This window comes from Arthrobacter sp. TJ-265, assembly GCF_058269135.1.
In genome coordinates this window covers 172,165-228,254 of the sequence record NZ_JBZCND010000002.1, presented here as the reverse complement: position 1 = coordinate 228,254, position 56,090 = coordinate 172,165, and the positions used below count along the sequence as shown (strand labels likewise).

The 56,090-nt window shown below is 71.5% G+C and carries 52 protein-coding genes (2 of these 52 only partly in view); 24 read left to right on the top strand and 28 right to left on the bottom strand.

What is annotated here, in order from left to right; all coding sequences use genetic code 11:
- The 5 genes from AC4D2E_RS09610 to AC4D2E_RS09590 form a co-directional block, all read right to left on the bottom strand.
- Window positions 1-570 carry the 5' portion of a hypothetical protein gene (locus tag AC4D2E_RS09610; RefSeq protein ID WP_490952453.1) on the bottom strand. 141 nt of this gene lie to the left of the window's left edge, so the window shows 570 of its 711 coding nt (coding positions 1-570); its start codon is at window positions 568-570; the stop codon falls past the left edge of the window.
- Window positions 571-700: 130 nt separating this feature from the next.
- Window positions 701-1,441 carry an ABC transporter ATP-binding protein gene (locus tag AC4D2E_RS09605; protein ID WP_043444082.1) on the bottom strand — a complete coding sequence of 247 codons (741 nt, stop codon included), beginning with the start codon at window positions 1,439-1,441 and terminating at the stop codon, window positions 701-703.
- Complete coding sequence (locus tag AC4D2E_RS09600; protein WP_104168814.1) at window positions 1,441-2,427, bottom strand: ABC transporter ATP-binding protein; 987 nt, start codon at window positions 2,425-2,427, stop codon at window positions 1,441-1,443. Before AC4D2E_RS09600 ends, AC4D2E_RS09605 begins: the two co-directional genes overlap by 1 nt.
- Before the next feature lie 167 nt (window positions 2,428-2,594).
- A complete protein-coding gene (locus tag AC4D2E_RS09595; RefSeq protein WP_490910789.1) occupies window positions 2,595-3,575 on the bottom strand; it encodes a branched-chain amino acid ABC transporter permease in 981 nt (326 codons plus the stop codon).
- A 9-nt stretch (window positions 3,576-3,584) separates the two neighbouring features.
- Complete coding sequence (locus AC4D2E_RS09590) at window positions 3,585-4,916, bottom strand: branched-chain amino acid ABC transporter permease (protein WP_490910788.1); 1,332 nt, start codon at window positions 4,914-4,916, stop codon at window positions 3,585-3,587.
- Window positions 4,917-5,213: 297 nt separating this feature from the next.
- Between AC4D2E_RS09590 and AC4D2E_RS09585 the strand changes: the two genes are divergently transcribed.
- On the top strand, window positions 5,214-6,071 hold the full coding sequence (locus AC4D2E_RS09585; protein ID WP_490910787.1) for a Bax inhibitor-1/YccA family protein: 858 nt from the start codon (window positions 5,214-5,216) through the stop codon (window positions 6,069-6,071).
- Window positions 6,072-6,176: 105 nt separating this feature from the next.
- Here AC4D2E_RS09585 and galK read toward each other — a convergent pair whose 3' ends face one another.
- The 3 genes from galK to AC4D2E_RS09570 are packed head-to-tail and all read right to left on the bottom strand — an operon-like array spanning window position 6,177 to window position 9,258.
- Window positions 6,177-7,334: a galactokinase gene (gene galK / locus AC4D2E_RS09580; RefSeq protein ID WP_490952452.1), complete on the bottom strand. Its 1,158-nt coding sequence runs from the start codon at window positions 7,332-7,334 to the stop codon at window positions 6,177-6,179.
- Entirely contained in the window at window positions 7,331-8,461 is a 1,131-nt protein-coding gene (gene galT / locus AC4D2E_RS09575) for a galactose-1-phosphate uridylyltransferase (protein WP_490952451.1), read from the bottom strand. Before galT ends, galK begins: the two co-directional genes overlap by 4 nt.
- Window positions 8,458-9,258, bottom strand: coding sequence for a DeoR/GlpR family DNA-binding transcription regulator (locus tag AC4D2E_RS09570; protein ID WP_490910785.1), 801 nt, complete (start codon window positions 9,256-9,258; stop codon window positions 8,458-8,460). The genes galT and AC4D2E_RS09570 overlap by 4 nt, the downstream gene beginning before the upstream one ends.
- A 121-nt stretch (window positions 9,259-9,379) precedes the next feature.
- Here AC4D2E_RS09570 and AC4D2E_RS09565 point away from each other — a divergent pair, with 121 nt between their 5' ends.
- Genes AC4D2E_RS09565 through AC4D2E_RS09550 form a run of 4 tightly spaced genes read left to right on the top strand, consistent with a single transcriptional unit; the run spans window position 9,380 to window position 13,542 of the window.
- Window positions 9,380-10,291, top strand: coding sequence for an aldose 1-epimerase family protein (locus AC4D2E_RS09565; protein WP_490952450.1), 912 nt, complete (start codon window positions 9,380-9,382; stop codon window positions 10,289-10,291).
- A gap of 34 nt (window positions 10,292-10,325) precedes the next feature.
- Window positions 10,326-11,648: an AI-2E family transporter gene (locus tag AC4D2E_RS09560; protein WP_490952449.1), complete on the top strand. Its 1,323-nt coding sequence runs from the start codon at window positions 10,326-10,328 to the stop codon at window positions 11,646-11,648.
- Window positions 11,645-12,931, top strand: coding sequence for a threonine ammonia-lyase (gene ilvA, locus AC4D2E_RS09555; protein WP_104168441.1), 1,287 nt, complete (start codon window positions 11,645-11,647; stop codon window positions 12,929-12,931). The genes AC4D2E_RS09560 and ilvA overlap by 4 nt, the downstream gene beginning before the upstream one ends.
- 11 nt (window positions 12,932-12,942) lie before the next feature.
- Entirely contained in the window at window positions 12,943-13,542 is a 600-nt protein-coding gene (locus AC4D2E_RS09550) for a rhomboid family intramembrane serine protease (protein WP_490952448.1), read from the top strand.
- A gap of 21 nt (window positions 13,543-13,563) precedes the next feature.
- Here AC4D2E_RS09550 and greA read toward each other — a convergent pair whose 3' ends face one another.
- Window positions 13,564-14,058, bottom strand: a complete 495-nt coding sequence (greA, locus tag AC4D2E_RS09545; RefSeq protein WP_104168440.1) for a transcription elongation factor GreA — start codon at window positions 14,056-14,058, stop codon at window positions 13,564-13,566.
- Between the two features lie 203 nt (window positions 14,059-14,261).
- Window positions 14,262-14,696 carry a DUF4307 domain-containing protein gene (locus AC4D2E_RS09540; RefSeq protein ID WP_490910782.1) on the bottom strand — a complete coding sequence of 145 codons (435 nt, stop codon included), beginning with the start codon at window positions 14,694-14,696 and terminating at the stop codon, window positions 14,262-14,264.
- 80 nt (window positions 14,697-14,776) lie between these two features.
- Between AC4D2E_RS09540 and mca the strand changes: the two genes are divergently transcribed.
- Both mca and AC4D2E_RS09530 read left to right on the top strand, forming a co-directional pair.
- Window positions 14,777-15,700, top strand: coding sequence for a mycothiol conjugate amidase Mca (mca, locus tag AC4D2E_RS09535; protein WP_104168439.1), 924 nt, complete (start codon window positions 14,777-14,779; stop codon window positions 15,698-15,700).
- 92 nt (window positions 15,701-15,792) lie between these two features.
- Entirely contained in the window at window positions 15,793-16,146 is a 354-nt protein-coding gene (locus AC4D2E_RS09530; protein ID WP_490952447.1) for a hypothetical protein, read from the top strand.
- A 10-nt stretch (window positions 16,147-16,156) separates the two neighbouring features.
- On the opposite strand, the gene trhA is transcribed toward AC4D2E_RS09530, so the two are convergent.
- A complete protein-coding gene (trhA, locus tag AC4D2E_RS09525) occupies window positions 16,157-16,909 on the bottom strand; it encodes a PAQR family membrane homeostasis protein TrhA (protein WP_490910781.1) in 753 nt (250 codons plus the stop codon).
- A gap of 195 nt (window positions 16,910-17,104) precedes the next feature.
- On the opposite strand from trhA, the gene AC4D2E_RS09520 reads away from it, so the two are divergent.
- A complete protein-coding gene (locus AC4D2E_RS09520) occupies window positions 17,105-17,872 on the top strand; it encodes an isoprenyl transferase (protein WP_104168810.1) in 768 nt (255 codons plus the stop codon).
- Window positions 17,873-18,022: 150 nt separating this feature from the next.
- On the top strand, window positions 18,023-19,354 hold the full coding sequence (gene phoH2, locus AC4D2E_RS09515) for an RNA 5'-3' helicase PhoH2 (RefSeq protein WP_104168437.1): 1,332 nt from the start codon (window positions 18,023-18,025) through the stop codon (window positions 19,352-19,354).
- Window position 19,355: 1 nt separating this feature from the next.
- Here the strand turns inward: phoH2 and AC4D2E_RS09510 are convergent, their stop codons facing one another.
- On the bottom strand, window positions 19,356-20,111 hold the full coding sequence (locus AC4D2E_RS09510; RefSeq protein ID WP_490952446.1) for a hypothetical protein: 756 nt from the start codon (window positions 20,109-20,111) through the stop codon (window positions 19,356-19,358).
- 57 nt (window positions 20,112-20,168) lie between these two features.
- On the opposite strand from AC4D2E_RS09510, the gene AC4D2E_RS09505 reads away from it, so the two are divergent.
- Together AC4D2E_RS09505 and AC4D2E_RS09500 are read left to right on the top strand one after the other, a co-directional pair.
- Window positions 20,169-20,675 (top strand): prepilin peptidase, encoded by a 507-nt coding sequence (locus AC4D2E_RS09505; protein WP_490952445.1) that lies wholly within the window; start codon window positions 20,169-20,171, stop codon window positions 20,673-20,675.
- 5 nt (window positions 20,676-20,680) lie between these two features.
- A complete protein-coding gene (locus AC4D2E_RS09500) occupies window positions 20,681-21,151 on the top strand; it encodes an NUDIX hydrolase (protein ID WP_104168434.1) in 471 nt (156 codons plus the stop codon).
- 39 nt (window positions 21,152-21,190) lie between these two features.
- Here the strand turns inward: AC4D2E_RS09500 and AC4D2E_RS09495 are convergent, their stop codons facing one another.
- The 5 genes from AC4D2E_RS09495 to AC4D2E_RS09475 all read right to left on the bottom strand — a co-directional run bounded on the left by AC4D2E_RS09495 (window position 21,191) and on the right by AC4D2E_RS09475 (window position 26,469).
- Window positions 21,191-22,816, bottom strand: a complete 1,626-nt coding sequence (locus AC4D2E_RS09495) for an MDR family MFS transporter (protein WP_490952444.1) — start codon at window positions 22,814-22,816, stop codon at window positions 21,191-21,193.
- Window positions 22,813-23,469 (bottom strand): TetR/AcrR family transcriptional regulator, encoded by a 657-nt coding sequence (locus AC4D2E_RS09490; RefSeq protein ID WP_490952443.1) that lies wholly within the window; start codon window positions 23,467-23,469, stop codon window positions 22,813-22,815. Before AC4D2E_RS09490 ends, AC4D2E_RS09495 begins: the two co-directional genes overlap by 4 nt.
- Before the next feature lie 109 nt (window positions 23,470-23,578).
- Window positions 23,579-25,054, bottom strand: a complete 1,476-nt coding sequence (locus tag AC4D2E_RS09485; protein ID WP_258069962.1) for a class II fumarate hydratase — start codon at window positions 25,052-25,054, stop codon at window positions 23,579-23,581.
- Window positions 25,055-25,075: 21 nt separating this feature from the next.
- Window positions 25,076-25,690, bottom strand: a complete 615-nt coding sequence (locus AC4D2E_RS09480; RefSeq protein WP_104168808.1) for a carbonic anhydrase — start codon at window positions 25,688-25,690, stop codon at window positions 25,076-25,078.
- 26 nt (window positions 25,691-25,716) lie between these two features.
- Complete coding sequence (locus AC4D2E_RS09475) at window positions 25,717-26,469, bottom strand: DUF4245 domain-containing protein (RefSeq protein ID WP_490910775.1); 753 nt, start codon at window positions 26,467-26,469, stop codon at window positions 25,717-25,719.
- 153 nt (window positions 26,470-26,622) lie between these two features.
- On the opposite strand from AC4D2E_RS09475, the gene glpX reads away from it, so the two are divergent.
- Window positions 26,623-27,675, top strand: coding sequence for a class II fructose-bisphosphatase (gene glpX / locus AC4D2E_RS09470; RefSeq protein WP_052274139.1), 1,053 nt, complete (start codon window positions 26,623-26,625; stop codon window positions 27,673-27,675).
- Window positions 27,676-27,694: 19 nt separating this feature from the next.
- Here the strand turns inward: glpX and AC4D2E_RS09465 are convergent, their stop codons facing one another.
- Genes AC4D2E_RS09465 through AC4D2E_RS09445 form a run of 5 tightly spaced genes read right to left on the bottom strand, consistent with a single transcriptional unit; the run spans window position 27,695 to window position 33,353 of the window.
- Window positions 27,695-28,687 carry a lipid II:glycine glycyltransferase FemX gene (locus AC4D2E_RS09465; protein ID WP_490952442.1) on the bottom strand — a complete coding sequence of 331 codons (993 nt, stop codon included), beginning with the start codon at window positions 28,685-28,687 and terminating at the stop codon, window positions 27,695-27,697.
- A gap of 4 nt (window positions 28,688-28,691) precedes the next feature.
- The gene (gene manA / locus AC4D2E_RS09460) at window positions 28,692-29,975 is read right to left on the bottom strand and encodes a mannose-6-phosphate isomerase, class I (RefSeq protein WP_490952441.1); all 1,284 of its coding nucleotides are present in this window, start codon (window positions 29,973-29,975) and stop codon (window positions 28,692-28,694) included.
- A gap of 50 nt (window positions 29,976-30,025) precedes the next feature.
- Window positions 30,026-31,639 (bottom strand): LCP family glycopolymer transferase, encoded by a 1,614-nt coding sequence (locus AC4D2E_RS09455; RefSeq protein ID WP_490952440.1) that lies wholly within the window; start codon window positions 31,637-31,639, stop codon window positions 30,026-30,028.
- A complete protein-coding gene (purE, locus tag AC4D2E_RS09450; protein ID WP_490952439.1) occupies window positions 31,636-32,184 on the bottom strand; it encodes a 5-(carboxyamino)imidazole ribonucleotide mutase in 549 nt (182 codons plus the stop codon). The genes AC4D2E_RS09455 and purE overlap by 4 nt, the downstream gene beginning before the upstream one ends.
- Window positions 32,181-33,353, bottom strand: a complete 1,173-nt coding sequence (locus tag AC4D2E_RS09445; protein ID WP_490910771.1) for a 5-(carboxyamino)imidazole ribonucleotide synthase — start codon at window positions 33,351-33,353, stop codon at window positions 32,181-32,183. The genes purE and AC4D2E_RS09445 overlap by 4 nt, the downstream gene beginning before the upstream one ends.
- 293 nt (window positions 33,354-33,646) lie before the next feature.
- Between AC4D2E_RS09445 and AC4D2E_RS09440 the strand changes: the two genes are divergently transcribed.
- Entirely contained in the window at window positions 33,647-34,201 is a 555-nt protein-coding gene (locus tag AC4D2E_RS09440; RefSeq protein WP_490910770.1) for a GtrA family protein, read from the top strand.
- Here AC4D2E_RS09440 and AC4D2E_RS09435 read toward each other — a convergent pair.
- Complete coding sequence (locus tag AC4D2E_RS09435; protein WP_490910769.1) at window positions 34,176-34,937, bottom strand: TIGR03089 family protein; 762 nt, start codon at window positions 34,935-34,937, stop codon at window positions 34,176-34,178. The two genes, AC4D2E_RS09440 and AC4D2E_RS09435, sit on opposite strands and share 26 nt — an antisense overlap.
- 258 nt (window positions 34,938-35,195) lie before the next feature.
- On the opposite strand from AC4D2E_RS09435, the gene AC4D2E_RS09430 reads away from it, so the two are divergent.
- From AC4D2E_RS09430 to AC4D2E_RS09420, 3 genes are read left to right on the top strand one after another with little or no spacing between them, the layout of a single operon-like run.
- Window positions 35,196-35,765, top strand: coding sequence for a WhiB family transcriptional regulator (locus tag AC4D2E_RS09430; protein ID WP_104168425.1), 570 nt, complete (start codon window positions 35,196-35,198; stop codon window positions 35,763-35,765).
- Entirely contained in the window at window positions 35,711-39,202 is a 3,492-nt protein-coding gene (locus AC4D2E_RS09425; RefSeq protein WP_490952709.1) for a glycosyltransferase, read from the top strand. The genes AC4D2E_RS09430 and AC4D2E_RS09425 overlap by 55 nt, the downstream gene beginning before the upstream one ends.
- Window positions 39,199-40,923: a DUF5719 family protein gene (locus AC4D2E_RS09420; protein WP_490952438.1), complete on the top strand. Its 1,725-nt coding sequence runs from the start codon at window positions 39,199-39,201 to the stop codon at window positions 40,921-40,923. The genes AC4D2E_RS09425 and AC4D2E_RS09420 overlap by 4 nt, the downstream gene beginning before the upstream one ends.
- Before the next feature lie 39 nt (window positions 40,924-40,962).
- On the opposite strand, the gene AC4D2E_RS09415 is transcribed toward AC4D2E_RS09420, so the two are convergent.
- Window positions 40,963-41,457, bottom strand: coding sequence for a metallopeptidase family protein (locus tag AC4D2E_RS09415; protein ID WP_104168422.1), 495 nt, complete (start codon window positions 41,455-41,457; stop codon window positions 40,963-40,965).
- A 137-nt stretch (window positions 41,458-41,594) separates the two neighbouring features.
- On the opposite strand from AC4D2E_RS09415, the gene AC4D2E_RS09410 reads away from it, so the two are divergent.
- The 4 genes from AC4D2E_RS09410 to AC4D2E_RS09395 all read left to right on the top strand — a co-directional run bounded on the left by AC4D2E_RS09410 (window position 41,595) and on the right by AC4D2E_RS09395 (window position 45,259).
- Window positions 41,595-41,981, top strand: coding sequence for a DUF3499 domain-containing protein (locus AC4D2E_RS09410; protein ID WP_104168421.1), 387 nt, complete (start codon window positions 41,595-41,597; stop codon window positions 41,979-41,981).
- 130 nt (window positions 41,982-42,111) lie between these two features.
- Complete coding sequence (locus tag AC4D2E_RS09405) at window positions 42,112-42,303, top strand: Trm112 family protein (RefSeq protein WP_104168805.1); 192 nt, start codon at window positions 42,112-42,114, stop codon at window positions 42,301-42,303.
- A 58-nt stretch (window positions 42,304-42,361) separates the two neighbouring features.
- Window positions 42,362-43,861 (top strand): adenosylhomocysteinase, encoded by a 1,500-nt coding sequence (gene ahcY / locus AC4D2E_RS09400; RefSeq protein ID WP_490952437.1) that lies wholly within the window; start codon window positions 42,362-42,364, stop codon window positions 43,859-43,861.
- A gap of 144 nt (window positions 43,862-44,005) precedes the next feature.
- The gene (locus AC4D2E_RS09395) at window positions 44,006-45,259 is read left to right on the top strand and encodes a L,D-transpeptidase (RefSeq protein ID WP_490952436.1); all 1,254 of its coding nucleotides are present in this window, start codon (window positions 44,006-44,008) and stop codon (window positions 45,257-45,259) included.
- Here AC4D2E_RS09395 and AC4D2E_RS09390 read toward each other — a convergent pair.
- Entirely contained in the window at window positions 45,256-46,056 is an 801-nt protein-coding gene (locus tag AC4D2E_RS09390; RefSeq protein WP_490952435.1) for an RDD family protein, read from the bottom strand. The genes AC4D2E_RS09395 and AC4D2E_RS09390 overlap by 4 nt on opposite strands.
- 112 nt (window positions 46,057-46,168) lie before the next feature.
- On the opposite strand from AC4D2E_RS09390, the gene AC4D2E_RS09385 reads away from it, so the two are divergent.
- Window positions 46,169-47,158 carry a stage II sporulation protein M gene (locus tag AC4D2E_RS09385; protein WP_490952434.1) on the top strand — a complete coding sequence of 330 codons (990 nt, stop codon included), beginning with the start codon at window positions 46,169-46,171 and terminating at the stop codon, window positions 47,156-47,158.
- A 109-nt stretch (window positions 47,159-47,267) separates the two neighbouring features.
- Window positions 47,268-48,551 carry a TIGR01906 family membrane protein gene (locus AC4D2E_RS09380; RefSeq protein WP_490952433.1) on the top strand — a complete coding sequence of 428 codons (1,284 nt, stop codon included), beginning with the start codon at window positions 47,268-47,270 and terminating at the stop codon, window positions 48,549-48,551.
- Between the two features lie 40 nt (window positions 48,552-48,591).
- Here AC4D2E_RS09380 and AC4D2E_RS09375 read toward each other — a convergent pair whose 3' ends face one another.
- Both AC4D2E_RS09375 and AC4D2E_RS09370 read right to left on the bottom strand, forming a co-directional pair.
- A complete protein-coding gene (locus AC4D2E_RS09375; protein ID WP_490952432.1) occupies window positions 48,592-50,427 on the bottom strand; it encodes an AMP-dependent synthetase/ligase in 1,836 nt (611 codons plus the stop codon).
- Between the two features lie 50 nt (window positions 50,428-50,477).
- Window positions 50,478-52,100: a dolichyl-phosphate-mannose--protein mannosyltransferase gene (locus tag AC4D2E_RS09370; protein ID WP_490952431.1), complete on the bottom strand. Its 1,623-nt coding sequence runs from the start codon at window positions 52,098-52,100 to the stop codon at window positions 50,478-50,480.
- Between the two features lie 282 nt (window positions 52,101-52,382).
- Here AC4D2E_RS09370 and rsmI point away from each other — a divergent pair, with 282 nt between their 5' ends.
- Window positions 52,383-53,174 carry a 16S rRNA (cytidine(1402)-2'-O)-methyltransferase gene (gene rsmI / locus AC4D2E_RS09365; protein ID WP_490952708.1) on the top strand — a complete coding sequence of 264 codons (792 nt, stop codon included), beginning with the start codon at window positions 52,383-52,385 and terminating at the stop codon, window positions 53,172-53,174.
- A gap of 147 nt (window positions 53,175-53,321) precedes the next feature.
- A complete protein-coding gene (locus AC4D2E_RS09360) occupies window positions 53,322-54,803 on the top strand; it encodes an NAD-dependent succinate-semialdehyde dehydrogenase (RefSeq protein WP_490910759.1) in 1,482 nt (493 codons plus the stop codon).
- Window positions 54,804-54,885: 82 nt separating this feature from the next.
- Here AC4D2E_RS09360 and AC4D2E_RS09355 read toward each other — a convergent pair whose 3' ends face one another.
- Window positions 54,886-56,090, bottom strand: the end of a protein-coding gene (locus AC4D2E_RS09355; RefSeq protein ID WP_490952430.1) for a transglutaminase TgpA family protein. Its footprint extends 1,252 nt past the window's final position; 1,205 of the gene's 2,457 nt are visible here — the last part of the coding sequence; the start codon falls outside the window, past its right edge; its stop codon occupies window positions 54,886-54,888.

The window sequence follows — 56,090 nt, the reverse complement described above, 5'->3', positions numbered from 1 at the left end:
GACGAGGGTGAGGGTGCCGAAGTGCTGCCACGCACCGAGCGGCGTCGCGAAGAACAGACCGAGCCGCCAGGTCGAGGGTCCGAGGGCGCGTTCGAGCGCACGGAGTGACGCGGGCAGCCCGGCGGGGTCGAGCGTGCGCGCGCCGAGCAGCACCGGGCCGTGGTCGCCGCGGTAGGGCATCATCGTGCCGAACGGCGTGCGCGAGAGCCGGAGCCTCGGCACGAGGACGAAGCGGCCGGGGACGGACCAGCCGGTCGAGGACAGCAGGATGTCCGAGAAGGTCGAGGGCCCCGCCCCGTTGTCCGGGTGATGAACCCGCACCGCGAGTCCCATGATGTCCGGCAGGCCGTCCGGAGTGCCGACCGAGCGCGAGACACGGGCCGTCGCGGGGGCCCGCCCCGGCTGATCGATCCACGCGATCCCGCTGTGCAGGCCGTGCTCGTGGACCACGACCGTGCCGTCGAGCCGCAGCCCGCGGGTGTGGATCGGGCGGTGCCGGCGGACGCGCTTGATGCCCCGGAACACGCCTTCGAAGCCCTTCCCGATCGCGCTGCTGGCCAGTCCTGCCATGAGTCGTCCTTCCCGGGTGCACGCCGTCCGGCGTCCTCCTGCCAAGGTAGCGGGCCGGACACGGCAATGGGCGGAACCGTTCCCGGTTCCGCCCATCCCTTGCGCTTCACGCCTCCTTGCGGTGCGGACCTCAGGCGGTGTCGGCCAGGGTGCCGAGGTACAGCTGGATGACCTTCGGGTCCTTCATCAGCTCGCGGCCGGTGCCCGTGTAGGCATCCTTGCCCTGGTCCAGCACGTAGGCGCGGTCGCAGATCTGCAGGCAGCGGCGTGCGTTCTGCTCCACCATGATCACCGAGACCCCGGCCCTGTTGATCTCATGCACGCGCAGGAACGTCTCGTCCTGCTTCACGGGCGAGAGGCCGGCGGAGGGCTCGTCCAGCAGCAGTACCGCGGGATCCATCATGAGGGCCCGGCCCATCGCGACCATCTGGCGCTCCCCGCCGGAGAGCGACCCCGCCCGCTGCGCCCGCCGCTTGGCGAGTTCCGGGAAGAGGCTCGCGACGAAGTCGAAGCGCTCCTTGAAGTCCTTGGGCCTCTGGTACATGCCCATCTGGAGGTTCTCCTCGATGGTCAGGGTGGAGAAGACGTTGTTGTTCTGCGGCACGAAGCCGACGCCCAGGCTGACCAGCTTGTTCGCCTTCAGGCCCGTGAGGTCCTGCCCACGGACGATGACGGTGCCGGAATGCACCTTCACGAGTCCGAACATCGCCTTCAGGAGCGTCGACTTGCCGGCCCCGTTCGGGCCGATGATCCCGATGAGCTCACCGCGGCGTGCCTCGATGCTGCACCCGTTGAGGATGTTCACGCCGGGCAGGTAGCCCGCCACGAGATCGGTGACCTTGACGACGGAGTCGCCCTCGAATTCAGCCATTACTTCGTCTCCTCGTCCTTGTGGGCGGAGCCTGCGGTGCGCGGCTCGCCTCCGAGCTCGATGACCCCGCGGCCGAGGAGGCCTTCGTCCTCGGTGCCGATGACCGATTCCTCGTCGTGGGCGAGTTCCGCCTCGAGGCGCTCGATGCCCTCGGCGTCGCCGAGGTCCACGTCGTGGTGGGCCCCCAGGTAGGCGTCGATCACGGCCTGGTCCTTCATGACGATGGCGGGCGGACCCTCCGCGACCACCTTGCCCTCGGCCATGACCACCACCCAGTCGGCGATGTGGCGGACCATCTGCATGTCGTGCTCGACGAACAGGACGGTCATGCCCTCCGCCTTCAGGTTCTTGATGTGTTCCAGCAGGGACTGCGTGAGCGCCGGGTTGACGCCCGCCATCGGCTCGTCGAGCATCACGAGCCGCGGCCGGACCATGAGCGCCCGCGCCATCTCGAGGAGCTTGCGCTGCCCGCCGGAGAGGGACGCCGCGTAGTCGTCGCGTTTGGCGTCGAGCTTGAACTTCTCCAGCAACACCTCCGCCTGCTGCGTGATCTCGCGTTCCCGGCCTCCCCAGATGCCCTTGAACAGGGCCCGGCCGAGGCTCTCGCCGGGCTGGTCCGCGGCACCGAGACGCATGTTCTCCATGACGGTGAGCTTGCCCATGACCTTGGTGAGCTGGAACGTGCGCACCATGCCCATCCGTGCCACCTTGTGCGAGGCGACCTTCGCGAGCGGCTTGCCGTCGAACTCCCAGTCGCCGCTGTTCGGGGTGTCGAACCCGGTGAGCAGGTTGAACAGCGTCGTCTTGCCGGCGCCGTTGGGGCCGATCAGGGCGGTGATCTTGTGCCGCGGGATCTCGAGGTGCTCGACGTCGACGGCGTTGATGCCGCCGAAGCTGCGGGTCACCTTCCGGGCGACCACGATGGGATCGCGCTTGCTGCACCCCGGCCTCGCCTCCCCGGTGGCGATGGGCTCGGAGTCCGTCATGTAGTCCTGGCCCGGCGGGGCCGCACCCGCCGCCGAGCCGCCCAGGACGCCGCCGGCCGGGGCTGCCGCGGCGTGGGCGCCGGACGCCGCCGGAGCGGCATCGCCGGGGGTGATCCCCGGGTCGTTGTCGTGATGGTTGTCGTGGGTGTTCTCACCGTGGTTGCCGGTCATGCGAACGCCAGCTCCTTCTTGTTGCCCAGGACGCCTTGCGGCCTGAAGATCATGAGCAGCATCAGGGCCACACCCACGAGGATGTAGCGCAGCTGACCCGCCTGAGAGTTGGTGAGGAACGTGATGGCGCCGACCTCGATGAGGCCGTACAGGATTCCCTGCGTCAACGAGAGCACCACCCAGAAGATCATCGCCCCGACGACCGGTCCGAGGACAGTGGCCATGCCGCCGAGGAGGAGGCACGTGTAGAGGAAGAACGTCAGCTCGGTCGCGTAGTTCGCGGGCTGGACGGCGCCGCGCGGCAGCGTGAAGATGATGCCCGCGATCGACCCGAGGACACCGCCGATGATCAGGGCCTGCATCTTGTAGGCGTACACGTTCTTGCCGAGCGAGCGCACGGCGTTCTCGTCCTCGCGGATGCCCTTCAGCACGCGGCCCCAGGGGCTGCGCATGAGGAGCCAGACGAGGAGGCACGCGATGGTGACGACGCTCCAGGCGACGACGCGGATCCACAGGTCGCGCTCGTTCATCCCGAGGGGGCCGATGTTGTAGGTCCCCTGGGGGAAGGGATTGAGGCCGAAGAACCCGCCCTCGAAGGCCGCCAGCCCGTTGGCCGAACCGGTGACATCCGTGAGCCCGTTGGTGGTCACGATGTAGCGGACGATCTCCGCTGCCGCGATGGTCACGATCGCCAGGTAGTCCGCCCGCAGGCGGAGGGTCGGTATACCGAGGATGATCGCGAAGATCACGGAGGCGACGACGGCCACCAGCACCGCCACCGGGAGCGGTGCGTCGAAGCTGAGGGTCGCGATGGCGTACCCGTAGGCCCCGACGGCCATGAAACCGGCCTGTCCGAAGTTCAGGAGGCCCGAATAGCCGAAGTGCACCGCGAGACCGAGGGCCGCGAGGGCGTACGCCGCCGTGGTGGGGCTGATCATCTCGCCGAAGGCGTTGATGAGGATGTTTCCGAAGTCCATGAAGAGCCCCTAACCTATGCGCTCGCGGCGGCCGAGGATGCCCTGTGGCCGGAAGAGGAGCACGAGAATCAGAATGAGCAGTGCGCCGACGTACTTGAGGTCCGCCTCGAGCCAGATCGTGGAGATCTCCACGAACAGGCCGACGATGATGGAACCGACGAGGGCGCCGAAGACCGTGCCCAGGCCACCGAGCGTGACGCCCGCGAAGATGAGCAGCAGGATCTGCTGGCCCATGTTGTAGGAGACCCCGGGGCGGTAGTAGGCCCACAGGATGCCGCCGAGGGCCGCGAGCATGCCGCCGATGACCCAGACGATCCTGATGACGCGGTCCACGTCGATGCCCGACGCCGCGGCGAGGGCGGGGTTGTCGGCGACGGCGCGGGTGGCCTTGCCGATGCGCGTGCGCAGGAGCAGGAAGGCGACCAGCAGGATGATCACGAGGCTCACGATCAGCGAGGTCAGGTTGTTGCGGGAGATGGACACCGACCCGAGATCGATGATCTCGCTCTGCGATCCGGGAAGCTGCTGGGTGGCCCCGCCGAAGAAGAACTGGATGGTGTAGCGCAGCGCGAGCGCGAGGCCGATGCTCACGATCATCATGGGGACGAGGCCGGTCCCGCGACGCCGGAGGGGCTTCCAGAGACCGGCGTCCTGCACGTAGCCGAGGAGGCCGCCGCCGATGACCGCCAGGACGATCGCGACGGTGATCGGCAGCCCGGCGGCCGAGAAGGCGAACGCGAGGACCGCGCCGATGGTCACCATCTCGCCGTGGGCGAAGTTCGTGAGGCCCGTGGTGCCGAAGATCAGGGAGAGCCCGACGGCGCTCAGTGCCAGGAGGAGGCCGAAGCTGAACCCGGCGAGGGCCCGTTCGGCGAGGGTGTCCAGGAAGGACGCCTGCTGCGAGACGATTCCCTCACCGAACAGGAAGAGGGTGGTGGCACTCGAGGTGTTGGCGAAGGTCACCTGGCGGGGGTTCTCCTGGCCCTCCGCGAGGGCCACCCCCTCGGGGAGCGTCTCCTCGTCGATCTCCACCTCGTAGGTGCCCTGCTCGGGAACCCCGATGCTCCAGGCGCCGTTGGGGCCGGATGTGGCTTCACCCTCGAAACCGTTGCCCTTGGCGGTGACCGTCACATCGGCGATGGGTCCGTCGGCGCCGCGGAGGACGCCGCCGATCCGGTTGTCGAACTCGGAGGCCTGGATGGTGGCGGCGGTCTGCGCCTGATGCACCGCCGGGATCGACGACGGCTGGGACGCCTGCGCGGCAGGGGCGCCGAGCAGCACGAGCGTCAGGAGGCCGAGCACCAGGAGCAGCGACCTCCTGATCCGTGCAGGCGTGGACATGGTGATCAAGATGGGAACCTCCACGGTGGGGGCAAGCCCGGCGGCGAACCGCTGGGATCAGTAGTTGTGACGAGTGTCACGGGCGTGGGGATCACTTTACTAGCGGCGTGTTTCCCCTCTTCGCAAAAGCATCCGGCCAAGGTAGCAATTCGATAACGAATGTTTTACCAAGGCTCCTTGGTATTGAAATTCCGTCCGGCCGGGAGCACGGTCGCCGCCGGGAACAAACCCCGGGCAGGACCGTTGCACTTGATAGGGTTCGTTAGACACTCGGCCCCCTATTGGAGGACTACAGAAATGGCACTTGGCGGTAATCCGGTATTCAACGGGAAGACCTTCCGTTCCGCTACCCGGGGCGGCAACCAGGCGGCGGGAGTCGGCACCACGATGTACGCGGGCCAGACCATGGCCAACCAGCAGCAGCTGGAGCACATGTACAACCAGCCGTCCGCCGGACCCGCCCAGACGGGGCGCATGACCTTCGACGACGTGATCGTGAAGACGCTGCTCTGCATCGGCGTCGTCCTGGTGGGCGCTGCGATCCCCGCCTTCGTGCTGCCCGGGCTCGCCCTGCCCCTCATGGTCATCGGCGCGCTCGGCGGCTTCGTGCTCGGCCTCGTCAACGCGTTCAAGCGTGAGCCGTCGCCGGCGCTGATCCTCGCCTACGCGGGTCTGGAGGGACTGTTCGTCGGTGGACTCACCATGCTTTTCGAGTCCATGTGGCCGGGCATCGCGGTCCAGGCCGTGGTCGGCACCTTCATCGTGTTCGGCGTCACTCTGGCGCTGTTCAAGAGCGGCAAGGTGCGCGCGACGCCGAAGGCGATGAAGTTCTTCATGATCGCGATCATCAGCTACGCGGTGTTCTCGCTGGTCAACCTCGGCATGATGGTCTTCGGTGTGACGGACGGCATGTTCGGAATGCGGAGCGAGATGATCCCGGGCACGAACATCCCGTTCGGCGTGGTCATCGGCCTCTTCGCGATCGGCCTCGCGGCCTTCTCCCTGATCATCGACTTCACCTCGATCAGCGAGGGCGTCCGCAACGGCGCCCCCCAGAAGTACTCGTGGACCGCGGCCTTCGGCCTGACCGTCACGCTGATCTGGCTGTACGTCGAGATCCTGCGCCTGCTCGCGATCCTTCGCGGCAGCGACTAGCACCCACCGATCGGTGACGACCAAGGGTCGTCACAGCGAAGGACCCGCACCCTCCAGGGTGCGGGTCCTTCGCCGTTCAGGGCCGTTCGCAGGGGGCCCGTGGTCTCAGGCGACGCGCGCTGCGCCCGCCCCGGGCAGGACGCCGAAGACGACCGGGGCGCGGAAGCCCGCCGCGGAGAACGCCGCCTCGACGGCGGAGCGGATGGCGGGGACGTCGCCGACGCGCGCGAGGGCGATCGCGGCGCCGCCGAACCCGCCGCCGGTCATCCGGGCGCCGAGCGCTCCGGCGTCCAGGGCGGCGTCCACCGCAGTGTCGAGTTCGGGGCAGGAGATCTCGAAGTCGTCGCGCATCGAGGCGTGGCTGGCCACGAGGAGGGACCCGAGGTCGGCGGGGCCCTTCCGGGAGAGGACGTCCACGGCGTCCTCGACGCGCGCGTTCTCGGTGACGACGTGGCGCACCCGCCGGAACGTCTCCTCGTCCAGGACGCCCGCCGCCTCGGCGAGGTCCGTCACCGAGAGATCGCGCAGCGCGGGGACCCCCATGAGCTCGGCGCCGAGTTCACAGGACCGGCGGCGGGCCGCGTAGCCCCCGGTGGAATGCGAATGGCTGACGCGGGTGTCGATGACCATGAGTTCGAGCCCCGCACCCTCGAGGTCGAGGGGGACCAGCCGGGATTCCCCGGACCGGCAGTCGAGGAAGACGGCATGCCCCGCCTCGCCGAACAGCGACGCGGACTGGTCCATGATGCCGGTCGGCGCTCCGACCATGCGGTTCTCGGCGAACTGCCCGATCGTGGCGAGCTCCCGGCGGGACACGCCGGCCTCCGAGAGATCGTTCGCCGCGACGGCGACGGCGCACTCGAGCGCGGCGGAGGAGGAGAGTCCGGCACCGACCGGGACCGACGAGTCCACCAGGATGTCCATGCCGGGACAGCGGTAGCCGGACTGCTCCATGGCCCACAGCACGCCGAGGGGATACGCCGCCCAGCCCTCCACGCTGCCCTCCTCGAGGGAGTCGAGGTCCGCGGTCACCGGGGTGTCGTCCGTGGAGAAGGTCGAGGCGACCCGCACGATGCGGTCCGGGCGCACCGCCACGGCGACCGTCGTCGAGTGCTTGATGGCGAAGGGGAGGACGAAGCCGTCGTTGTAGTCGGTGTGCTCGCCGATGACGTTGACGCGGCCGGGGGCGGACCACAGGCCGTCCGGTTCGCTGCCGAAGCGGTCGGTGAAGGCGGCCGCGAGATCGTGGGGGGTGGTGTTCATGCCTGGTCCTTCCGGGCTGTGGCGGGAGAGGCGCTGCGGAGGGCGTCCGCCACCTTCTCCGGGGTGGTGTCGTTGATGAAGGCGCCCATGGCCGCTTCGGAACCCGCCAGGAACTTCAGCTTGTCGGCGGCGCGGCGGGGAGAGGTGAGCTGGAGGTGGAGGTAGCTCGCCGGCCGCAGCGCGGCGTCGACGGGCGCCTGCTGCCAGGCCGCGATGTACGGCGTGGGCGTGGGGTAGAGGGCGTCGAGCCGGCCGAGGAGTTCGAGGTAGACCGTCGTGAGTTCGTCGCGCTCCTCGCCCGTGAGGCCCGCGATGTCCGCGACCTGCCGGTGGGGGACCAGATGGACCTCGAGGGGCCAGCGGGCAGCGAACGGTACGAAGGCGCTGAAGTGCTCGCCCTCGATGACCATGCGCTCGCCGGACTGCCGTTCGGCGGCGAGCGCGTGCCCCATGAGCGTCTGCCGTCCGTCGGATGCCTCGAAGAACTCCGCGGCCTTCCCGGCGAGGGTCGCGGCGCGGGGCGGGATGAACGGGTAGGCGTAGATCTGGCCGTGCGGGTGCAGCAGCGTCACGCCGATGTCCGCTCCACGGTTCTCGAAGCAGAAGACCTGCCTGATGCCCGGCATCGCGGACAGCGCCTCGGTGCGCTGGGCCCATGCGTCGATCACGGTCCGCGCGCGCTCCGGCTGCAGGGACCCGAAGGATCCCTCGTGCGCGGAATCGAACGCGACGACCTCGCACCGGCCGTACGCCGTCGTCGTCGTACCCCAGGCGGGGGCGGCCGGCAGGTCGCCGAGGTCGGGGCCGAAGGAGGAGAAGCGGTTCTCGAACACCACGACCTCGTAGTCGGAGGCCGGGATCTCCGAGAGGTTCGACGGCGTCGTCGGGCACAGCGGGCACTGGTCCGCCGGAGGGAGGTGGGTGCGCGACTGCCGGTGGGCCGCCACCGCGATCCACTCGCCGGTCAGGGCGTCGTACCGGGCGGTCCCGGCCGGTCCGCGCGCGGGCAGTTCGCGGGCGTCACGTGTCGCGGCAGCGTTGCGATGCCGTGTGGCGCTGGACTCGTGCGCGTCGAAGTAGATCAGCTCGCGCCCGTCGGACAGGCGGGTGGGGGTGATGAGGGTCATGGGCGCTCTTCCGGGTGGGGGTCGGTGATGGGGTCGCAGAGGATGCGCGTGCGTGCGGCGTAGTCGGCGCCGGGGTGCCGGTCGGTGACGAGGATGGCCGCGGCGTCGAGCGCCGCGACACGGGCGAGGCTCACGACGCCGATCTTGGTCGCGTCCGCGAGCACCACGAGCCTCCCGCAGGTGCGGGCGAAGGCCTGGTTGGTGTCCGCCTCGGCGAGGTTGGGCGTGGTGATGCCCGCAGTGGCGTCCACGCCGTGGGCGCCCATGAAGCACAGGTCCGCCCGGAGGGTGGAGATGGTGCCGGTCGCGAGCGGGCCGACGAGGGCCTTCGACGGGGTGAGCTCCCCGCCCGAGAGCAGCACCCGGGGGGTGCTCTCGGGGGTCGCAGCGGCGCTCAGCCGGAACAGTTCGTCCGCGAGGGGGAGCGAGTTGGTGATCACCGTCAGTCCCCGGACCCGGCAGAGGAGGGGGGCGAGGGCGAAGGTGGTGGTGCCGCCCGTCACGGAGACGGTCATGCCGGGGGCCAGGAGCGACACCGCCGCGGCCGCGATCTGCCGCTTCGCTGCACCGGCCCGCGTCCGGTTGACGTCGAAGCCCGCCTCGACCGAGCTGAGGCTGCCCGGGCGCACCGCTCCTCCATGGACGCGGACCAGCGCCCCGCGGGCCTCGAGGGTGTCGATGTCCCGCCGGACCGTCATCTCCGAGACGCCGAGCGCGATCGCCAGCCCGCTCACCCGGACGGCCGGCTGCCCGGAGAGGCGCTCGAGGATCGCCGCCTGGCGTTCTGCTGCGAGCATGGCCCTCCTGCCGTGGAACGGATGAGAAACGAACGAGTCCGCACTGAAACGAACAAAATCCATCATAGGGCCCCACGCCACCCCGGCGCAGGGAAAGTTCGCGTACGGGTAGCATCGCTGCATGGCGACTCCACGGCCGGCAAGCGGCATCAACCACACCCTGCGGGCGGGCGCGTCGACGGTGGTCGTCGCCAGCCTCGCGGCGGCCCTGCGCTCCTACGAGTGCGGCGGCGTCGCACTCACCGAGACCTGGGGCGACGGCGACATCCCCGCCGGGGGCGGGGGGATCCTCCTCGCGCCATGGGCGAACCGCATCGCCGGCGGCCGGTGGTCGCTGCACGGCACGGAGCAGCGCCTCGACATCACGGAGCCGTCCAAGGGCAACGCCACCCACGGGCTCCTCCGCAACACCGGCTACCGGGCGGTCGACGTCGGTCCCGCCCACGCCATCCTCGAGGCCGAGATCTTCCCCCAGCACGGCTACCCCTTCCACCTGCTCCACCGCGCCACCTACGAGCTCACCGAGGAGCAGCTCACGGTCACCCAGGAGCTGACGAACCTCTCACCGGACGCCGCGCCCTTCGGCCTGGGCGCCCATCCGTACCTCAAGATCTCCGACGTGCCCACCGAGGACCTGACACTGACGCTGCTGGCGGACGGGATGTTCGAGACCGACGACCGGTCGATCCCGACCGGCACCGTGGGTGTCACCGGGCAGCACGACCTGCGGAACGGCCAAAGGATCGGCGACCTGCAGTTCGACACGGCCTTCACGGGCCTGCACACCGTCGGGGGGCGCTACGAGCACGTCCTCGCCGCTCCGGACGGACGCAGCGTCACCCTCTGGGCCGACGCGTCCTTCGCCTATGCCCATGTGTACGTGAGCACCATCTACCCCGGCGTGGACAGGGCCGTGGCCATCGAGCCCATGACCGCCCCCGCCGATGCGTTCAATTCGGGGGAGGGCCTGCGGTGGCTCGACGCGGGGGCGTCGTTCTCGGCCCGTTGGGGGATCCTGCCGGCTCTCGGGTAGCGGGCGCGCGCGGGTTCTATGGAAGGATTGGGCCATGCATCGTCTCCGCGGAGCGAACCCCCAGCGCGCCTTGCAGCGCGCCGTGAGCCGCGGTGCTGTGACCCTCCCCGGACCGTCGCAGGACCGGGCCGCACTCGTGTCCCGTCCCGTCCGGACCGACGGGCGGTCGGACGTCCCCTACGCCCTGCGCATCGCCGCCTCCTGGGCCTGGCGGCTGGGACTCGTCATCGTCGTCGGGGGCGTGCTGATCTACCTCCTCAGCTGGATCTCGGTGCTCGTCATCCCCCTCATGATCGCGGGCCTGCTCGCCGCGCTGCTCATGCCGCTGAAGATCGCGCTGCATCGCCGGCGCGTCCCGAACGGCCTCGCCGTCGCGATGACGCTCGTCGGGTTCCTCGGTGTCATCGTGGCCGCCCTCCTGCTCGTCGGCCAGCAGCTCACGGTCGGGATGGCGAGCCTGTGGGGGGAAGCCGCCGCGGGGGTGCAGCAGCTGCTGGACTGGCTGTCCCAGGGCCCCCTCCAGCTCACCGCCACGCAGATCGACCAGTACCTGCAGGACCTCGGCGGCGCGATCCAGGACAACAGCGCCTCCATCCTCAGCGGCGCCCTCTCCTTCGGGTCCACCGCGGGGCACATCGCCGCGGGGATCTTCCTCACCGTGTTCTCGCTGATCTTCTTCATGCTCGACGGCCCCGGGATCTGGCGGTTCGTCGTCGGACTCGCGCCGGTCCGCGCACGGGCAGCTGTCGACGGCGCCGGCCGCACGGGGTGGCTGTCCATGGCGCGCTACGTTCGCGTCCAGATCCTCGTCGCGGGCGTGGACGCGATCGGCATCGGCGTGGGGGCCGCCATCATCGGGGTGCCCCTGGCGTTGCCGCTCGGCGTCCTCGTGTTCCTCGGGTCCTTCATCCCCGTCGTGGGCGCACTGGCCACCGGCTCCGTCGCCGTCCTGCTCGCGCTCGTCGCCAACGGGTGGGTGAACGCACTGATCATGCTCGCGATCGTGCTCTTCGTCCAGCAGGTCGAGGGACACGTGCTCCAGCCGCTCGTCATGGGACCGGCCGTCTCCCTCCACCCGCTCGCGGTGGTCCTCGCCGTCGCCGGCGGAACGATCGTCGCCGGGATCCCGGGCGCCCTGTTCTCCGTCCCCATCCTGGCGGTCCTCAACTCATCCGTCCGCTACATCTCGCGCAGGGCCTGGGAGGACGACGAGGTCGTGCTCCGGCAGGGCTGGCCCCAGGGGGGAGGGGCCGGCATTAGCGGGCCGGTCCCGGCGGAGCACCAGTCTTCGTCGTCACCGGCCAGCACCCCGGACCCGACCGCCGCGCCAGCCCCCCAGGAAGAGACCTCCCCGTGACCGAGCAGACCGCAACCACCGATTTCGCGACCGACCCCGCCGTCGACCTCGCCGTGACCCTCGCCGACGTCGAAGCGGCACACCGGACCCTCGAGGGGGTCATCGCCCGCACCCCGATCGAGCAGTCGCGGGCCCTCGGCCGGATCACCGGGTCCACCGTGTCCTTGAAGTGCGAGAACCTGCAGCGCGCCGGTTCCTTCAAGGTGCGCGGCGCCTACAACCGGATGGCGAAGCTGACCGACGCCGAACGCGTCCGCGGCGTCGTCGCGGCGTCCGCCGGCAACCACGCGCAGGGCGTGGCGGTGGCGGCCGCGCGGCTGGGCATCTCGGCCCGCATCTACATGCCCCTCGGCGTTGCACTCCCGAAGCTCGCCGCGACGCGCGGACACGGTGCCGAGGTGGTGCTGCACGGCCACAACGTCGACGAGGCGCTCGCCGAGGCCCGGAAGTACGCCGACGAGACCGGTGCGGTGTTCGTGCATCCCTTCGACGACGTGGACGTCGTGGCCGGCCAGGGGACCCTCGGGCTCGAGATCCTCGAGCAGGTGCCGGACGTCGACACGATCCTCATCGGCGTGGGTGGCGGCGGACTCCTCGCCGGGGTGGCGGTCGCCGTCAAGGCACGCGCGAAGGAGCTCGGGCGGGAGATCCGCATCATCGGCGTGCAGGCGGAGAACGCGGCCGCCTATCCGCCGTCCCTCGCCGCGGACGCCCTCGTGCCCCTCACCAAGGTCTCGACCATGGCGGACGGCATCGCCGTCGGCCGGCCGGGCCAGCTGCCGTTCTCCATCATCAGGGAGCTCGTGGACGACGTCGTGACGGTGAGCGAGGATTCCCTCGCCCGGGCGCTCATCTTCCTGCTGGAACGCGCCAAGATGGTCGTCGAGCCGGCCGGCGCCGTCGGTGTGGCGGCCCTCCTCGACGGCAAGCTGACGGAGGACGGCGCCGACCCGGGCAACACGGTGGTGGTGCTCTCCGGCGGCAACATCGACCCGATGCTCATGCTGAAGGTCATCCAGCGCGGTCTCGCGGCCGCGGGACGCTACCTCGTGGTGCGCATGCTCCTCGACGACCGCCCCGGCTCGCTCGCGACCATCTCCCGGATCATCGCGGAGTCGGACGCGAACGTGACCGGGGTCGACCACACGCGCGTGGGCGGATCGATCAGCATGGGTGACGTGGCGATCACGATCAACATGGAGACCAAGGGCGACGAGCACTGCGAGCAGGTTCTCAGCAACCTGCGCGCGGAGGGTTTCCAGCCCGTGGTCGTCCAGGGGTGAGGGCCGGGGACGTGCAACCCCTCGCCCGGAGGGCGCAGGCCGGACTGGTCACCGTCGTCGGCCTCGTGGCGGCGATGTGGGCGGTGTTCCTGGTGAACGCCCTGCTCGGGGACACGCTCGTGAGGACCCTCGGGATCGCACCCCGCAGCGTGGACGGCCTCGACGGCGTGGTCTTCGCGCCGCTCCTGCACAGCGGTGTCCAGCACCTGGCGAGCAACACGCTGCCCCTGCTGGTCCTCGGGTTCGTGGCCTTCCTGGAGGGCGCGCGGCGTTTCGCCGCGGCGATCGGCATCAGCTGGCTCGCCTCCGGCATCGGCACCTGGCTCTTCGGCGGCGGGCTCACCATCGGCGCCTCGGGCGTGGTGTTCGGCCTCTTCACCTACCTGATCACGCGCGGCTTCTACAACCGGGACTGGAAGCAGATCCTGCTCGCCGTCGTCCTGTTCCTCGCGTACGGCTCCATCCTGTGGGGCGTCCTGCCCACGATCGGCTCGAACATCTCCTGGCAGGCGCACCTCTTCGGGGCCCTCGGCGGGGTCCTCGCCGCGTTCCTGCTCAAACGGAAGCGGCCCGCCCCCAGGAGGGCGGACCGCTTCGGCATCGGCTCGTAGCCGGCGGGTGAAGCCGGACCGTCAGCCCACGTACGGGGTGGCCGAGATGATCTCGACGGTGATCTGCTTGCCGTTGGGCGCCGTGTAGGTGACGGTGTCGCCGGCCTTGGTCCCCTGGATGGCGGCGCCCAGGGGGGACTTCTCGCTGTAGACGTCGATGTCCGTGTCACCGGCCACCTCGCGGCTGCCCAGGAGGAAGTTCTCGACGTCGCCCGCGATCTTCGCGGACACCATCATGCCCGGCTCGACGACGCCGTCGTCCGCCGGGGACTCGCCGACGTGTGCGTTCTCCAGCAGGTGCGTGAGCTGCCGGATGCGGGCCTCGGCCTTGCCCTGCTCCTCCTTGGCGGCGTGATAGCCGCCGTTCTCCTTGAGGTCGCCCTCGGAGCGGGCCTGCTCGATGCGGGCGACGATCTCGGTGCGACCGGGACCGGACAGGTGGTCCAGTTCGGTCTTGAGCCGGTTGTAGGACTCCTGCGTGAGCCAGGCGGCGATGGGAACGCTGTTCGTGGACACGGGATAACTCCTTCAGTACGGCCGCCACCAGGACGGCGGGGCTCATGGTCACTCGACGGGCCGGCAGTGCAGCCGAGGTCACCGGCAAGCAAACACCCCGCCTCGTGGGACCGGGTGGCCGGTACGCCGGTGAAGCGGGGCGAAACGTATCCCCCCATTCTAGAGGGGGGAGGGCCAGAACCCAAGCAGTCCGGCCGCCGAGGTCAGTCCTCCACGATCCAGCAGGCGTTGACACCGCCGGAGACGCCGGGCGAATCGAGCCGGACATCGGTCCGGTGCGCCGTGGTCCCGCCGTCGTTGGCGCCCTCCTCGGCGCTGTTCGGGCCGATGGTCACGGTCTTCCAGCCGACCACCGCATAGTTCTCGCTGAGCACCTGCACGGCGCACTGCGCGGTCGCCGAGCGATCCTTCGTCACCTCGAAATCGACGCTCGCCAGTTCGTCCGAGGCGAGGGAGAAACCGACGTCCTTCGAGGACACCGGCGGGCTGCCCGTGGTGAGGGCGACGGCGGCGATCGCTGCCACGGCTGCGAGGACCACGGCGATGACCAGCATCCGCAGACGGCCCATCGGCCTCTTCGGCTTGGGGGTGCCGTAGCGATTGGCTACTCTTGGTGTTGGCGTTCCGGCGGAGCTCACGCTCCCATTTTACCGTCCGTCGACGGCGGCCCCCTCCGGGCGCCTCCTCCGTTCTTCCCCCGACAAGCCAGGAGCGCGTGTTGCCACCCCAGGATCAGCCCGGCGAGTCCCGCGAGGGTCTCCGCCTCCTCGCAGTCCACGCCCACCCGGACGACGAGTCGAGCAAGGGTGCGGCCACGATGGCCGGCTACGTGGCGGCCGGGGCAGAGGTGATGGTCGCGACCTGCACCGGTGGCGAGCGCGGCGACATCCTCAATGCGGCGATGAACGACGACGCGCACGGCAAGCGCGACCTCCCGGGCCTCCGCAGGCTGGAGATGGCCCGCGCCGCCGCCGAGCTCGGCGTCCGGCACCGGTGGCTCGGCTTCGAGGACTCGGGACTGCCCGAGGGCGATCCGCTGCCCGACCTGCCGGCCGGGTGCTTCGCCCTGCAGCCGCTCGAGCGGGCGGCCGCACCCCTCGTGAAGCTCGTCCGCGAGTTCCGCCCCCACGTGATCGTCAGCTACGACGAGAACGGGGGCTACCCGCACCCCGACCACATCATGGCCCACCGCGTGGCCGTGGAGGCCTTCGAGGCCGCGGCCGATCCGGGGCGCTACCCCGGGACGGGCGCGGCGTGGAGTGCGTCCAAGCTCTACTACGACCGCGCGTTCAATCCCGAACGGTTCCGTGCCCTGCACTTCGCCCTCGAGGAGGCCGGCCTGCAGTCCCCCTACGCCGAGCGCATCGCCCAGTGGCTCGAGTCCGACGCCGAGGGGCACCAGCCGCCCGCGCCCACCCACGCGACCACCACGCAGATCCACTGCGCCGACTTCTTCGGGCACCGCGAGCGGGCGCTCCTCGCGCACCGCACCCAGGTGGACCCCGAGGGCTTCTTCTTCGCCGTCTCGATCGAGATGCAGCAGAAGGTGTGGCCGTGGGAGGACTACTCGCTCATCGCCTCGAGGGTGGAGTCGCAGCTGCCCGAGCACGACTTCTTCGCGGGCATCACCGCCGACGCGTAGGACCCTCCCGGTCCACGGGCCAGTTCTATCCCGCGTAGAATTGCCTGCGGCGGTCATCGTGATCCGCTGCGAGTTTCGAAAGTGGTGCCTGCGTGTTCCTTGACCTCAGCCTGGCTGCAACGACGATGACGCCGTCGGGCGATCCGACGCTGAAACCAGGGCTGGACCCGGCGTCCGTGACGCCCGGGACCCTCGGGTTCCTGGCCACCCTCTTCGTCGTCGTGCTGGTCATCCTCCTGATCCGCGACATGACCAAGCGCATCCGCCGCGTCCGCTACACCGCGGAGGTGGACCAGGCACGAGCCCGGCGCGAGGCCGGCGCCGCTGATCCGGGCGGCGCAGCCGACAGCGGGGCCGCCGGCGACGACCGCCGGGGTGGCGCGCAGGGCCCCGACGATGCCGGGCGGCCCATGCCCGGCGGGAAGCACGGCCCGGACAACCGCTAGGTCGCTGCAGTCAGGCCTGGACCGGGTTCAGGACGGCCAGCATGATCGCGATGAAATGCGCCGCGAAGGCCGCCACGGTGAAGGCGTGGAAGAGTTCGTGGAAACCGAACACGCGCAGCGAGAAGTTGGGACGCTTGATCCCGTAGAACACGGCACCCACGATGTAGAGCACGCCTCCCACGCAGATGAGGACGGCAGCGGCGACGTCGGCCCTGAAGAAATCGGGCATGTAGAACACCGAGCCGAGGCCCAGCGCCACGTAGATCGGGACGTACAGCCAGCGCGGGGCATCGACCCAGAGGTTGCGGAACAGCACCCCGGCGATCGCGCCGCCCCAGATGATCCACAGCAGCGTCTCGGCCTTCCCCGGCTCCAGCAGCGCCCAGGCGAGCGGCGTGTAGGAGCCGGCGATGACCAGCATGATGTTGGTGTGGTCGAGGCGTTTCAGCACCACCTTCACCCGGGGGCTCCAGTTCCCGCGGTGGTAGACGGCGCTGACGCCGAAGAGCAGCACGCCGGTGAAGGCGTAGATGGCGGAGGTGATCCTCAGTGCCGGCGTCGGCGCGAGCGCCACGAGGACGATCCCGGCCGCGACCGCCAACGGGGTCGCGACCGCATGGATCCAGCCCCGCCACAGCGGCTTGGCGGCCAGGGCGTCCGCGAGGGGTCCCGCCACCGAACCGACCGTGTCCTCGAGCGCCGCGGTGCGGCCGCCGGCGGTGTCCGACGGGCGGGAGTGGGGGGCCTGGTCGTGCGGGGTCATAGCCCGGATTCTAGCCCACGGCGATGCCTGCAGGCGGCGGCGGACGAGGCATGCGCAACACCTCGACGGCGGCGGTGCAGGTCTTTATAAGGCGACTGCCGGTACGGTAGGAAGAGGTATGCGCAAGGCGCCGGTGTTCCGTCGCGGCGACGCTCCGGACCCGCCGGAGCATGGACTCAGGAGGTGCTGCCGGGCGTGACGTGGAAGTTCCCCGAAGTCGGCTACAGCTTCTACGAGCGCAGGCTGCAGCGTCACCTCGCGCCCGAGCGGATCCCCCACCACATCGGTGTCATGGTGGACGGGAACCGGCGGTGGGCGAAGCTCGCGGGCGCTCCGACGAGCCACGGCCACCAGGCCGGCGCTGACAAGATCCACGAGTTCCTCGGCTGGTGCGAGGAACTCGGCGTCGACGTCGTCACGCTCTACATGCTCTCCACCGACAACATGGGCCGGCCCCAGGAGGAGATCGACCAGCTCCTCGACATCATCGCCAACACCCTGGACCGCCTGGGCGAGAGCAACCGGGTGCGGGTGCAGCCCGTCGGCGCCCTCGACCTGCTGCCGGAGGACCTCAGCGGCAAGCTCGTGGACCTCGCCGCCTCCACGGAGAGGATCGACGGGATCCACGTCAACGTGGCGGTGGGCTACGGGGGGCGGCGCGAGATCGTCGACGCCGTCAAGGAGCTCATGCGGGACGCCGCGGCCCGCGGGATGTCGCTGGAGACGCTCGCCGAGGAGCTGACGGACCAGCACATCTCCTCCCGCCTCTACACGCGCGGCCAGCAGGACCCGGACCTCGTCATCCGCACCTCCGGCGAGCAGCGGCTCTCCGGCTTCCTCATGTGGCAGAGCGCGTACAGCGAGTTCTACTTCTGCGAGGCCCTGTGGCCCGATTTCCGCCGCGTCGACTTCCTGCGTGCCCTGCGCGACTTCGGCCGACGCCAGCGCCGTTTCGGTTCCTGAGAGTTCACCGTTCCTTCACCACCGACACGACGCGTCCGGCGCGCACCGTACGGACGGGAGGCGTAGGGTCGAGCCATCGACGGGGGTTCGGATCCGTGCCCGCGTCAGCCCTACGACGTCGGGGTGGGCTCACCCCGGAGCGGAGTCCACATGGCCACAAGCACCACCGCACCATCGCCCGATGCATCGCACCACCGTCGCAGCTACGTCGTCGACACCTCGGTCCTGCTCTCCGACCCCCGCGCCATCCTGCGGTTCGAGGAACACGAGGTGGTCCTGCCCGTCGTCGTGATCTCCGAACTGGAGGGCAAGCGGAACGACCCCGAACTGGGGTACTTCGCGCGGAAGGCGCTCAGGCTGCTGGACGACCTGAGGGTGGCCCACGGCGGACTCGACCGGGACGTCCCCCTCGGCGACGAGGGCGGTACGCTGCGCGTCGAACTGAACCATGTCTCGCCGGACGTGCTGCCGGTCGGGTTCAGGAGCGGCGACAACGATGCGCGCATCCTCGCGGTCGCGAAGTCCCTCGCCGTCGAGGGACGGGACGTCACGGTGGTCTCGAAGGACCTGCCGCTGCGCCTCAAGGCGTCCGCGATGGGCCTCCGGGCCGAGGAGTACCGCAACGAGTTCGTCCGGGATTCCGGCTGGACCGGCGTGGTGGAACTCGACGCCACCGTCGAGGAAGTCGACACGTTGTACAGCCACGAGGCCGTGTTCACGCCGGCCGCGGCCGAGCAGCCGGTCAATACCGGCGTCATCCTGCTCTCGCCGCGCGGGTCCGCGCTGGGGCGTGTCGGGGCGGACAAGCACGTCCGCCTGGTGCGGGGTGATCGCGACGTGTTCGGGCTGCACGGCCGCTCCGCCGAGCAGCGCCTGGCCATCGACCTCCTGCTGGATCCCGAGGTGGGGATCGTCTCGCTCGGTGGCCGCGCCGGCACCGGGAAGTCCGCCCTCGCCCTGTGCGCGGGACTCGAGGCCGTGCTCGAACGCCGGGAGCACCGCAAGGTGGTGGTCTTCCGCCCGCTCTACGCCGTGGGCGGCCAGGAGCTCGGCTACCTGCCCGGCGGCGAGAACGAGAAGATGAATCCCTGGGGGCAGGCGGTCTTCGACACCCTCGGTGCGCTCGTGTCGCAGGAGGTCGTCGAGGAGGTCCTGGACCGCGGCATGCTGGAGGTGCTGCCGCTCACCCACATCCGCGGCCGGAGCCTGCACGATTCCTTCGTCATCGTGGACGAGGCGCAGTCCCTCGAGAAGAACGTGCTCCTGACCGTCATGAGCCGCATCGGGCAGCATTCCAGGATCGTCCTCACGCACGACGTCGCCCAGCGCGACAACCTGCGGGTGGGACGCCACGACGGCATCGCGGCCGTCGTCGAGATCCTCAAGGGCCACCCGCTGTTCGGGCATGTGACCCTGACGCGGTCGGAGCGCTCGCCCATCGCGGCCCTCGTGACGGACCTGCTGGAGGGCGCGGAGCTCTAGGTCATTCCACGATCCACGGCACGTGCCGGCTCACATCGCTCAGTTCGGGTGGCGCCGCCCGGAAGTAGTCGTCCGTCAGGTACTCGTCCACACCGAGGATCTGCAGGTCGTGGCCGGCGCCGCTCGACGGGCCGTCGAGCGCCGTCGTCGACACGCAGACCGCGGTGCCGACGTCGACGAGCACGCGTGTCCGCCCCTCGCCGATGAGGGGATGGCCGGGCGCGGTCGCGGTGTAGCCGGCGTTGGGCGTGAGCGTCGCGGCCAGCACCGTGCGGCCCGCGAACACCTCCTCGGCGAGATCCCCGATCTCCACCCGGTTGGCCCCCGGGAAGACCATCGCCACGGGTGCGTTCCCGGCGAGCTCCACCGGGTCCAGCATCGAGGACCAGCGCGGATCGCCGAAGACCGCCTCGCCGTAGGCGGCCTCGGGGCGGCGTCGCACCAACCCGGCGTCGTCGTACACGGGGGTCACGAGGCGCGGTGCGAGGAGCCAGGACTTCCGTGTGGCGCTCACGTACATGGCGTCGCGGGAGGTCTCGTTGCCGGTGGCCGAATGGAGGAGCGTGCCGTCCGCGGCCTCCACGCGCAGCGCCGCGGGTCGGCGCAGCCAGGCCATGAGCGGCGGTGCCGTGTCGCTGCCCGACTCCGACGGCGCACGCCAGGTGATGGTGAAGCGCAGGGTCTCCCAGCGCCAGGGTGAGGACCGGCAGAGCGAGCGGAACGTCTCCTCGGGGCTGGAACTGTGCTGGGCCGACATTTCCACAGTGTACCGTCGGTGCGCCGCCGGATCAGGGCCGTCGCATAGGTTGGAGCCGTGACCTCCGTGCTCGCCTACTACCTGGGCCGGGAGCCCGTCGCCTTCGTGCTGCTCGCCGCCGCCCTCGCGGGATTCGCCGTCGTCGGCGTGCGGCTGAGCGTCATCGACTGGCGCACCCACCGGCTCCCGGACCGCATCGTCCTGCCGTCCTACCCCGCGGCGGTCCTGCTCCTGGGGGCGGCCGCCGGGGCCGCGGGGGACTGGCACCGTATCCCGGGGATGCTGGGCGGGGGAGCGATCCTGCTGGTGGCCTTCGCGGCGCTGCACCTGCTCCACCCGCAGGGGCTGGGCTTCGGGGACGTGAAGCTCGCGGGGCTTCTCGGCCTGTATCTGGGGTTCGCCGGCTGGGACGAGCTCTGGTGGGGGACGGTCCTCGCCGTCGTGCTCGGCGGCGGGTGGGCCCTGTTGCTCCTGGCGGCGCGGCGGGCGACGCTGCGCTCGTCGGTGGCCTTCGGGCCGTTCCTCATCGCGGGAGCGGCCCTCGGCCTCGCTGTACTAGGCTGAAAATCATGCCTACCCCGGACTTCGTCCTCGCCCTGCGCCGCTCGATCGGCCATGCCCCTCTCTGGCTGCCGGGCGTGGGCGGCGTGGTGTTCGACGACGACGGGCGGGTGCTCCTCGGCCGGCGGGCCGACAACGGTGCGTGGGCCATCATCACCGGCATGGTGGACCCCGGCGAGGAGCCGGCGGTGGCCCTGCGCCGCGAGGTCGAGGAGGAGACCGGCGTGCTCGTCGAGGTCGAGTGCCTGCTGGGGACGAACGTCGTGGGGCCCATCACCTACCCCAACGGCGATGTGACGACGTTCCTGAACCTCGATTTCCGCTGCCGCTGGGTCAGCGGCACCGCCCGGGTCAACGACGACGAGTCGACCGACGTCCGCTGGTTCACCCCGGACGCCCTGCCCGACCTCAGCCCCCGGCACCTTGCCCTGGTGCAGGGGGCGGCCTCGTTCGACGGCGTGGCCCGTTTCGTGTCCTGACCTGTCCGCCGGCGCGCCCGTCGGGCGCCTCCGCAAGGGTCAGGCGCCGGAACGCTCCGGCGACCCGGCGGCGGCGCGCTCGCGCTCCAGGCGGACGGCCTCCTCCCCGCCGATCGCCTCGCCCCGCGCCACCATGCCCGACGTCGTCGACAGCGGGATCTCGCGCAGCAGGAGGGCGAGGACGAGGGCGATCACCAGGAACGGCACGAGGTAGAGGAACACGGGGGCCAGCGACTCGGCGTAGTCGCCCACGACGGCGTCGCGCACCTGGTCCGGCAGGGCGTTGAGCGTGGCAGGATCGAGGGTGGACGTCGCCTGGCCGGCGGCCTCCGGGTCGGCACCGAACGAGGCGAACGTCCCGTTGAGGCGCTCCGAGAGGCGGCTCGTGAAGATGGCGCCGAAGACGGCGACGCCGAGCGACGCACCGACCTCGCGGAAGTAGTTGTTGGTGCTCGTGGCGACGCCGACCATGGTCGGGGACACCGCGTTCTGCACCACGAGGACGATCACCTGCATGATGAGGCCGAGCCCCGCGCCGAAGAAGAACAGCATGGTGCAGATGACCCAGATCGGCGTGCCGGCCGTGAGCGTCGACATCCAGACCAGGGTCAGGAGGGTGATCGAGACGCCGGCGATCGGGTACCTGCGGTACCGGCCGGAGCGGGAGATCGCGATCCCGGACCAGATCGACGTGCCCATCAGGCCCACGATCATCGGGACGAGGAGCAGCCCGGACACGGCGGCGGACGTCCCGGAGGCCATCTGCAGGAAGGTCGGCATGAAGGCGAGGGCTGCGAACATGCCGAGGCCGAGCGTCAGGCCGATGCCGGTGCTGGTGACGAACGTGCGGTTGCGGAAGAGCTCCAGCGGGATGATCGGGTCCTCCGCGCGGCGTTCCACGAGGATGAACGCGACCGTCGCCAGGACCATGCCGGCCCCGAAAGCCCAGGTGAGCGGCGAGGTCCAGCCCTCCGCGGCGTCCCCGCCGGAATCGGTGAAGAAGATCAGGCACGTCGTGGCGACGGACAGCAGGACGACGCCGGGGATGTCGATGCGCTTCGTGGCCTTCTTGGACGGCAGCCGCAGGGTGAACCAGGCGATGGCGAAGGCGGCGATCCCGATGGGGATGTTGATGTAGAACGCCCAGTTCCACGTGAGGTGGTCCACGAAGTAGCCTCCGAGCAGGGGGCCGGCGACGGCGCTGAGACCGAAGATGCCGCCGAGGGGGCCCATGTACTTGCCGCGCTCGTTGGCCGGGACGATGTCGGCGATGATCGCCTGCGAGAGGATCATCAGCCCGCCGCCGCCGAGGCCCTGGATGGCCCGGAAGATCACGAACGCCCAGAAGTCCGTGGCGAAGGCGCAGCCGATCGAGGCGATCGTGAAGAGCGCGATGGCGAAGAGGAAGAGGTTGCGGCGCCCGAGGACGTCGCCGAACTTGCCGTAGACGGGCATCACGATCGTGGTGGCGAGGAGGTATGCCGTCGTGATCCACACCTGGTGCTCGACGCCGCCGAGCTGGCCGACGATCGTGGGCATGGCGGTGGAGACGATGGTCTGGTCGAGGCTGGAGAGCAGCATCCCGGCGATGAGCGCCGAGAAGATGATCCAGATGCGTCTCTGGGTCAGGAGGAGCGGGCCGTCCTGCGCCGTCGGTGTACTCATGTCGTGTCCTGGTTCTGGTTCTGGAGGGCGGGAGAGGAGGGGAACAGGTAGCGCAGGGCGTCGATGTTCCGGCGGATGACGTCGGGGTAGGACAGCTCGTTGCCCTCGGCGAAGAACTCGTCGAGGGACCGGCGGGCGAGACCGCCCAGCACGAAGGTGGCGACGCGGGGCACGGGATGCTCCGCGGGCAGGCCCTCCCTGACGGCGATGAGGTCGACCAGCAGCTGGGCCTTCGACTCGGCCCGGGCGAACAGTTTCGCGATGAGCTGTGGCTCCCGGTGCAGGACGGCGGACATCAGCCGGTACTCCTCGCGGGAGATGGCCATCCGTGCGCCGAACTCGGCGAGGAGATCGGTGAGGGCGTCGAGCAGCGGCTTCGGCGGGACGGTCCGCCCCGACGCGACGAACCCGTCGAGGATCTCCTGGGGCAGCACCTCGTCGGAGGAGCCGAGGACGGCGTCCTCCTTGGAGGGGAAGTAGTTGAAGAACGTCCTGCGGGAGATGCCGATCTCGTCGCAGAGCTGCTCGACCGTGAAGCCGGCGAGGCCGTGCTCGAGCGTCCGACGGCGGGCCGCGGCCACGAGGGACGCGCGAGTCCGGCGGCGCTTGCGTTCCCGCAGCCCTACGTCCTCATTGTTTGCACTGTCAGGCATGGAGTACATATTTGCACTCTGGCTCAAAGAGTGCAAATTGTTGCTGCACACGAGAGAGGGGCGCACCCGCATCGGGGACGCCCCTCCCGGAGCCGGTCCTGCCCTCGCGTCAGGCCTGCGGGGGCCGTGTCATCGAGAGCACGTCCAGCGCAGAATCCAGCTGCTCCTCGGTCAGCTCGCCGCGCTCCACGAAGCCCAGGGCGACGACGGCCTCGCGCACGGTGAGACCCTCGGCAACCGCCTTCTTCGCGATCTTCGCCGCGTTCTCGTACCCGATGTGCTTGTTGAGCGGCGTCACGATCGAGGGGGACGCCTCGGCGAGGAAACGCGCGCGCTCGACGTTCGCCGTGATGCCGTCGATCATGCGGTCCGCGGACACGCGCGTCGAGTTGCTCAGCAGGCGGATGGATTCCAGCACGTTCCGGGCGATCACGGGGATGCCGACATTGAGCTCGAACGCGCCGTTCGTGCCGGACCACGCCACGGTGGCGTCGTTGCCCACCACCTGCGCGCAGACCATGATGACGGCCTCCGCGATCACGGGGTTCACCTTGCCGGGCATGATCGACGAGCCGGGCTGCAGGTCGGGGAGGGCGATCTCGCCGAGGCCGGTGTTCGGGCCGGACCCGAGCCAGCGCAGGTCGTTGTGGATCTTCGTGAGCGACACCGCGATGGTGCGCAGCATGCCGGAGACCTCGACGAGGGAGTCGCGGTTGGCCTGCGCCTCGAAGTGGTCGCGTGCCTCGGTGAGGGGGAGCCCGGTGTCCTCGGCGAGCAGTTCGATGACGCGCGCCGAGAAGCCCGCCGGGGTGTTGATGCCGGTGCCGACGGCGGTGCCGCCCAGCGGTACCTCGGCCACCCGGGGCAGCGAGGCCTCGATGCGCTCGATGCCGTAGCGCACCTGGGCCGCGTAGCCGCCGAACTCCTGGCCGAGGGTGACCGGGGTGGCGTCCATGAGGTGGGTGCGCCCCGACTTGACGACGGTCGCGAACTCCTCCGCCTTGCGCTCGAGAGCCTCGGCGAGGTGCGCCAGCGCCGGGATGAGGTCCTTGACGAGCGCCGAGGTCGCGGCGACGTGGACGGACGTGGGGAAGACGTCGTTCGAGGACTGCGAGGCGTTGACGTGGTCGTTCGGGTGCACCGAGGTGGAGCTCCCGGCAGCCTCGAGGGCGCGGCTCGCGAGGGTCGCGATGACCTCGTTCGCGTTCATGTTCGACGACGTCCCGGAGCCCGTCTGGTAGATGTCCACCGGGAAGTCGCCGTCGTACCGGCCCGACGCCACGTCCTCCGCCGCCGCCTCGATGGCCCGCGCGCGCTCCTCGTCGAGCACGCCGAGCTCGGCGTTGGCCGTCGCGGCGGCCTTCTTGATGCGGGCGAGCGCCTCGATGTGCGCGCGCTCGAGGGTGGTGCCGGAGATCGGGAAGTTCTCGACGGCCCGCTGTGTCTGCGCCCGGTAGAGGGCGTCGACCGGGACACGCACCTCACCCATGGTGTCGTGTTCGATGCGGTATCCGACGGTCTCCGCGCCGGGCGCGGCGCCCGTCGTCGAGGTGGATTCAGGACCGGCTGCAGGCGTTGGAGTCATGCCGCAATTCTTACCGCTGCTCTACAGTGCGCCAAATCCTGACACCAGCACGGCGTTGCCCTCGTCCAGTCGGTAGGAGACTCCGATGACGGCGACCGTCCCGGTCTCGACGGCGTCGGAGATGACGCGGGAGCTGTCGACCAGCCGCCGGGCGGTCTGCTTCGTGTGCTCGACGACCGTCGTGTTGACGTCGGTGATGCCTGCGCGCCGCGCCGTCAGGACGGACGGCGTGATCCGCTCGACGAGGTCGCGGAGGAAGCCCGTGGGCATGTCCCCGGTCTCGACCGCGTCCATCGTCGCGGTGACGGCGCCGCAGCTGTCATGGCCGAGGATCACGATCAGGGGGACGCCGAGCACGCTCACGCTGTACTCGAGCGAGCCGAGGACGGCGTCGTCGATCACCTGCCCGGCCGTGCGGACGACGAAGACGTCACCGAGGCCGAGGTCGAAGATGATCTCCGCGGCCAGCCGGGAGTCCGAGCAGCCGAAGATGACGGCGAAGGGGTGCTGGTCGTTCACGAGCGCGGTGCGGCGGGAGGCGTCCTGGTTGGGGTGCGAGACGTCGGAGGCCACGAAACGCGCGTTGCCCTCCTGCAGTCGCTGCCAGGCGGCGGCGGGAGTCAGTTGCTGGGTCACGCCGCCCACTGTACTGTCTCCGTCCGTCACGAGCCGTCCGTGTCCGAAGATGACAGGCGCTCGGCCTCCTCGACGGCATTCTGCCGGACGTCCTCGACGACGGCCTCGCCCACGGTGTCGAACTCGGTGAGGGAGGCCTCCCCGTTGAGGATCACCGTGGCGCCGTCGACCTCCGATGTCAGCACCGTGTCCCCGTTCGGTGCGTCGAGGAGCTCCCAGTCGAGCCCGCCGATGGTCCGTGTCCCCGAGACCTGCGCGTCGCCGATGCGCTGCGCCGTCCAGGTGGGGTTCGCGTCGTCGGTCTGGGTGAGCTGGATGAAGCCCGTGTCCGCGGTGAGGAACCCGACCTCCCAGAAATCGACGGCGTCGCTGCGTCCGGTGACCCAGCGCGCGTAGTTGGAGGTCCAGCCCTCCGGCAGGGCGGGCGACGCCGGGAGGTAGCCGGCGTCGCCCGCCGCCTGGCGGGCCACGGTCTCGACGTCGATGTCCCGCTGGTAGGTGTCCGCGGTGTACGTGGGATTCAGGAAGTAGACGGGGAGGACGACGGCGATGGTCGCGCCGGTGGCGATCAGCATGCCGCGGGCCGTGGAGCTGGCGCGCTTGGCCTGGTTCGGGCTGAGCGTGATGGGCGGGGCGTCGTCGTTCAGCTCCGCGGCGAGACGGGCGTCGTCGGCCGGTCGCCGTGCCTGCTGCACGGCGGGCTGCACGGTCGGGCCCTGCCCGTCCCCGGAGCCCGGTCGTGTCCCGGGGGTCGTCCGCTCGTTCCCTTGATCGCTCACCCCTCCATTTTCGCTGATGCCGGCCACCGCACCTAACGGACGCTCGTCCGCGGCGCTGCATGTGCGCGTCATGACCGGGCACGGCGCCGTCGGCGCGCCTATGATGACAGCACCGGACAGGTACGCCCGCGTGCCCACCGATCACCTTCGACGATGAGGATAGACGTGTCCCAGAACGCTACGAATGCCCAGTACTCGACACTGTCACCGGCCCTGGCCGTCGGGGACAAGGAACCGGACCGGAACCTCGCGCTCGAACTGGTCCGCGTCACGGAGGCCGCGGCCATCGCCGGCGGCCACTGGGTCGGGTTCGGTGACAAGAATCTGGCCGACGGCGCCGCGGTGGACGCCATGCGGTCGCTCCTGCAGACCGTGCACTTCAACGGCATCGTGGTGATCGGGGAGGGCGAGAAGGACGAGGCCCCCATGCTGTTCAACGGCGAACGCGTGGGCGACGGCAGCGGACCCGAGTGCGACGTCGCCGTCGACCCGATCGACGGCACCCGCCTGACGGCGCTGGGCATCAACAACGCGCTCGCCGTGCTCGCGGTCGCGGAGCGGGGCTCGATGTTCGACCCCTCGGCCGTCTTCTACATGGAGAAGCTCGTGACCGGGCCCGAGGCCGCCGACATGGTGGACCTGCGCCTGCCGGTCAAGCAGAACCTGCACCTCATCGCGAAGGCCAACAACAAGAAGGTCAGCCAGCTCAACGTCATGATCCTGGACCGCGACCGGCACAAGCCGCTCGTGGAGGAGATCCGCGCGGCCGGCGCGCGCACCAAGTTCATCATGGACGGAGACGTCGCCGGGGCCATCGCCGCGGCCCGCGAGGGCACGGACGTCGATGCCCTGATGGGCATCGGCGGCACCCCCGAGGGGATCGTGGCGGCCTGCGCCATCAAGTCCCTCGGTGGCGTCATCCAGGGCAGGCTCTGGCCCACGAGCGACGAGGAGAAGCAGAAGGCGCTCGACGCCGGCCACGACCTCGACCGCGTCCTGTCCACCAACGACCTCGTCACCAGCGACAACTGCTACTTCGCCGCCACGGGCATCACCGACGGCGACCTCCTGCGCGGCGTGCGGTACAGCAAGGACAAGGTCCTCACCCAGTCCATCGTCATGCGCTCGAAGTCCGGCACCATCCGCGTGGTCGACGGCGAGCACCAGGCCCACAAGTGGGAGACGTACGCCCGCGTCAGGGACTAGCGGGCCGGGCGCTGCCGGGTCAGCGGCGGAGCGCGCCGCGCACCCGGGCAGGCAGGGTCCGGGCCGCGCCGACGCCGCGACGGGCGGCTTGCGCCCCGGTCCGGGCCAGCTGGTAGCCGCGGTAGCGCAGCTTCCTCACCGGCAGGTCCCAGGTCCCGGGGTAGGCGACCTCCCGGCCACCGAAGGATTTCTTGAACGCCGTGAAGCCGGCCCACTTGTGGTCCGGCTGGTCCGCGGGGGCGACGCCCCAGAGGTCCACCTGCTGCAGGCCCTTGTCCCGGGCGTCGGCCATGAGGGTGACCAGCAGGGGGATCCCGGCGCTGAGCTTCCGGTGGGTGTCGTCCAGTGCGGCGTGGGCATAGGTCCGCGTGTCCGCCGAGTCATAGGTGAGGGCGGCGGCGATCGGTTCGCCGTCGAGCTCCGCGATGAAGAGGGTCGCAGCGCCGGCGGGCATGAGGGATCGGGCCACCTGCGTCAGGTAGTCGTCGCTCTGCGGCTTGAAGCCGTTGCGCGCCGCCGTCAGGTGCAGGAACCTCAGCAGGACCGGGATCTCTGCCGGGTCCTGGCTGGACCGGAAGGTCACGCCCTTCTTGTGGATGTTCCGGTACAGATTGCGGTTCACCGGCTTCATCTCCGCGAGGACGTCCTTGAAGTCCCGGTCCAAGTCCACGACCCAGGTGAGCTCCGGCTGCTGGTTGGCCGGGGCCGGCCGGAGGCCGCGCGTGCGCAGGAGGGCGGCGGGATCGGCCTCCGGGAGGCCGGCATCCACCGGCTCGATCCTGACGAACACGGCCCCGCAGCTGCGGGCGAGGTCCGTCAGTGCGGCCAGGGCGGCGTCGAACGCGGCCAGGGAGGTGGCCGTCGGACCGTAGGGGGCGTAGAGCAGGGTCCCTGCGGGATTGCGCTCCTCGATGGCCAGGAAGCGCCAGCCGGGGCCCGAACGCTCGTGGACGGTGCGTCCCAGGTCGCGCTGGAGTGCGCCCCACGGCGGGCTCTGCAGGAAGTGGTCCACGGTCTCAGTCCTCCGGGGCTGTGGTGACGGCGAAGGCGAGGGCGGCGCCGGTGGCGCCGGACACGACGTGCGCGTTGACCGGGGCCTCCGCCGCGGGCAGGAAGGCGCTGTCACCACGGTCCAGCCGCAGCTCGCTCCTCGGTGAGTCGAGCAGGACGGACCCCGACACCACGAGGACGACGGCGGCCCCCTCCTGCACCAGCGGGATGGGCCCGGCGCCGGGTTCGAGCTCGATGCGCTGGAGCTGGAACTCCCGGAACGGCGGCCGGAAGACCTCCTGTCCCAGCAACGTCCTCTCGGGGCCGAGCATCGGCACGCCGACGGGCTCGAAGGAGACCGTACGGAGCAGCTCCGGCACGTCCACGAACTTCGGCGTGAGTCCGCCGCGCAGGACGTTGTCCGAGGAGGCCATGACTTCGATGCCGAGTCCGTGCAGATAGGCGTGGACGTTGCCGGCCGGGAGGTAGACGGCCTCCCCGGGCGCCAGGGAGACGCGGTTGAGGAGCAGGGAGATCAGTACGCCCGGATCGCCCGGGTACTGCGCGTCGAGCGCGACGACGGTGGCGAGCTCCTCCTCGTACGGCGCGGTCGGGGCTCCGGAGGCGAGGGTGGACACGATGGCGGCCGTCGCTTCCGTGACGTCCGTGCCGCCTTCGATCAGCCGTTCGAAGGCCGACCGCAGGGCGGTGCGCTCCTCCTGCCGGGCCAGATCGTCGAGCAGCAGGGGGACCAGAGGGGGGAGCGCGAGGCCGGCGCGATCGACGTGCGCCGCCAGCAGTTCGAAGACGGCACGCGCCTGTGCCGGCGGCCGGAAGCCGCACAGCATCGCGAACGGCGTCAGCGCCAGGAGCATCTCCGGTTTGTGGTTGTCGTCCTTGTAGTTGCGTTCCGCCGCGGCACGGTCCACCCCGGCCGCCTCCTCACGGGCGAAGCCCTCCCGGGCCTGCTCGAGCGTCGGGTGTACCTGGAGCGAGAGCGGGCTGTCGGCGGCGAGGACCTTGAGCAGGAAGGGAAGCCGCCCGAAGTCGGCGGCGACCCCGGCGCCCAGGTGGTGCTCCGGGTCCTCCGCGATCAACCCGTCCAGCGCGCGGCCGTCCGCCGGGCCGGCACCAGGGGCGGGGGCCCCGTCCGGTCCGGCCGGGGCGAGCACCACCGACGGCGAGTCCGGGTGCGCGCCGATCCACAGCTCCGCCTCGGGGCCGCCCGACCGCTCCCTGCCCAGCAGGTCGGCGATCGCGGAATCCGATCCCCAGGCGTAGGGGCGGAGGGTGTTGTCGAGGAGGTACATCGTCAGGTCCTTGGATGGTCGGGATGATCGTCGGGGAGGCCTCTACCGGGTCAGGCGGGGGAGCACTCGCCGTTGTTGGCCAGCAGGTCACCGAGGGTCAGGTCGTCGCCGATCGTGGCCAGTTCCTGCAGGTACTCCTCGGTGATCACGACGTCCGTCACGTCGCCGGTGGTGCCGTCCGTGGTGCCGTCGTCGACGGTCCGCGACGGCACCTGGGCTACGACGCCGGCGCGTTCCAGCGGCAGCGGACCGGCAGCGGCCGGGTCGGCCGCACCGACCGCGAGCATCTCCTGCACGCGGGCGTGGATGCGGTCGAAGTCCGGGTAGGTGACGAAGTTCTCGGCCGGGGTGCCGAAGTCCGGGGGACCGATGGTCAGGCGGCGCGTCTCCTGGCCCTGGGTCTTCAGCCCGAGGTCGACGAACCCGGCCAGCTGATCCTGCGGGATGTCCGTCTCGACGATCTGCGTGCCCGCCGCGGCGATCGACTGGAACCGCGTCAGGAGGGTGGCCGGATCCAGCTGCGCGATCATGGCCTGCTGGACGCACTGCTGCCGGGAGATGCGTTCGTAGTCCGTGACGAACTCGCGGCTCCTGGCGTACCAGAGGGCGTGGTAGCCGTCCAGGGTCTGGACGCCCGGCTTGATCCAGCCGTCCGGCGGGTAGTGGCGGATGGGGTAGGTGCCGGGGATCTCCGCGGCGGTGATGGGCACCCAGCCGCCGGCATCGATCCGGATCCCGCCCATGGCGTCGACCAGCTGCTCGAACCCGTTCATGTCGACGAGGACGTAGGACTGCACCTCGATCCCGAGGACGCCGCTCGCGGCGTCCATCATCGCCTCGGCGCCGGGATCCTGGGCGTCGGGGTACAGGTCCGTGTAGTTCTGCGTCACGTCCGTGTACAGGCTGTTGATGATGCACGGGTCGCCGCAGTTGTAGCCGTCGGGGTAGACCTCCCGGAGGGGGGAGCCCTCGGGGAACGGCGCGTTCTGGAAGTTGCGCGGGATGCTGAACGTGACGGTGGCGCCCGTCTCCGCGTCGACGCTGATCACCGAGATGCTGTCCGGCCGGCGGCCCGTGCGGTCCTCGCCGGCGTCGCCGCCCATGAGGAGGAAGTTGTACCGCCCGTCCACGGGGTCGAAGGCGGGCCCCGACTGGAAGATGGAGCCGACCGTCGACCGGCCCACCCCGAGCACGTAGGCGCCGTAGGCCAGGGATCCGCTGGTGAGCACCATGAGCACCGCGAGGGCCCCGGCCACGAGGGGGCGCGCGCCGCGGTCGAGCAGGGGCATGCGGATGAGGCGGAGGGTGTTCAGGAACAGCAGCACCCACCCGACGGCGATCCCGAGGATCACCGCGATCAGCAGCAGCGACCACCAGCGGTGGGTCACGATGCCGACCACGAGGGTCCGGTTCGTGACGGCGAGGATGATCCCGAGGACCAGGAGGCCCCAGCAGGCGAACGTGGTGCGCAGGGCCCTGCGGCCGAGGCGCCGGTCCCCGGCGACGGTCTGCGCGGAGCCCGGCAGGACGAGCGTCAGGGCGAGGAGGACGAAGGCGCGCTTGGTGCGGACCGCCGGCGGAGCGGACTCCGGGTACCGCACGGGATCGGTGAGGGTGCCGGCCCCGTGCGCTCCATTGCCGTCGTTGCGGGTGGCTGTCATCATGCGCCGTCGGCCGTCGACGCCGCGAGGCGGGAGCGGAGGGCGCTGCCCTTCTCCTCCGCGGTCCGCTGGAGCGCGCCGGCGAACTCGATGAGCTGCCGGCGCAGGGTGGCCGACTGCTCGTCCGTGCCGGCGGCGAGCATCCTGACGGCGAGCAGCCCCGCGTTGCGGGCGCCGCCGATGGACACGGTCGCCACGGGGACACCGGCCGGCATCTGCACGATCGACAGGAGCGAGTCCATGCCGTCGAGATAGCGCAGCGGGACCGGGACGCCGATCACGGGCAGCGGCGTGACGGAGGCGAGCATGCCCGGGAGGTGGGCGGCGCCGCCGGCGCCGGCGATGATGACCCGGAGTCCGCGCTCGTGGGCACTCCTGCCGTACTCGATCATCGCGGCGGGCATGCGGTGCGCGGACACGACGTCGGCCTCGTAGGGGATGGAGAATTCGGCCAGTGCAGCCGCTGCGGCTTCCATGACGGGCCAATCGGAGTCCGAGCCCATCACGAGGCCTACCTGGGCGTTCGTCACTGCATTCCCTTCGGTCATTGCTGAGTGGGGGGCATCCCGGTGCCGTCGCGGAGCGTCGCGGCTACCCTCGTGGCCCTCGCGCGGACGTCGGCCAGCGGTTCCCCGGGGGCCGCCAGCGCGTTCACGTGGCCGATCTTCCGGCCGGGACGTACGCCCTTGCCGTAGAAGTGCACTTTAGCGGACGGTCCTGAGGACAGCGCCGACGGATAGGCCGCGTAGATGTCCGTGTTCACGCCGCCGAGGATGTTCTTCATGACGGCGTGCTGCGCCAGCGGCGCCGTCGATCCCAGGGGGAGGTCGAGCACGGCACGCAGGTGCTGTTCGAACTGGCCGGTCACGGCGCCGTCCATGGTCCAGTGCCCCGAGTTGTGCGGACGCATGGCGAGTTCGTTGATGAGGTAGCCCGCTCCCGACCCGGGGGTCTCGAAGAGTTCGACCGCCATGACGCCGGTGACGTCGAGGCGTTCGGCGAGGTGCAGCGCGGCCGCGGTGACGTCGCGGGCGACGTCGGCCGCCAGGGCCGGGGCGGGGGCGATCACCTCGTCGCAGACGCTGTCCACCTGGATCGACTCGACGACGGGCCACGTGACGGCCTCCCCGGACGGCCGCCGGGCCACGAGGACGGACAGTTCGCGGCTGAACGGGACGAACTGCTCGACCAGCAGCTCGCCGCCGGTGAACCAGTCGCGGGCGGACCCGAGGGCCGCGGCGTCACGCAGCACGAGGACCCCCTTGCCGTCGTAGCCGCCGCGGGGTGTCTTGAGGACCACCGGCCAGCCGGTGGACGCCGCGAACGCCTCGACGTCGGAGGGGTCGGTCACTGCCTGCCACCGCGGGTTGGGCAGCCCGAGTCCGTCCACGGCCCGCCGCATCACGAGCTTGTCCTGGGCGTGCCGGAGCGCCGCCGGCGAGGGGTGCAGGCGCACGCCGTCGGCCGCCAGGTCCGCGAGGAGCTCACCGGGGACGTGCTCGTGGTCGAAGGTGACCACGTCCACGCCCGCGGCGAAGGCACGCAGCGTCTCGCGGTCGCGGTAGTCGCCCACCTGCGAGGAGGCGACGGCGGCCACCGCGGACACGTCGGGGCCCTCCGCCAGGACGCGGAGTTCGAGGCCGAGTTCTACGGCTGGACCGGCCATCATGCGGGCGAGCTGGCCGCCGCCGATGACGCCTATCACGGGAAAAGTCACCACTACAGGGTAACCACGGCGCGGCCGGACCCGGCCATCCGGGGGGCAGGATCGGGAGGCCCGGCGTGCGTTTCACAGGAAGCTGCCAGCCCGCCATCGGGTGTTTCCGGGCCCCTGCGGAGCCCGGGGGTCGGAGGGAGGACGTAAAGTGGAGCGAAACACGCCATGCAAAGGTCAGCCTGGGTTGCTCGCTCTGCTGGCCCCGTCGCGGTTCGTCCTGCAGGTCCGCCGGGAGCATGCCCTGCGGCCCCGGCGTTCGTATCGCACCCCGGAGGTTGACAGTGGCAGGACTCATGGACCGGATCAGGGGCCTCGCCTCCCTTTTCTGGCGTGAAGTGGCGAAATTCGGGGCCGTCGGCGGTGTGGCGTTCGTCATCGACAACGGCCTCTACTGGTACCTGATCCACGGGCCCATGAGCGGCAGCGAGGTCAAGGCGCGCTTCGTCTCGGCCGGCGTGGCCACGATCTTCGCGTGGGTCGCCAACCGCTACTGGACCTTCCGCCGCCGCCGCCAGCCCAACCCGGCCCGGGAACTGGCCATGTTCGTCTTCATCAACGTGATCGGCATGGGCATCGCCGCGGGCTGTGTGTGGGTGGCCAAGTACATGTTCGACGTCGTCGAACCGACCCCGCTGTTCGTCGTCGGGGTCTTCGGCACGGTGCTCGCCACCTTCGTCCGCTTCGTCGCCTACCGGTTCTGGGTGTTCAACGTGGAACTCGACGAGGATCCGGCGTTCAGCCACGACCAGGAACTCGTCCACCCGGAGGGCGGGCACCCGGCCAAGGCCGCCCCGACCGCGGCGACGCCGGCGGACGAGAAGGTCAGGCAGTCCCCAGCCGGTCAGTGACCTTTTCACCGCTCAGCAACCGCTCGGTGACGGGTACACCCTCCTCCACGAGGACCAGCGCGCCGTCCCGCTCCCACACCGCGAACGCGGCGGCGAGGGCCCGCAGCAGATCGACGCCGGGTTCCAGGAGCACCGTGGGGGATCCGGCCGCAGCGGTGTCGGCAGCGGCGGCCCGCCCGGGTCCCGTCGGCAGCACGACGCTCCCCGCGAGGTCCGCGGCCGTCAGTGTCCTCCCGTCGGTGCGGACCAGGGGAGCGGACGGCGCCCCGGGACCGTCCGCCGCGTCGAGGAAGACGTCGCCGTGGGACCGCACCTCGGCCGCGTAGTCCACCGCTCCCCGCGGCAGCGGCCCCTCCCACCGGAGCGCCAGCGAGCCGAGGGCCACGCAGGCCAGCAGGCGGCCCGGGTCCACCTCGACACCGGTTCGCGAGGACAGCACGATGTCGGTGTCAGCGGACCGGGTGCCGTCGTCCGCGAGCACGACGACGGCACCCACCTGCCAGCAGGCGAACACGAGGGCGAGGGTCTTCCAGTGCACCGGCAGGTCGACGGCGACGGTCGTCCCGCCGGCGGCATCGAGTTCGTCGACGAGGAGGTTCGAGCTCTTGGCGACCCAGTTGTCGAAGACACGCCCCGACAGCTCGATCCGGCCTTCCCGGCCATGCCAGACCAGGCGGGGAGAGGTGGGGTTGACGGTCCGCATCCTTGTCAGGAGCTGTCCCGGTGTCTGTGGCATGATGGGCCTCTTCCAGCTCGAGGGTCGGTTTCGCGCCGACGCGGTGGGGATGACTACTTGCCGACTCGCCGACGAAAACAGGTAGTCCTGACGGCGTGCCACTCGTGCGTGTCACGCTCCGACTCTATAAGGTTCCCCCCGCCGCTTGACGAAAATCGTGTTACACCCGTGTAATTAGGGCAACGGATCTGTTCCAGCAGGCGGGCGCGAGGGTCGCCCCATGCTGATGCTGGAACGGCGACACCGGGAAGGCTGATCATGGGGCAGGCAGAACGCACACAGGAACGACCAGATATCGCGGCGCAGGCTTCGGCCCGCTACGGGTCACGGGGCGTTCCGGCCGACTGGTTCCTCGATCCCGCCGACCCGGTGGCAGGCGAGCGGTACCGCGAAGGCACGCGTTCCGTGCTCGAGGATCAGGCCACCGCGTTCCTCAGCGCCCACCAGACCCTCACGCTCCTCCCCGACGTCGACGGCCCCAGCAGCCTCCTCGTTCTTCCGGGCCTGGATCCCGAGGTGCAGGAGGATGCCCGGCCGCAGTCGGCGCCGGCCGACCGGCCCACCTGGATCGGGCAGCCGCTCGCGCCGGGCAACGTCGACGACGACGGCGAGCTGTCCTGGCAGGCGGACGCCCTGTGCGCGCAGACCGACCCCGAGGCCTTCTTCCCCGAGAAGGGCGGGTCCACCCGCGACGCCAAGAAGGTGTGCGGGTCCTGCATCGTGAAGTCCGAGTGCCTCGAGTACGCGCTGGAGAACGATGAGCGCTTCGGCATCTGGGGTGGTCTGTCCGAGCGGGAGCGCCGCAGGTTGCGGAAGCGAGCAGTCTGATTCAGCAGCACCTCCGCGTCACCGCCGTCGTCGTAGCCCACAACGGTGCCGAGTACCTTCCGGCCACGCTGGAAGCCCTGGGACGTCAGAGACGCGCGGCCGATCTCTGCGTCGGGGTCGACACCGGATCGACGGACGGGTCCGCGTCCCTGCTCCAGCTCCACCTGCCGGTCGGCAGCCCCGTGGTCGGCGCTCCCGCGCGGGCGGGGTTCGGCACCGCCGTGAGGACCGCCGTCGCCGAGATCCCGCCGTACGGGGGGTCCGGGGAAGGCGACGCCCACGACTGGCTGTGGCTCCTCCATGACGATTCCGCTCCCGAACCCGGAGCGCTCGCCGAACTGCTCCTCGCCGTCGAGCGTGCCCCGTCGGTCACCGTGGCCGGGGCGAAGCAGGTGGCCTGGGACGACCGCCGCGAACTCGTGGACGTCGGGCTGTCCATCAGCCGGTGGGCGGAACGGCTCACGCTGATCGACGTCGACGAGCACGACCAGGGCCAGTACGACGCGCGGAGCGACGTCTTCGCCGTCAATTCCGCGGGCATGCTGATCCGCCGCGACGTGTGGGACGCCCTCGGGGGCTTCGACCCGGCCCTCCACGGCGTGGGCGACGACGTCGACCTGTGCTGGCGGAACCGCCTCGCCGGCCACCGCGTGGTGGTGGTGCCCCGGGCGGTGCTGCGCCACGCGCGGCCCAGGCCGCACCCGGTGTCCACGCCGCACGGCGCGCGGGCCGCCGAGGTGTATCTCCGGCTCAAGCACGCCACCGCGCCGGCCGTGCCCTTCCTCGCCGTCGGCGCCGTCCTCGGAGGCCTGGGCCGGCTGCTGCTCGGCCTCCTGGCGAAGGACCCCGCCCACGGCGCGGGCCAGCTGCTCGGCAGCCTCGCCGGCGTCTGCCGGCCGATCCACCTCCTGCGGTCCCGCCGCTCCGCCGGACGGAGCCGGCGCCGGCCGCGCTCCACCGTGCGCCCGCTCATCACGTCCCGCCGTGAGGTGTGGTCCCACCGCCGGTCGGTCGTCGACGCGTTCACCTCGCGCGGCGCCTCCGCCGGGCAGGACCCGCGGACCGAGGAGTACATCCCGTCCGGGGACAGCAACGACGACTTCGCCGCGCTGACCACCCCGGCGCGGCTCTGGGTCGGATCCGGGGCCGTGCTGGCCGTCCTGGTGCTGCTCGCCGCCGCGGTCCTGGGCCTCCACCGCCTCATCGGGGCGCCGGCCCTGGCGGGCGGGGCGCTGCTGCCGGTCGCCGCGACCCCGGGCGCCGTCTGGGACAGCGCGACCGCGTGGTGGACCGGCCTGGGGGCCGGGTTCCCCGCCCACGGCTCGCCGTTCGCGTACGTGCTGTGGCTGCTGTCCCTGCTGGGCCTCGGCTCGGCGAACACGGCCGTCGTCGTCGCCGTGGTCTGCGCGCTTCCCCTCGCCGGCCTCACCGCATGGCTCGCGGCCGGTGCCCTGACGCGGTCCCGCGCGCTGCGGCTCTGGGCCGCGGTCTTCTGGGGCGCCGCGCCCGCCCTGCAGGTCGCGCTCGGGCAGGGGCGGCTCGGCGCGCTGCTCGCCCACATCCTGCTTCCCCTCGCCCTGCTGGGGATCGTCCGGGCGGTCGGGGGCGCGGTGAGTGTGCGTACGGTGCCGGAGGGCATCGTCACGCCCGGCAGCGACGGGACGCGCAGCTGGACCGCCGGCGCCGCGGCCGGGCTCGTCCTCGCCGTGGTCGCGGCGTCGGCGCCCTCCCTCGGGGCACTCGCCGTGGCGGGGCTGGTCGTCGCGCTGGTCGTCGGCGGGACGAGGGCACGCACGCTGTGGTGGACCCTGCTGCCCGTCGTCGCGCTGTACCTGCCGTACCTCCTCTCGGCCCTCGCGACCCCCCGCGGTGTCCTCGGCGATCCCGGCGTGCCGCTCGCCTTCGCTCCGGCCGCACCCTGGCAGCAGCTCCTCGGGTTCCCGGTGCGGTTCAACCCGATGCTCGCGCCCGCCGCGGCCGGTCTCCTCGGCCCGGGCCCCTGGTCGCTCGTCGCCGCGATCGTCATCGGCGGGCCCGTGATCGCCCTGGCCGCCGTCGCGCTCTTCCTGCGGGGCGGACGCGGCACCCTCGTGCGCCCGTTCTGGCTCCTGGCGATCCTCGCGCTGGCACTCGGCGCGGTGATCCCGCAGTTCCCCGTCGCGGTGGACGGCCCGGCCCTGGTCGGGGTGTTCCCCGGACCGCTCGTCTCGGCCGTGACCCTGTGCCTGCTCGCGGCCGCCCTCGCGGGGCTGCCGGGCCGCCCGGACGCGGGCGTCCCCGCGGCTCCGGCCGGCGCCGGCCGGCGGCTCCTGCGGGTCGCCGCGGGCACGGCGCTCGCCGTCGGCCCGCTGCTCAGTCTCGGCCTGTGGCTCGCCCCCGGGCTCGCCGGCCCGCCGGCAGCGGTCGCCGAGCCGGTGCTGCTTCCCGGCAGTCCCGCCGCGGAGGCACCCGCCACCAGTGCCCGCTCCTCGGACTTCGGCACCGCGATCGGCCTGGACCCCGTGGCCGAGCGCCCGCTGCCCGCGACGGCGGCGGACCGCGGCGCGGGCCCGGACCGGACCCGGACACTCGTCATCACGGTCGACGACGACGACGACGTCCGTGCCGCCCTGACCCGCGGTGCCGGGACGACCCTCGATGCGCTGAACCCGCTGTACGCGGCCCGCAGCCTGCAGGGGACCGGGGAGGTGGCACTGCAGGAGGACGGAGCATCGGAGCGGCTCCTGCGCACGAGCGTCGCCGTGATCGTCGGCGCCACGGGCGCGGATCCCCGCGGTGGCCTGCGCGACCTCGGCGTCGGCTTCGTCGTGCTCCGGCAGTCCGAGGCCGCCGGGGACTTCCTCAGCGGCCGCATCGACTCCGTGCCCGGCCTCACCGCCGTGGGTGACACGGAGGCGGGCCGGCTCTGGCGCGTCGCTCCGGCCATGTCCGACGGCGGGACCGAGGACATCGGGGACCTTCCGGCCCGGGCGCGGGTCGTCGGTGCCGAGGGCCGGACGGAGGCCATCGTCCCGTCGTCGGGCGTGGACGCGGGCGGCGCGGTCCCCCCGGGCGCGGAGGGGCGGCGACTCGTCCTGGCGGAGGAGGCCGACCGCGGATGGCGCGCGAGCCTCGACGGTGAGCGGCTCGAGCCCGTGTCCGACGGGTGGCAGCAGGCCTTCGCGCTGCCCGCCGCGGGCGGCAGGGTGGACATCTCCTACTCCAGCGTCTTCGAGCCCTGGGTGGAGGCGCTCCAGGCCGTCGTCCTCGGGCTGACGGCGCTCCTCGCCCTGCCCATCCCGTCCCGGCCCGCGGTCGCGAGGCCGAAGGATGGCCACCCGGCGCGGCAGGCCACCCGGCGTCCCTTCTCCGACGCCACCGTCCCCGGGAACCCGCGGGACGACGTGATGGCCGGCGCGTCCCCGCAGCCGGCGACCACTGGAAGCGGTGCGATGTGAGCCGTCGACGGACGACCGGCCGGTCGGCGCACGGTATCCGGGCGGCGGACACCCCGGTCCGTGCGGATACCGCCGTCGCCGCGCGCGCCGTCGCCCGGGACAGGGCGGCCGGCGTCCCACGGCGTACCCGCCTCGGCACCGCGCTGGGCGCCGCGACCGGCGTCGTGCTCCTCGCGGCGACGGCCGCGATCGCCTCCGGAGGCGTGACCGCGGCCCTGCCGACGAGCCCCGGATCCGACGTCGCGGTCCCGGCGGCCGCGGTTCCGGCCGGCGACTACACCGCGGTGTGTCCTGCGCCGCCGCGCCTGCTCGAGTCCGCCGGAGAGGGCGCCGATCCCGAGTTCGGTCCCGCGTCGGCCAGCGCGAAGACCACGGTGTCCGGTGTGGTGCTCAGCGACCTGAGTGCCACCGTGACGGGGAGCGGGCTGCTGCCCGTCGCCGGGGAGGAGCCGCTGGCGCTGATCCGGGAGTTCGCGCCCGCGTCCTCCCTGGCGGCGGACCGCCCCGCCAGCAGTGGTGAGGACGGCCTGACGAACCGCATCGCGGGGGTCGCCCGCGGCATCGCCGTCGACGCCCCGTCCGTCCTCCGCGCGCAGTCGCAGGGCGGGCTCACGCCGGTGGCCGCGGCGACCGCCACCTACACCGCCACCGACGGGGACCTCCGGGGGCTCGCAGCGACCGCCTGCCAGGTGCCCTCCAGTGATCTGTGGCTGCTGGGCGCCGCGACCACCGTCGGGCAGTCCTCCACCCTCACCCTGACCAACCCCACGGGCACGCCCGCCGCCGTGTCGCTCGAGCTCTACGGGCCGGACGGACCCATCGAGGCGGCCGGGACGCGCGGTGGGCTGGTGGCCCCCGGGGAGACCCGGCGGATCGTGCTGGCCGCCCTCGCCGGCAACCACGAGCAGGTGGCCGTGCGCGTGCGCAGCGACGGCGGACGCGTGAGCGGGGTCATCCAGCAGAGCGTGCTGCGCGGACTGACGCCCGGCGGGGTGGACCTCCTGTCGCCGAGTGCTCCGGCCGGCCTGACCCAGGTGGTGCCCGGCGTCGCCGTCCAGGACGCCGCGACGGCGCGCCGCATCCGCGAGCAGGAAGGGTACGGCAGCGCGTCCCCCGCGCTGCAGGTGCTCGTCCCCGGGTCCAGCGACGCCGTGCTCGACATCCGGGTCTTCGGGCCGGACGGGGACGTGGCCCTGCCGGGCGGGGGAGTCGTGACCGCGGCGGCCGGTTCCGTCACGAGCGTCCCCCTCGACGCGCTCCCGGAGGGGAACTACACGGTCGCCGTCACCTCCGACGTCTCGGTGGTCGCGGCCGCACGCGTGACCCGCGGGACCGACGACGGCGAACCCGTGGACCTCGCGGGTGCCCCGGCGGCGGTCCGCCTCGGCAGCGATCACGCGATGGCCCTGGCCGAGGGCGTGGACACCTCTCTGGTCCTGGGTGCGCCGAGCGGCAGGGGCGAGGTCACGCTGACGCCCGTCCTGGCCGACGGCGCGCTGGGCGAGCCCGTGGTGATCGGGATCGCGGGGGGTACGTCCGTGACGGTGCCGTCGTCGTCCCTCGGCCGGTCACCGGTCGCGGTGGTCGTCGATGCGACCGGGGACCCCGTGTACGGTGCGCAGATGATGACGCTGCCCGGGGACAGGAGCGGGATCTCCGTGGCGGGCGTCCCGGCCGGTGCCACGGGTCCGCAGAGCATCCCGGTGGAACTCGGCTACTGACCGGTGCTCCGCGGGGAGGTCGCCGGACCGCTGAAACCGTCAGGCCTGGGAGCGGCCGTACGCGGGATCGACGGCCTCCGGGGCGAGTCCCATGAGTTCGGCGGTCTGTTCCACGACGACGTCGTGCACGAGTTCGTTGACGGACAGGACGTCCCTCGCGGCCATGAGCACGGGGTGCCGGTAGATGGTGATGACGGCCGGCCGGTTCGGCGAGGCGGGGGAGCAGGATCCCAGGAGTCCCCGCAGGGACTCGGGCGTCATGTCCTCGAGGCCGTCCGGGATCTCCTGCACCACGATCTGCACGTCCTGGATGCGCTCGCCCCACAGGCGCTCGAGCCGCTGGGCCGATTCCATCACCCAGTCGTCGAACTGCTCCGACCGCGTCCGCGACCCCGGCAGGTACTGCGGGAGCAGGTTGCCGCGCATGCCGCGCCCCCGGCGATTGCGACGGCGCTCGTAGAACGACCGCGCCGGACCCTCTTCCGCGGCCGCCGGATCAGTCAGGTTCACCGAAAGTGTGGGAGCATCCTGCATGCATCGACTCTAAGCCTTCGACCGCCCCGCACGCACTCCTGCGCTGGTGCGGGGTGCGGGCGCGCCCCCGATGCGCGGCGGCCACCGGGGCGCGTCATGGCGGCCGCCCCGGCCGATCCCCGGTAGGGTTGAGGATCGTGGGATCACTCCGTCAATGCTCCAGATCAGCCTGCCCCCGGCGGGCGATGGCCACGCTGACCTATGTCTACGCGGATTCGACGGCGGTTCTCGGACCCCTCGCAACCTACGCCGAGCCCCACACCTACGACCTCTGCGCGGTCCATGCCGAACGCCTCACCGTGCCCCGCGGCTGGGAGGTGGTCCGCCTGACGCTCCCCGACGCCGCTCCCGAGCACAACTCCGACGACCTGCTGGCCCTGGCCGACGCCGTGCGGGAAGCCGCCGCGGAGCCCACCGTCGAGGCCCCGCCGGTCGGACCCCGCGGGACCAAGGCCCCCATGGAGCCCCCGGTCGGCGTCAGCGGCCCCCGGCGCGGCCACCTGAGGATCCTGCGGGAACCCTGACCGGGCGGCTCCGGCCGGTCCCGCACCTCTCCGGCCCCGCCCGACCGGACCTTCCGATGGAGGCAGGAGAAGGCGCCCGCGGTAGACTGGAGGGCAGAATCCCTCTTCCTTCCGAGCGAAAGTGCTCCCCGTGGCGAATCTTCCCTCCCGATTGCTCGACGTCCTCCGCTGCCCCGTCACCGGGTCGAAGCTCGTCCAGGAGGGCCGCGTCCTCAGGACCTCCTCGCCGGGACCCGACGGCACCCGGCTGACCTACACCCTCGACGAGGGCATCCCCGTGCTCCTCCGCCGCGAACCACTCGACGGCGGCGCGCGCGCCTGACCCGGCCAGCCGCACCGCCGATCCCCAGCCCTTCCGAACCTCCAAGGACCAGGACACCATGACCTTCGACTACAAAGTTGCCGATCTCTCACTCGCCGAGGCCGGCCGCCACCAGATCCGCCTCGCCGAGCACGAGATGCCCGGACTCATGGCGCTGCGCCGCGAATTCGCCGAGTCCCAGCCCCTCGCGGGAGCCCGCATCGCCGGCTCCCTGCACATGACGGTGCAGACGGCCGTCCTCATCGAGACGCTGACCTCCCTCGGCGCCGAGGTGCGCTGGGCGTCCTGCAACATCTTCTCCACCCAGGACGAGGCCGCCGCGGCCGTCGTCGTGGGCACCGGCACGGTCGAGGAGCCCGCCGGGGTGCCCGTGTTCGCGTGGAAGAACGAGTCCCTCGAGGACTACTGGTGGACCGCCACCCAGATCCTCACCTGGCCGGGCCAGGCGGACGGCCTCGGCCCGAACATGATCCTCGACGACGGCGGGGACGCCACGATGCTGGTGCACAAGGGAGTCGAGTTCGAGGCGCTCGGAGCGGTGCCCGCGAACCCGCAGGAGGGCGACGCCGACTACTCGCACGAGTACACCGTGTTCCTCGACACCCTCCGCTCCACGATCGGCTCCGAGCCGCAGAAGTGGACGGCGATCGCCGCGGGCATCAAGGGCGTCACCGAGGAGACGACCACGGGCGTGCACCGCCTCTACCAGCTGGCCGCACAGGGCAAGCTCCTCTTCCCCGCGATCAACGTCAACGACTCCGTCACCAAGTCCAAGTTCGACAACAAGTACGGGATCCGCCACTCGCTGCCCGACGGCCTGAACCGGGCCACGGACGTGTTGATCGGCGGCAAGGTCGCCGTCGTCTGCGGGTACGGCGACGTCGGCAAGGGCGCGGCCGAGGCCATGCGCGGCCAGGGCGCCCGGGTGATCGTCACGGAGATCGATCCGATCTGCGCACTGCAGGCGGCGATGGACGGCTACCAGGTCGCGAAACTGGAGTCGGTGCTCGCGCAGGGCGATATCTTCATCACGACCACCGGCAACAAGGACGTCATCATGGCCCGCCACATGGCGGGCATGAAGCACCAGGCCATCGTGGGCAACATCGGGCATTTCGACAACGAGATCGACATCGCCGGCCTCGGGCGCATCCCGGGGGTCGAGAAGATCGAGATCAAGCCCCAGGTCCACGAGTGGGTCATCCCCGCCGACGAGTCCGCGGGCGTGGAGCAGCACTCCATCATCATGCTGTCCGAGGGCCGCCTGCTGAACCTCGGCAACGCCACGGGCCACCCCTCGTTCGTCATGAGCAACTCCTTCGCCAACCAGACGATCGCCCAGATCGAGCTGTACACGAAGTTCGAGCAGGACGACGCCGAGGGCAACCGCGAGTACGCGAACGAGGTGTACGTGCTCCCGAAGGTCCTCGACGAGAAGGTCGCCCGCCTGCACCTGGACGCCCTCGGCGTCGAGCTCACCGAGCTGACCAAGGGGCAGGCCGAGTACCTGGACATCGACGTCGCCGGTCCGTACAAGTCGGAGCAGTACCGCTACTAGGCAGCACCCCCCGACGCGGCTGCTGCCGGTTCCCTCGGGGGCCGGTGGGAGCCGTCCCCGACGGACGCCGCGCGGCCTCCGCGGTGAGGCACGTCACGTGACGTACAGTCCGCTCAGGAGCAGTGACGGTGAAGGGCTGGACGCATGCGCATGAAGCAGGGATCGGGCAGGGCCGCAGCGAGTCGGAAGATCTGGACGATCGCGGCCATCGGTGCCGCTGCGGTCGTCGCCGTCGGCGGTGGCGTGGGCATCACGACGGCGTCCTTCTGGGACGAGTTCGAGCCGTCGTCGACGTCGTCCCCGGGATCCTCCCCCGCGGCGTCGGCACCCGACGCCCGGTCCGACTACACCGTGGGCGTCACGCCCACGGACGGCGCGTTCTCGGTCAACCCCGCCACCCCGCCCGCGGTGACGGTCACCGGGGCGACGCTCGACGCCGTCGAACTCGTCCCCCGTGCGGGCGGCACGCCCGTGGCCGGGACCCTGTCCGACGACGGCAAGCAGTGGACCGCGACGGACCGTCTCGCGTTCGACACCGAGTACGAGCTCTCCTACACGGCCCGCGACGCCGCCGGACAGCCCCGGCGAGGTACCTCGACCTTCAGGACCGTGGAGCCCGCGAACGAGGCCGACGCCGCGATGTACCCGCTGGACGGCGCCACGGTGGGCACGGGCCAGCCGCTCGAGTTCACCTTCAGTGAGCCCGTGACCAACCGGGACGCCGTCGAGAAGGCCATCACCGTCACCAGTACGAGCGGTCAGCCCGGCGCGTTCTACTGGCTCTCGGACACCAAGGCCCGCTACCGCCCCGAGACGTTCTGGGCCCCGAACAGCACGATCACGGTCGAGTCCAGGCTGTTCGGCGTCGACTTCGGCAACGGCATGATCGGCAACGGCGACACGACCAGGACCGTGAAGACGCACAACACGCGCCTGGCCGTGGTCGACAACGCCACCAAGACCATGGAGGTGTATCTCGACGGGAAGCTCGATGCCACGTTCCCGATCACCCTCGGCACCGAGGACTGGCCCTCCACCGAGGGCTACATGGTGGTGATGGAGCAGTACGAGAGCACCCGGTTCACGGCGGAGTCGATCGGCCTGGAGCCGGGCGATCCCGCCTACTACCCGCCGACGGTCGTGAACCACGCGAGCCGCCTGAGCAACGGCGGAGCGTTCGTGCACGAGGCGCTCCCCGCCGCGCAGGCGGCCCTCGGCAGATTCAACGTCTCCCACGGCTGCATCGGCATGTCGCCCGAGGGCGCCGAGTACTTCTACGACACGTTCGCGACCGGAGACGTGGTGCAGATCCTGAACACGGACTACGGCCCCATGTACGTGTGGGACGGCTTCGGCGACTGGAACGTGCCGTGGGACGAGTGGGTCGACCAGCCCTAGCCGAACGGCAGGTGGTGGAGCCTCTTCGCCGTCGACTCCGTCCGCTCGCGGCGGCGCATCATCGCGGCATAGTCGCGGTCCCGGCGCGCGGCGATGACGGCGTGCAGGAACTCCTCCGGAGGGGTGTCCGCCGGGAGTGCGGGGAAGACGTGCCGGCCCGCTTCGGCGGCAAGATCCCGGGAGAGCGCGGTGCGGGCCGACGGCGTGAGGCGCGGGGCCTGCGCCAGGAACTGGGACATCCTCCGGCCGAGGGCGTCGGGCAGGCGCCCGATGTCCGCCGTGGCCGCCCAGTGCTCCAGGCGTGGAGGCATGACGAGGACGGCCCGGGGCCGGGCGACGACCCGCTCCCGCATCGCGTAGGTCCCGGCCAGCAGGTCGCCGAGGCGCTTGGAGCGCTCGTTGAACAGGGAGACGAGGAACGCGAGCGAACCGACGAGCATGTAGATCTCGAGGATCGCCAGCATGCCGCGGATGAAGGCGTGCCGGAAGCGGATCGCACCGCCGTCGTCCCGCACGATCCGCAGCCCCATGACGAGGCGGCCCAGCGACTTCCCGCGGGTCACGGTCTCCACCGTGACCGGCAGGACGAGGAGGAGCAGCACGACGACGACCAGGACCAGGGCTCGCGTGAGCGCATCGTCGAGGACGCCGCCGAAGACGTTCCCGATCAGCAGCAGCAGGAGGATCGCGAGGATGATCTGGGCGATGATGTCGATCAGGACACTCAGCCCCCGGGCGGCGAATCCGGCGGCCTTCAGTTCGAGGACCACCGCCTCGCCGGTGACGACCGAACTCATGCATGTCCCCCTGACGACCGGTGACGGGTCCTGGTGGTCCCGTGCTCCCTGCAGCGTAGCGCCGTCGTGCCGTTGCCGCTCCACGACGACCCCGGAACTATAGGGTTGGGCCATGGACGTTGACGCATTCATCGCCGTGCACCGCAGCGACTGGCAACGCCTGGATCACCTCGCGGGCCGGCGGCGGCTCGACGGCGCGGAGTCGGACGAACTGCTGGTGCTCTACCAGCGCGTGTCCACGCACCTGTCCATCATCCGGTCCGTGGACCCCGAGAGCGCACTGTCCGGGGCGCTGTCCACCCGGCTCTCCCGCGCGCGGACCCGGTTCACCGGGGCGAAGTCCAACACCATGGAGGACATCGCGCAGTTCTTCGTCTTCTCCCTGCCCGCTGCGTTCTACCGCATCCGGTGGCTCACAGCGGTGGTCGGGGTGCTCTTCATCGCGGTGGCCTGGCTCTACGCCCTCTGGGTCGGCACGCCCGGGGTGATCCAGGCGCTCGGGCCGGACGAGGAACTCCGACGCTACGTGGAGGAGGACTTCGTCGACTACTACTCGGAGAACCCTGCCGCCTCCTTCGCCGGGCTGGTCTGGACGAACAACGCGTGGATCGCGCTGCAGGCCGTCGCGTTCGGCGTCACCGGCATCTGGCCGGTGTTCATCCTCTACCAGAACGCGCAGGGCGTGGGCATGGCCGCCGGCATGATGGCGTCCTACGACCGGCTCGACACCTTCTTCGTCTACATCCTGCCGCACGGTTTCATGGAGCTGACCGCCATCTTCATCGCCGCCGCCGCAGGGCTGCGCATCTTCTGGGCCTGGGTGGCTCCGGGACGCAGGCCACGCGCCGCGGCGCTCGCGGAGGAAGGCCGTGCGCTCATCACCGTCGCACTCGGGCTGGTGCTGGTGCTGCTCGTCTCGGGGCTCGTCGAGGGATTCGTCACACCGAGCGGACTGCCGCCGTGGCTGCGCCTCGGCATCGGGTTCCTGGTCTTCGCCGCGTACTGGGCGTACACCCTGATCCTCGGACGGCGCGCGGTCGCGGCGGGGCACCGCGGCGACCTCGGCGCCGTTGACCGGGGAGACGCCGTCGTCACCGCCTGACCCCGAGCGACGGGCGTGCGGGGAGCCTCCCGTTCGGCGCCCGAATGCCCGGTAGTGTCGAAAGACGCCGGATGCAGGCACCGGCGGCACCCATCAAGGAGAGATCGCAGTGGCAGAGACCGACAGCACCCGTCCGAGCGCATCCGTCGCATCCCGTGCGGAACGGATGGACGACGACGCCGCTTCGGTGGGGGCGGACTCCGGGGCCCCCGACGCCTCCCGGGTCGAGGACGACGCCGCTTCCGGCGCTGCCGCGGCCGGGACGGCCGCCTCCGGCGCTGGTGATCCCGATCGCGGGGAGGAGCCGATCCCTGCCACCACCCAGCGCGACCCTCTCCCGATGCGGGAGGCCGCCGGCCGGCCGGACCTCCCGGGCGTCGACGGGGACGAAGGGACCCCGGGCGGTCACGGGGCCACGGTCTCCACCGCCTCGACCGTTTCCCCTGCATCCACCGCCGCGACTGCCTCCCCGGACGGACAGGACCCTGCAGGAGTCCCGGCGGCCGCCGCGGTGGCAGGGCCGTCGTCGGGAGCCGGTTCGTCGGGGAGTGGGAGTCACGCGCAGGCCGCCGTCGAGCCGTCCACGGACACGGCGGCCCTCTCCGTGCGCCCCCCGGACAGCGAAGCGGCCCGGCGTGCCGCGGCCCGGGACCAGGCGGCCGCGGCGAAGCCCGCGCTCCCGCGATTCCTGCAGGTCGTCGTCGCCCTGTTCTTCCCGGTCATCGTGGTCGCGGCCGCCATCCGGGCCGTGGCGACGTCGTCGTTCCTGTGGCTGGAGTACCACCGGCCCGGGTTCCCCGCCGACCGGTTCGGTTTCTCGCTGGACGACCGCATGACCTACGGCTCGTACGCGCTCGACTACGTGCTGAACTTCGCGCCGCCGCGGTACCTCGGCGACCTGGTGACGCCCGAGGGCGAGCCGCTGTTCCTCGAGTCGGAGGTGGGCCACATGGCCGATGTGAAGGGCGTCCTCGGGCTGTCCTTCTTCATCGCCCTCGTGCTCCTCGTCCTCGCCGTCGCGGCCTGCACCTACCTCGCGCGGCACTACAAGGGCGGGGTCCGCCGGGCGCTGTTCTCCGGTGCCGTGCTGACGCTGGTCGGCATCGTGGTCCTGACCGTGCTGGCGGTCCTCGCGTGGCAGACCTTCTTCACGCAGGTCCACGCCCTGTTCTTCGCCGACGGCACCTGGACCTTCCGTGTGGACGACACCCTCATCCGGCTGTTCCCCGAGCAGTTCTGGACGGACTCCGCCGTGACGGTCGCGGTTCTCGTGCTCACGGCGACGATCCTCACGCTGGTCCTCACCTGGCCCACGAAGGCCCGCCGCGACCGCTCCATGATGGCCCAGGACGCAGCGCGGGCACGGTCCCGGGAGGCGCTGGACGCCCCCTAACAGATCCCCGGACGCCTAGCGGCTCCCCGGGACGCCGCGGTCACCGCCTGGCGTAGAGCTCGTCCACCGCCAGGGCGTGGTCGGCGACGACGGCGGCCCGTTTCAGCTTGAGGGTGGGCGTCAGGTGCCCCGACTCGACGCTGAGGTCGACGTCGAGCACGGTGAACTTCCGGATCTGCTCCGCCTGCGAGACGGTGGCGTTCGCGCCGTCGACGGCGGACTGCAGGTCGGCGAGGACGTCGGTGTCCAGGGCGGCCTGCTTCGCGGTCAGCCCGGGCCGGCCGTGCGCGGCCGCCCAGGGGTCGAGGGCCTCGCGGTCCAGGCTGATGAGCGCCGCGATGAACGGCCGGCCCTCGCCCACGACGACGGCCTGGCCGACGAGCGCGTGCTCACGGAGCTTCTCCTCGAGGGGGCCCGGTGCCACGTTCTTGCCGCCCGCGGTCACCAGCAGGTCCTTCTTCCGGCCGGTGATGGTCAGGAAGCCGTCGTCGTCGAGCGCGCCGAGGTCGCCGGTCCTGAAGTAGCCGTCACCGGTGAAGGCCTCCGCCGTAGCGGCACCGTTCCGGTGGTACCCGGCGAAGACGCCCGCGCCCTTCACCTGCACCTCGCCGTCGTCGTCCAGCCGGACACTGGTGCCGGGCATTGGGATGCCGACGGATCCGACGCGCGTCAGGGACACCGTGTTCACCGTGCACGGCGCGGTGCTCTCGGTGAGGCCGTACCCCTCCTGCACCATGACCCCGGCGCCACGGAAGAAGTGGGTCAGGTGATCGCTGAGCGGGCCGGCCCCGGACACCGTGTAGGTGACCTCGCCGCCGAAGACGTCCCGCAGCCGCGGGTACACGAGCCTGTCGAAGACCGCGTGCGATGCCCGCAGGACGGGCGAGGGGCCGCGGCCACCCCGGCCGCCGGCGTCCACCGCACGCGAGTAGGCGACGGCGGTGCGCTCGGCGGCCGCGAAGAGCCGCCCCTTGCCGGACTCCGCCGCACGCCGGCCTGCCGTGGCGCGGATCTTCTCGAAGATGCGCGGGACGGCGAGCAGGAACGTCGGCTTGAAGGTCCTCAGGTCCTCGAGCAGCTGCTGCGCCGAGCCGGAGTGCGCCAGCGTGATGCCGCCCGTGAAGCACACCACCTGGACGGCACGCGCCAGCACATGGGCCAGGGGCAGGAACATGAGGGTCCGGGCGTGCTCCTGCCTCAGGAACTCCGGCAGGAACTCGAGGGTGTTGACGGCGAACAGCGCGAAGTTGCCGTGCGTGATGACGCAGCCCTTTGGCCGTCCCGTCGTGCCGGAGGTGTAGACGATGGACGCCGCATCCCCGAGGCCGCGGGAGGACCGTGCCGCCTCGAGTGCGTCGTCGGACACCGCGGCGCCGTCCTCGCCGAGCGTCGCGAGGCTCGCCACGCCGTCGGGCGCCTCGCGGGCCAGCCGGACCAGGGCGGTCGCGTCCGCCCGGCCCGCCCGGCGTGCCGCCTCCAGGACCACGCCGGCCCGGGTCCCGTCCTCGACGAACACGACGGCGGGCCGTGCGTCCTCGAGGATCCATGCGACCTGGTGGGCGGAGGAGGTCTCGTAGATGGGGACGGTGACGGCTCCGGCGAACCAGATCGCGACGTCGGCGAGCGTCCACTCGTAGCGCGTCCCCGACATCACGGCCACGGCGTCGCCGGGCCGCACACCGCGCGCCACCAGGCCCTTGGCGACGCGCGTCACCTGCTGCAGGAACTCGGCCGCCGAGACGTCCTGCCATCGCGTCCCTGACCGCACCGCGTACAGCGCCCGCCCCGGATCGGCGTCGTGGGTCCGCAGCAGGAGGTCGGTGGTGTTGCCGGTCGCCGGCAGGTCGACCAGGAGTTCCGTGATGGCTTCGCGCACAGGTGCTCGCTTTCGTTCCGGTAGGGCCCGGAGGACCCGGGGGCCGCGGCCTAGATCCAGCTCGGCAGCCACATGCGGTCGCGCCACTGGTCGTAGGGGATGACCTCGGCGGTCCAGATGGGCAGGAAGTAGGCCGAGAGCGCGACGGCGGCGGCCAGGAAGAGCCCCACCAGCACGATACCCGTCCGCCGCCGGGCGCCGTCCGCCGCGGGCCCGCCGAGCACGAGGCCGAGGCAGTACACCAGGGACAGGACGAGGAACGGCTCGAAGGCCACGGCGTAGAAGTAGAAGGTGGTCCGATCCGGGTACAGGAACCAGGGGAGGTAGCCCGCCGCGACACCGGTGAGGATGGCCGCGGCGCGCCAGTCGCGGCGGCCCAGCCAGAAGAACAGGAGCACGATCAGGGACAGCGCGGCGCTCCACCAGATGAGCGGGTTGCCGAGCACGGTCACGGCCTGCGAGCACGCCTCCGCCCCGCACCCGGCCGGCTTCTCGTAGAAGTACGACGTCGGGCGGCCCACCACGAGCCACGACCAGGCGCTCGCCTCGTACGGGTGGTCGGAGCCGAGGCCCTGGTGGAAGGCGTAGGCGCTGCGGTGGTACTCGGCGAGGGAGCGGAGCCCGTCGGGCAGCCAGCCCCACTGTTCCGACGGGTTCTGCTGGGCCCAGGTGCGGTCGTAGGCGTCCGAGGACCGGAACCACCCCGTCCATGCTGCCAGATAGGTGAGCGCGGCCACGGGGACGAGGCAGGCGAAGGCCGGCGGGCCGTCCTTCAGCGCAGCCCCCAGCACCCAGTGGTGCACCCCGGCGATGCGCCGCGCACTTATGTCCCAGGCGACGGTCATCAGGCCGAACGCGGCGATGAACGGGAGGGCCGACCACTTGGTGCCGAGGGCGAGTCCGAGGCACACGCCGGCTGCGAGGCGCCACGGACGGAATCCCAGGAAGGGGCCGTAGGTCAGCTGCGCGCGGGAGGGCCCGCCCCCGTACGGCGGCGCCGCGAGCCGGTCCGCGAGCCGCCGCCGTCCGTCGTCGCGGTCCGCCAGGAGCGCCGCGAACGCGGCGAGGAGCCAGAAGCTCAGGAAGATGTCCAGCAGCGAGGTGCGCGACTGCACGAGGTGGTGCCCGTCGACCGCGAGGAGCAGCCCGGCCGCGGCCCCCAGTAGCGCCGAGCCGAACATCCGGTGGGCGACGACGGCGAGCAGGAGCACCGAGAGGGTCCCGACGGCGGCGGCGGAGAAGCGCCAGCCGAACGCGTTGTCCGAGCCGAACAGCAGCATGCCGACGGCGATCATCCACTTGCCGACCGGCGGGTGGACCACGTAGTCGGGGGTGCCGAGCAGCACGCCGGGATTGCCGGCGTCGAAGGACTCGTTCGCGTTCTCCGGCCATTCACGCTCGTACCCCGACTGCAGCAGCGAGTAGGCGTCCTTGACGTAGTACGTCTCGTCGAACACGAGGGACCCGGGTTCGCCGAGGCGCACGAAGCGCAGGATGCCGGCGAGCAGGGCCACGGCCAGCGGGACGGCCCAGCGCAGGGCGCCGCCCGGGGACGCAGCGCCGAGGAGGCGGGCCAGCAGCGCGTCGCGCGTGAAGGCGAGGGAAGGAGCGAGGACCCAGGATCCGGCCTGCTGGGGGCTGTCCCGTCGGGGTCGGACGGCGGTGGGGCTCACCCTGCCATGCTACCGGCGGTGGAGGCGCGGGCTCCGCACCCGGCCGGTTGCCTGGCCGGTGCGGAGCGCTAGGCTGGTCCGGTGAACCAGCCACTCGACGACGACGCCCCCGACTCCGTCCGGGAGGACCCCTCGGCGCATGAGGGGGAGGCGCCCGACGAGGCGCAGGAGACGGACCGGTCCGATGACGCCGTCCGGAGCCCCATCACGGCCTACCGCGGCACCGCGGGCGACGACAGCGGCCGGGGGCGGATCGTCCTCGCGGCGACGCCCATCGGCAACATGGGGGACGCGACCGAGCGCCTGATCGGCCTCCTCCACACCGCCGACGTCGTCGCAGCCGAGGACACGCGCCGGCTCCACCGCCTGGTGCAGGCACTCGGCGTCACGGTGACGGGCCGGGTGATCAGCTACCACGAGCACAACGAGGCCGAGCGGACGCCCGAGCTGCTCGACCTCGTCCGGGACGGCGCGACCCTGCTGATGGTGACCGACGCCGGCATGCCCTCGGTCTCGGACCCCGGCTACCGCCTGGTCGAGGCCGCGGTCGCCGAGGGCCTCGACCTGACGGCGGTGCCCGGTGCGTCCGCGGTGCTCGCGGCGCTCGCCCTGTCCGGGCTGCCCACCGACCGGTTCTGTTTCGAGGGGTTCCTGCCCCGCAAGCCGGGCGTGCGGGCGGGGCGCCTCGCCGACCTCGCCGCGGAGCGCCGCACGATGGTGTTCTTCGAGGCCCCGCACCGCCTCGAGGCGATGCTCCGCTCGCTGCAGCAGGCGTTCGGCTCGGACCGGCAGGCCGCCGTGGCCCGCGAACTGACCAAGGTGCACGAGCAGGTCATCCGCGGATCCCTCCTCGAGCTCCTCCAGTGGGCGCAGGAGAACGAGGTGCGCGGGGAGATCGCCGTGGTCCTCGCCGGCGCCCCGGAGGCGCCGCCCTCACGGCCCGAGGACCACGTGGCGGACGTCAACGCGCTCATCGACGGCGGGATGCGCCTCAAGGATGCCGTGGCGGCGGTCGCGGAAGAGGCCCGCGTCAGCAAGCGGGAATTGTATGCCGCGGTGATCGCCGCGCGCTGATCGAACGCGTGCCGGTGCTGTGCACTCGTCCAAAGGGAAGCCGGTTCCGTGGTGCAGCCCCTACTGGACACCCGTTCATCGCCCGGTCTAGCGTGAGCGGGAATGCCCCGACGGGGCGCGCCCCGAATCTTCCCGAAGGAGCTCACAATGGCTGTCACCGCCGACCAGGAGAAGGCAGTACTCGACAAGGTGCCCACCGGGCTCCTCATCGACGGGGAGTGGCGGGCGTCGTCGTCCGGAGCCACGTTCGACGTCGAGGACCCGGCGACCGGCCGCACCCTGCTCACGCTCGCTGACGCCACCCCCGGGGACGGCATGGCCGCGCTCGACGCCGCCGTCGCCGCGCAGGCCGGCTGGGCGCGCACCGCTCCGCGCGAGCGCGGCGAGATCCTGCGGCGTGCCTTCGACCTCGTCACCGCGCGCGCCGACGAGTTCGCCCTGCTGATGACCCTCGAGATGGGCAAGCCGCTGGCCGAGGCGCGCGGCGAGGTCACCTACGGCGCGGAGTTCCTGCGGTGGTTCTCCGAGGAGGCCGTACGCACCTCGGGCCGGTACTCGGTCTCCCCGGACGGGAAGTCGCGCCTGCTCGTGACCAAGAAGCCCGTGGGGCCGTGCCTGCTCATCACGCCGTGGAACTTCCCGCTTGCCATGGCGACCCGGAAGATCGCGCCGGCCATCGCCGCCGGCTGCACGATGGTGCTCAAGCCCGCCAACCTGACCCCACTCACCTCTTCGCTGTTCGCCACCGTCCTGCAGGAGGCAGGCCTTCCCGCCGGTGTGCTGAACATCGTCAACACCACCACGGCCGGGGACGTCACCGGGCCCCTCATCGAGGATGCGCGCCTGCGCAAGCTCTCCTTCACGGGCTCCACCCCGGTGGGCCGCAACCTCCTCGCGGCCGCGTCGAAGAACGTGCTGCGGACCTCCATGGAGCTCGGCGGCAATGCGCCGTTCGTGGTGTTCGAGGACGCCGACCTCGACGCCGCAGTGACCGGCGCGATGCTCGCGAAGCTCCGGAACATGGGTGAGGCCTGCACCGCTGCCAACCGCTTCATCGTCCACGAATCGGTGGCCGACCGCTTCGCCGCGGCTCTGGCCGAGCGCATGGAGGGCATGACCCCGGCGCGCGGCACGGAGGACGCCTCGAAGCTCGGCCCGCTGATCGACCGGAAGAGCCGGGACAAGGTCCACGAGCTCGTCACCGCGGCCGTCGGCGACGGCGCGGTCGCCGTCACCGGTGGCGCCCCCGTGACGGGCGACGGCTACTTCTACCAGGCCACCGTACTGAAGGACGTGCCCCGGTCCTCGCGCATCATGCAGGAGGAGATCTTCGGCCCCGTGGCGCCGATCATCACGTTCGGCACCGAGGACGAAGCGGTGGAACTGGCCAACGACACCGAGTACGGCCTCGTCGCCTACGTCTTCACACGCGACCTGAACCGCGGCCTGCGGATGGGCGAGCGGCTGGACACCGGCATGCTGGGGCTCAACGCCGGGGTCGTGTCCAACGCCGCGGCACCCTTCGGCGGCGTCAAGCAGTCGGGCCTCGGCCGCGAGGGCGGCGCGGAGGGCATCGAGGAGTACCTGTACACGCAGTACGTGGGGATCGCGGACCCCTACGCCTCCTAGACCTCCCGGGACCACGCACGAAGGCCGGCACCTTGGGTGCCGGCCTTCGTGCGTTCCGATGCCGCCTCCCGAACCCGCGGAGTCAGCGGCGTTCGCTGCTCCGGAACCGGTTGAGCAGCGACTGCGGCAACAGCCGCGCCCTGACCCGGGTGGACCACGTGCTGCTCGCCCGGAGTGCCCGCGTGACGGTGTCGACGTCGTCCCAGCGGGGCCCGGCGGCCGGCCGCGTGCGGGTCGACGCCGGGGCGGGCCAGCGCCCGGGCGCCGGGACGTACCCGGGGGAGCCGGGGTTCCCGGTGCCGTGGTCCGCGTACTCCTCGAACTCGTAGGCCGTGCGCAGGCGTGAGAGGGACGTGGCGGGATCGCCCTCGAACCCGGCGTCGCGAGTGAGCCGCCCGGCGAAGGTCCGGGGTGTGTCGGTGGGTTCCAGCCGGTAGCCGTAGTCGCCGGCGATCTCCGTCGTCTCGGCCCAGGCCGCGGTCGCCGCCCTGCCGCCGGCAGTACCGTCCGTGGCACCTGCCGCGTCGCGGACGACGACGGTGCGGCGCCGGGCGCGGGTCCTCGCCGTCCGCAGGAGGAACGGCAGGAGGGCGAGCAGCACCAGGCCGAGCCCGGCCGCCACGTTCGCCACGGGTCGGGCGTCGTCCTGCGCCGCCCCGCCGCGGGCCTCCACGCCGTCCTGCGCGGCGTCCGTCGGGGCCGCCGAGGGGTCCAGCGGATCCGGGTTGCCCCCGGGGTTCAGCGCATCGGAATCGTCCGCGCGCGGCCCGACCGGCGAGAACGCCTGCTGCGCATAGGTGGGCACCACGCCACGGGACGGCGTGGGCTCGAACTGGACCCACCCCACGCCCTCGAAGTACAGCTCGGGCCACGCGTGCGCGTTGCGGGAATCGACGACGAACTCGCGGAGCTCCGTGCCCAGCGGACCCTCCTCGGTGTCGCCCGTGGGACTGCCGGGGGTGTAGCCGATCGCCACGCGGCTGGGGATGCCCGCCGCACGCGCCATGACCGCCATGGTGCCCGCGTAGTGCACGCAGTACCCGGACTTCTCCTCGAGGAAGCGGGCCATGACGTCCATGCCGTTGCCGTCGTACCCGCCGTCCACGGGGGCCTCCACCGAGTAGGAGAAGTCGGGGCTCCGCAGGTAGCTCTGGATGGCGATGGCCTTGTCGTAGGGATTCACGAACTCGTCCGTGACCTCCGCGGTCCGGGTGCGGACGATCTCCGGGGTGTCGTCCGGCAGGTCCATGAAGACCTCCGCGACGGCGTCCGGGTCCGCGGGGCCGA

What these genes read in the sequence shown, in the direction of transcription:
- AC4D2E_RS09605 (WP_043444082.1), bottom strand. Translation starts at nt 1,441, where the DNA reads ATGGCTGAATTCGAGGGCGACTCCGTCGTCAAGGTCACCGATCTCGTG.
- AC4D2E_RS09600 (WP_104168814.1), bottom strand. Translation starts at nt 2,427, where the DNA reads ATGACGGACTCCGAGCCCATCGCCACCGGGGAGGCGAGGCCGGGGTGC.
- AC4D2E_RS09595 (WP_490910789.1), bottom strand. Translation starts at nt 3,575, where the DNA reads ATGGACTTCGGAAACATCCTCATCAACGCCTTCGGCGAGATGATCAGC.
- AC4D2E_RS09590 (WP_490910788.1), bottom strand. Translation starts at nt 4,916, where the DNA reads ATGTCCACGCCTGCACGGATCAGGAGGTCGCTGCTCCTGGTGCTCGGC.
- AC4D2E_RS09585 (WP_490910787.1), top strand. Translation starts at nt 5,214, where the DNA reads ATGGCACTTGGCGGTAATCCGGTATTCAACGGGAAGACCTTCCGTTCC.
- galK (WP_490952452.1), bottom strand. Translation starts at nt 7,334, where the DNA reads ATGAACACCACCCCCCACGATCTCGCGGCCGCCTTCACCGACCGCTTC.
- galT (WP_490952451.1), bottom strand. Translation starts at nt 8,461, where the DNA reads ATGACCCTCATCACCCCCACCCGCCTGTCCGACGGGCGCGAGCTGATC.
- AC4D2E_RS09570 (WP_490910785.1), bottom strand. Translation starts at nt 9,258, where the DNA reads ATGCTCGCAGCAGAACGCCAGGCGGCGATCCTCGAGCGCCTCTCCGGG.
- AC4D2E_RS09565 (WP_490952450.1), top strand. Translation starts at nt 9,380, where the DNA reads ATGGCGACTCCACGGCCGGCAAGCGGCATCAACCACACCCTGCGGGCG.
- AC4D2E_RS09560 (WP_490952449.1), top strand. Translation starts at nt 10,326, where the DNA reads ATGCATCGTCTCCGCGGAGCGAACCCCCAGCGCGCCTTGCAGCGCGCC.
- trhA (WP_490910781.1), bottom strand. Translation starts at nt 16,909, where the DNA reads ATGACCCCGCACGACCAGGCCCCCCACTCCCGCCCGTCGGACACCGCC.
- phoH2 (WP_104168437.1), top strand. Translation starts at nt 18,023, where the DNA reads ATGGCCACAAGCACCACCGCACCATCGCCCGATGCATCGCACCACCGT.
- AC4D2E_RS09510 (WP_490952446.1), bottom strand. Translation starts at nt 20,111, where the DNA reads ATGTCGGCCCAGCACAGTTCCAGCCCCGAGGAGACGTTCCGCTCGCTC.
- AC4D2E_RS09500 (WP_104168434.1), top strand. Translation starts at nt 20,681, where the DNA reads ATGCCTACCCCGGACTTCGTCCTCGCCCTGCGCCGCTCGATCGGCCAT.
- AC4D2E_RS09495 (WP_490952444.1), bottom strand. Translation starts at nt 22,816, where the DNA reads ATGAGTACACCGACGGCGCAGGACGGCCCGCTCCTCCTGACCCAGAGA.
- AC4D2E_RS09490 (WP_490952443.1), bottom strand. Translation starts at nt 23,469, where the DNA reads ATGCCTGACAGTGCAAACAATGAGGACGTAGGGCTGCGGGAACGCAAG.
- AC4D2E_RS09485 (WP_258069962.1), bottom strand. Translation starts at nt 25,054, where the DNA reads ATGACTCCAACGCCTGCAGCCGGTCCTGAATCCACCTCGACGACGGGC.
- glpX (WP_052274139.1), top strand. Translation starts at nt 26,623, where the DNA reads ATGAGGATAGACGTGTCCCAGAACGCTACGAATGCCCAGTACTCGACA.
- manA (WP_490952441.1), bottom strand. Translation starts at nt 29,975, where the DNA reads ATGTACCTCCTCGACAACACCCTCCGCCCCTACGCCTGGGGATCGGAT.
- AC4D2E_RS09455 (WP_490952440.1), bottom strand. Translation starts at nt 31,639, where the DNA reads ATGATGACAGCCACCCGCAACGACGGCAATGGAGCGCACGGGGCCGGC.
- purE (WP_490952439.1), bottom strand. Translation starts at nt 32,184, where the DNA reads ATGACCGAAGGGAATGCAGTGACGAACGCCCAGGTAGGCCTCGTGATG.
- AC4D2E_RS09440 (WP_490910770.1), top strand. Translation starts at nt 33,647, where the DNA reads ATGGACCGGATCAGGGGCCTCGCCTCCCTTTTCTGGCGTGAAGTGGCG.
- AC4D2E_RS09435 (WP_490910769.1), bottom strand. Translation starts at nt 34,937, where the DNA reads ATGCCACAGACACCGGGACAGCTCCTGACAAGGATGCGGACCGTCAAC.
- AC4D2E_RS09430 (WP_104168425.1), top strand. Translation starts at nt 35,196, where the DNA reads ATGGGGCAGGCAGAACGCACACAGGAACGACCAGATATCGCGGCGCAG.
- AC4D2E_RS09415 (WP_104168422.1), bottom strand. Translation starts at nt 41,457, where the DNA reads ATGCAGGATGCTCCCACACTTTCGGTGAACCTGACTGATCCGGCGGCC.
- ahcY (WP_490952437.1), top strand. Translation starts at nt 42,362, where the DNA reads ATGACCTTCGACTACAAAGTTGCCGATCTCTCACTCGCCGAGGCCGGC.
- AC4D2E_RS09395 (WP_490952436.1), top strand. Translation starts at nt 44,006, where the DNA reads ATGCGCATGAAGCAGGGATCGGGCAGGGCCGCAGCGAGTCGGAAGATC.
- AC4D2E_RS09390 (WP_490952435.1), bottom strand. Translation starts at nt 46,056, where the DNA reads ATGAGTTCGGTCGTCACCGGCGAGGCGGTGGTCCTCGAACTGAAGGCC.
- AC4D2E_RS09385 (WP_490952434.1), top strand. Translation starts at nt 46,169, where the DNA reads ATGGACGTTGACGCATTCATCGCCGTGCACCGCAGCGACTGGCAACGC.
- rsmI (WP_490952708.1), top strand. Translation starts at nt 52,383, where the DNA reads ATGGGGGACGCGACCGAGCGCCTGATCGGCCTCCTCCACACCGCCGAC.
- AC4D2E_RS09360 (WP_490910759.1), top strand. Translation starts at nt 53,322, where the DNA reads ATGGCTGTCACCGCCGACCAGGAGAAGGCAGTACTCGACAAGGTGCCC.